Source organism: Massilia sp. SYSU DXS3249, assembly GCF_053668055.1.
This window is the reverse complement of sequence record NZ_JBSIPX010000005.1, coordinates 57672-115342: the sequence shown is the minus strand read 5'-3', so window position 1 is coordinate 115342 and position 57671 is coordinate 57672. Positions and strand designations below refer to the sequence as shown.

The following is a 57671-nucleotide window of genomic DNA, read 5'->3' as shown; positions in this document are numbered from 1 at the left end:
GGTGGTCTGGCTGTCGCGCCAGGGCAGGGCGGAAGGGGCGGTGGTGTGGTTGATCGCCACGTGGATGACGATCCCGAGCCACATCATCATGGCGCGCAGGTTATCGAAGGAGTGCAAACGCCGTGATCCGTCCATCGCGTACTTTCCGTGATTGCCACCCTCGGGCGGTGCGGCTTGATTACCGACAGTCGGTATTTTATCGCAGAAAGTTGCTGCAATTACATTGTATGTATGCAATTCCTCTGGTGCCTGGTCGCGCGCCTGCTGCTCAAGCTGGCGGGAGCACGCTCGATCCTGTAGTGTCCGGCGCAATCAATCCGTCCGGCGCGGGCGTCTTGTCGCGGAACTCGCACAGGTCGTTGATGATGCAGTTCCAGCACTTCGGCCGGCGCGCGACGCAGGTGTAGCGGCCGTGCAGGATCAGCCAGTGGTGGGCGTCCAGCAAAAAGTCCTTCGGCACGAACTTCAGCAGCTTCATTTCCACTTCGTCGACGTTCTTGCCCGGCGCGATCTTCGTGCGGTTCGAGACGCGGAAGATGTGGGTGTCGACCGCCATGGCCGGCTCGCCGAAAGCCGTGTTCAGCACCACGTTGGCCGTCTTGCGGCCCACGCCGGGCAGCGACTCCAGCGCTTCGCGCGAATGCGGCACCTCGCCGCCGTACTGGTCGACCAGGATCTGGCAGGTGGCGATCACGTTCTTCGCCTTGGTGTTGTACAGGCCGATGGTCGAGATATAGGTCTTCAGTTCGTCCAGGCCGAGGTCGAGGATCTTCTGCGGCGTGTTCGCCACCGGGTAGAGGCGGCGCGTGGCCTTGTTGACGCCGACGTCGGTCGACTGCGCCGACAGCAGCACGGCGATCAGTAATTCGAACGGTGTCGTGTATTCCAGCTCGGTGGTCGGCTTGGGATTGGCGTTGCGAAAGCGCGTAAATATTTCTAATCGTTTTGCCGGATTCATTAGCTCGTCTTATTCTTTGGGCGGGGCGGGAGGCTCGGCCGGGCTGCTTGCGGCCGCACGCAGGCGGGCGCGCTCCATGGCTGCCGCGATGATCGCGCGCTTGCGTTCCTTCTCGGCCAGTTCTTCGGGCGTGTTGGTGGCTTCGGCGGTGACTTCGCGCATCTTTTCGACGGCCTTGGCTGCCAGCCGCGCCTCGTTTTCCTCGCGCTCGCGTTTCAAGCGCTCGCTGCGGAAATCGTGGCGGGCCCTCGCTGCGTCGGCCGCCGCCTGCGACCAGGCAGCCCATCCGGTGGCGTCGCCGGTGACCGGGACCATGCTGATGCAGTCGACCGGGCAGGGCGCCACGCACAGGTCGCAGCCCGTGCACAGGCTGGGCAGGATGGTGTGCATCTGCTTGGCCGCGCCGGTGATGGCGTCCACCGGGCAGGCCTGGATGCACAGGGTGCAGCCGATGCAGAGCGATTCGTCGATGAAGGCGACCGGACGCGGGCGCTCGATGCCGTTGGCGGGATTGATCGGGATCACCGGGCGCCCGGTGACGCTGGACAGGCGCCGCACGCCTTCCATGCCGCCCGGCGGGCACTGGTTGATCTCGGCTTCGCCACGGGCGATCGCTTCCGCATACGGACGGCAGGCCGGATAGCCGCACTTGGTGCACTGCGTCTGCGGCAGCTGGTCTTCGATCAGGTCGGCAAGGGTCTTGGTCACGGCGGGGCGTCGGGCTAAAGCCGTCATTATCCAATAAATGCGCGATGAAAGGGCAGGCGCGGCGCGGGCGGCGGCGTTCTCAAGCGAGCTCTGCACTGAGTGCTGGAGCGTACAGAAGGAAGTCGCGATCGGTGGCTAACTCCCGGTATGGGCAAGCCAGCCCACATCTATGGGAGGAAACACATGAAAACCAGATTGATTGCGCAAGCCATGATTGCGGCTCTACTAGCCGCCAGTTTCCCGGCAACTGCCCAGGACCGCGGTTACGACCGCGCCCAGGAGCGCCGCGAAGACCGCCGCGACGATCGGCGTGAAGACCGGCGCGATTACCGCGACGCCCAGCGCGAAGCACGCCGCGACTACCGCGACGCCCAACGCGAAGCGCGCCGCGACGCCAGGGACGACCGCCGCGACTACCGCCAGGCCCGCGGCGCCGGACCGCGCCACGACCTCTACCGCGGCCAGCGCCTGCCGCCGGTGTACCACACCCGCCATTACGTGGTCGACAACTGGCGCGCCCACCGCCTGAGCGCGCCGCCGCGCGGACACCACTGGGTGCAGGTCGGTAACGACTACGTGCTGGCCGCGATCGCGACCGGCATCATCGCCAGCGTATTCCTGGGCAACTGAGCCGGCGATCGCGTCGGCAACCGAACGGGCATGTGCGAAGGCCGCTGTTATCATGGCGACATGCCAGGACAGCGGCCTTTGCCCCTATCGGAGAACACAATGAACGAATGGATCATCGCCCCTTTGCTGGCTGCCGACGGAACGGCGACACACCGTCCCGGCAGCAATAACAGCGAAGTGGACAAGGATAAACACGAGACGCCGCCGGAAGACCGCCGCCACGGCGACCGGCGCGAACACCACGACGACGATGTCGACACCGACTTCGCGCGTGGGGAAGACCGGCGCGAAGACGCGCCTTGATCACCCTGCGGTGACATAAAAAAATGCCGCGCAGTGCGCGGCATTCTCGTTTTCGCTACATCCGGTCAGCTGAATTCGCGGATGAACGCGCCGATCTTCGGGCAGATGACGTCGCGCCAGCGGCGGCCCGAGAAGATGCCGTAGTGGCCGGCCTTCGGCGCCACGAAGTCGCGCTTCATGTGCTCCGGAATGCTGCTGCACAGGTCGTGCGCGGCCTGGGTCTGGCCGGCGCCCGAGATGTCGTCGAGCTCGCCTTCGATGGTGAACAGGGCCACGGTCTTGATGTCCTGCGGGCGGACCAGCTGGCCGCCGACTTCCCAGGTGCCTGCCGGCAGGCGGAATTCCTGGAACACGGTCTTGATGGTGTCGAGGTAGTACTCGGCCGGCATGTCGAGCACGGCGTTGTACTCGTCGTAGAACTGGCGGTGGCTCTCCGCCGATTCGTCGTCGCCGCGCACCAGGTGCTGGTAGAACTCGCGGTGGCTCTGGGCGTGGCGGCCCGGGTTCATGGCGATGAAGCCGGCGTGCTGCAGGAAGCCCGGATAGACCTTGCGGCCGAAGCCCGGGTAATTGCCCGGCACCGAATAGATCACGGTGTTTTCGAACCACGAGAAGGGCTTTTCGGTGGCCAGGTCGTTGACGGCGGTCGGCGACTTGCGCGGGTCGATCGGGCCGCCCATCATCGTCATCGTCTTCGGCAGCTTCGGATCGTTATTCGACGCCATCAGCGAGATGGCGGCCAGCACCGGCACGGTCGGCTGGCAGACGGAAATGACGTGCACGTCCGGGCCGAGGGCGCGGATGAAGTCCTGCACGTAATAGATGTAGTCGTGCAGGTGGAAGGGGCCGTCGGACAGCGGCACCATGCGCGCGTCGATCCAGTCGGTGATGAACACGTCGTGGTCGGGCAGCAGGGCGCGCACCGTGTCGCGCAGCAGCGTCGAGTGGTGGCCGGACAGGGGCGCGACCAGCAGCACGGTCGGCTGGGCCAGGCTGGCGGCGGCCGCTTCGGGCAGGGCTTTCTTGAAATGCAGCAGCTTGCAGAATGGCTTGGTGACGGCGGCTTCTTCGATGATGCCGACTGTCTCGCCCTTGATCGTGGTGGTGTCGATGCCGAACGCCGGTTTTTCGTAGTCCTTGCCCAGGCGGTACATCAGCTCGTACCCGGCGGCGATACGCTGGGAAAACGGAGTGTGGGCAAAAGGGGAAACCGGGTTCGAAAACAGCTTCGATGACGCATCCGCCCATTGCATCAGCGGGGTCAGGAAGGAGCGTTGCATCTCGTGCAATTGGTAGAGCATAGTAATCCTTCGTGTGGTGCGCGTCGCGCGTCCTGCGCGATTTCATCAAATCATTATAGGGTAACTCGCTTGTCCGTTGGAAATATCTGTTCCCGACCGGACTGCGTTTCGATGCGCGCTTAGAGGTTTTATACACCCCTTTACGATAGGGCGTCAGTGATGCGACACACATAAAAACAAATGCCCCGGAGGACCGGGGCATTGTCGTATTTGAGTAACTGAGCCGAATTAATCGAACACCGGCGTCTCGACGCCGAGGATCTTGTGCAGCTTCGGCGAGGTCGTCGTGTACTGCATGTGGATCTTCTTGTCCGGGAAGATGTACGGGGCGGCGCCGAAGGCGGCCAGGGCCGCTTCGTGGAAGCCCGACAGGATCAGCTTCTTCTTGCCCGGGTAGGTGTTGATGTCGCCCACGGCGAAGATGCCCGGCACGTTGGTTTCGAACTTCTCGGTGTCGACCACTTTCAGCTGCTTGCGTTCGATGTCCAGGCCCCACTCGGCGATCGGGCCGAGCTTCGGCGACAGGCCGAAGAAGACCATCAGCATGTCGAGCGGGACGCGGCGGGTGACGCCGTCGGCGCCGGTGACCTTGACTTCGCTCAGCTGGCCGTCTTTTTCGTCAAAGCCGGTGACCTGGCCGGTGATCAGCTGCATCTCGTACTCGTCGCACAGCTGCTTCATCTTGGCGACCGAAGCAGGTGCTGCGCGGAAGTCTTCGCGGCGGTGCACCAGCACGACCGATTCGGCCTTGCCGACGAAGTTCAGGGCCCAGTCCAGGGCGGAGTCGCCGCCGCCGCAGATGACCAGGTTCTTGCCTTCGAACAGGGCCGGATCCTTGACGCGGTAGTGCAGCTGGCTGCCTTCGAACTTGTCGATGCCGTCGACCTTGATCGTGCGCGCCTGGAACGAACCGACGCCGGCGGCGATGAAGATGGTCTTGGTGATGAACTGGGTACCGGTCGAGGTCTCGACGTTGAAGCGGCCGTCTTCGCGGCGCTGCACGGTGGTCACTTCCTGGCCCAGGTGGAAGGTCGGCTCGAACGGCTCGATCTGCTTGAGCAGGTTGTCGGTCAGTTCCTGGCCGGTGCACACGGGCACGGCAGGGATGTCGTAGATCGGCTTGTCCGGATACAGTTCCACGCACTGGCCGCCGACGGCTGCCAGCGAGTCGATGACGTGGGCCTTGATCTCGAGCAGGCCGAGTTCGAAGACCTGGAACAGGCCGACCGGGCCCGCGCCGATGATGACAGCGTCGGCGTCGATGGCGCCGGCAAACGAACTGTTAGGGGCGATGCTGCCCGCATCGTGGGTGGCACTGATAGTCATGCACTAATCCTGTTGATTTTTGAAATGAGAGGCGCGGGCGCCGTGCTTCTGATGCGTGCCCGATGTTGCGATGGCCGCTAGTGTGCCATGGATGGAGCGACGCTGCTGACGACGGCTGAAAACCGGCGCCAGCAGGCGCTGGAGCTGCTGCGCTTGCGCTTAGCGCGCCAGCTGGTCCAGCTTGCTCTTGACGTCTTTCCACTCTTCCGCGTCGGGAAGGGCCGGCTTGGTCTTGGTGATCGACGGCCAGAAGCGCGACAGGTCGGCGTTGAGCTTGATGAATTGCTGCTGGTCGCCCGGCACGTCTTCCTCGGCATAGATCGCATTGACCGGGCACTCGGCCACGCAAACGGCGCAGTCGATGCACTCGTCGGGATCAATCGCGAGGAAATTCGGGCCTTCCCGGAAACAATCGACCGGGCATACATCGACGCAGTCGGTATACCGGCAGCGGATGCACGATTCGGTGACAACGTGGGTCATAACAGTCCTATCTATGGTGGGGTGCCGCAGCGTCAGCGCGAGGTGAGGCCGCCAACATGGCAAAGCACTGTATTTTAGGGCAATTCAGCTTTTCCTACAAATTACGCTTAGACACAATATACATAAGCAAATGAGCTGCGTGACGCGCGATTTGGGTGGTCCGCGGCGGTTCATCGGGCGGTTGAACGCGTGGGCGGCGCACGCAACGCCGCTGCCAAGAGACCTGGGTGGAGCCGACCACCCTACGTCGTATGCTGCCATGCCGGCTGTTTGCCGTAGGGTGGTCGGCTCCACCCGAACGCATGAGCAGCTTTCAACCTTGACGTCTGCTTCGCGTGATGCGGGCATCTAGCCCGCACCACTCCACGCGTTCAACCCGTGCCAGCAGACCCGGAAGCCTTCAGGTGCGCCAGCAGGGCCGGCCACTCCGTCGCCCCGAGCGACCCATCGTCAGCCAGCACCACCGACTTGCAGCGTCCCCCATCCTCGACCGTGATCTCCCAGCGCGGCAGGTCCGCCCCGACCGCGCAGGACGGCGCGGCGCCGAAAAAATCGACCCGGTGCAGCAGCGCTTCGAGGTCGCGTCCACCGGGGAGGCAGGCCGTGTCGAGCTCGACCTGCCGCGCGAGGCCGGCGAAGCCGCCGGTCAGGTTGGCACGGATCTTCACGAACGGTCCGCCGCCGCCGCGGTTGCAATGGCCGCGGCCGCCATCGCGCTCGACTCGTCGGGCGCCGGCATCTCGTTCGTGCCTTCGCCGGCCGGCCCGTTGCGCCCGCGCTCGGCGCACCAGCGCGCCAGGGCCTGGGCTTCGGCCTCGAGCACGCGTTCGATGTTGTAGTACTCGGCCAGGTTCATGGTGCCGCAGCAGGCGCGCCGGTCCTGCTGGGCGCCCGGCGCGTCGCAGACGCCGGCGGCCAGCCGCCTGAAGCCGCCCGAGGTCAGGGATGCGGCCAGGGGCGAGGCGGTGTCGGTCGGATCGGCCGGGGCCGGCGCTTCGCCCGCATACTCGGGTTCGGCCACCACTTCGCGGATCGTGAACTGGTGGCGGATGGCGTCGCTCCAGGCGGCCGGCTTGCCGTCCTCCAGGGTCAGGCGCAGCATCTCGTTGGCGACGTCGGCATAGGTGGCGGCAATGTCGGGGGCCGCGACGAGGGCGCGCAGCACCAGCCCGCGCAGCCAGGCCGCGACCCGGTGCAGCACGGCGGCGTCGTCCTCGAAGGCCGGGTTGCGCTCGAGCGCGAAGATGTCGGCCAGGATGTCGTACACGGCGCCCGTGAACACCTGCGAGATCGCATGCACCTGGGTGCCCGCCTGGGACAGCGTCAGGTCGTTGTCGGCGTTCCTCAGCCCGGTGGTGCCGCCCAGCGCCAGCCCGAACTGCTCGGCGATGTCGGCCAGGAAGGTCTTGTCGTGCAGGCGGGCCTTGGTCTGGGCCACCACCGCTTCGCACTGGTCGAGCTGCGAGAGCGCCAGGAAGATCGCGGTGAGGTCGCCGAAGGCTTCGTGCATGCCGCCGGTTTGCGGCGGCGCGTCGGCCAGCAGCCAGTGGGGTTTCAGGCCATCCAGGACGGCATGGCCGGTTTCGTGGGCGACAATGTCGAAGGAGCGGCAGGTGAACACCCGCTCGCTCTGCCCGGAGGGCACGAAGTCGCCGAACTTCAGGCAATTCTGGGTGCGGCTGTAGAAGGCGTTCATCACGTTCGGCAGGCCGTAGGGGAAGATCTGCAGCGGCGCCGTGTCGATGCTGCTGTTCCATTGCCAGGGCAGCGGCATTTCGGCGCCGGCCGAGGACAGCGAGCGCTGGTACATGGTGAGGGTCTGGCGCACCACGGCAAAGGTGTGGACGGCGTCGAACTGCGGCGTGTCCGGCATGGTCACGAAGTCGCCGAAGGCGTTCGGCTCCACCGGGGAGATACCAGGCGCGCCTGACGAGATGCGAGCATCTCTAGGGCCGGCCAGCACGATGCCCGGCAGGAAGGCCTTGCGCGTGCCCATCTCCAGCACCGACGGGTCCTGCTTCCACATCAGCACCCGCGCACCGAAGGCATAGGGCAGGGGAACATCGGGGTTGGGCGGGGCGTCGGCACCGCGCGGCATGCCCGGCTGGTCGAGCAGTTTGGCGGCCTTGCGGTGCTGGCGGTAGGCGGCGCTCGGGGTGGGAACGAAGGCGACCGGGGGCTGGTCGCGCTCGGCGGTGACGGGGTCGTCGGGCAGCAGGGCTCGATGTTGTTCCATGGCGCATCCTCACGTAATTGAGATATCTCATTAACTGAGCTCATCAAATACTCGCGCCCCGGGCGGATCGGGTTTTGACCCGTATCAATTGCACAGTGGACTGGCATCAGCTCCATGCAACTGGCATCATGGCGGATTGTCTTGCGTTACAGAGGAAGGAAACACAGATGGCGGACATCCAGATCGTCCAGGAACACAACCTGAGCCCTGATGCGGCGCGCGCCGCGGCGCAACAGGTGGCCGACAAGGTGGCCGCCGAATTCGGCATGCAGTGCCGCTGGGATGGGGATGTGTTGCGTTTCGAACGCAGCGGTGTGGAAGGCGCCCTGACCCTGGGCGAGCAGCGCGCGGCGCTGCGGATCAAGCTCGGATTCCTGATGAGCGCCTTCGGGCCCGCGATCGAGGCGAAGGTCAGCGACAAGATGCGCCGGGTGTTTGCCGCGGCGTGAGGGGTTGGTAGGGTGGACACTTGTGTCCACGCGGTCTCATCGCTTGATCGATGTTGCCGTCACTGGAACCCTTGCGGCATGCCCCGGTGCGACCGCGTGGGCACAAGTGCCCACCCTACAACATCAGCCCTTCAGCTCTTCGATCAGATCGATGTACTGCTGCATCGCTTCCTCTTTCGAGGTGCCTTTCAGGCCGTCCCACGCGTCGAACTTGGCGCGGCCGACCATGTCGGTGAAGCCCGGGCGCTCGCCGGTGGCGTCGCCCACGGAGGCCTGCTTGAACAGCGCGTAAATCTTCAGCAAGGTCATGTTGTCCGGGCGTTCCGGCAGGTTCTTCGAATCGGCCTGGGCCTGGGTGAACTGGTCTTGCAAGCTCATAATAATTCCTCTCGGTGGTTGCTCAATAAGCATTGACGGTTAGGCAATGCACGCGGCCATCTTAGCGCACCGTGCCTCGGAGGATGGGGTTTTGCGCCGCATTTTAGAGGGCATGCTCGACCTTGGCCGCCCCTGGAAAAGCAAACGGCGCCCGCGGGCGCCGTCATCCTTGCCTGAGGCTTGGACGTTTACACTGCCAGCAGTTCGACGTCGAAGATCAGGGTGGCGTTCGGCGGGATCACGCCGCCGGCGCCGCGTGCGCCGTAGCCGAGGTTGGCCGGAATCGTCAGGCGGCGCTGGCCGCCGACCTTCATGCCCTGCACGCCTTCGTCCCAGCCGCGGATCACGTGGCCGGCGCCCAGCGGGAACTGGAACGGGTCGTTGCGGTCCTTGCTCGAATCGAACTTCGCGCCTGCCGTGCCGTCGTCGTTGCGCAGCCAGCCGGTGTAGTGGACGGTGACGTAGGCGCCGGCTTTCGCCTCGGCGCCTTCGCCGACGACGGTGTCTTCGTACTGCAGGCCGGATGCGGTGGTGGTAGTGGTCATGTTGTTCCTTCTATATGCGGGATTGAGGGGGCGATTGTAGTGCATGGTGCCGCAACGCGCTATTCGGGACGCCTCACGGCACCTTCACTTTAACTTTGTCTACAATGACCTTTTGATTCCTGGAAGCGCCCGACCATGCCAGCACCTGTCCCGTTCGTCCACCGGAGTGAGTCATGAACCGCGTCGCCGGCGCCTGGCGCCGCGCCCTGCGCGCCCAGTTCTCGCGGCGCATGCTGGCGCTGTCCTTCCTGCCGCTGCTGCTGGCGCTGCTGGTCTGGGGCGGCCTGCTGTGGGCATTTTTGCCGGGCCTGCTCGACTGGCTGCACGCATTGTTCCTCGACTACGGCTGGTTCCAGTCGAGCGGTGGCATGCTGTCGACCCTGGGCCTGGGGGCGCTGAAAGTGGTCGTGGTGCCGATGATGGCCATCATCCTGCTGCTGCCGGTGATGATAGCCTCGTCGCTGCTGTTCATGGGCATCTTCGCGATGCCCGCGATCGAGCGCCACGTCAGCCGGCGCGACTATCCGAAGCTCGAGCAGAAGGAGGGCGGCAGCTTCGCCGGCAGCGTCTGGATGAACGTGACGAGCGTGGTGGTGTTCGCGCTGCTGTGGCTGTGCACGGTGCCGCTGTACGCGATCCCGCCGCTGGCGGTGCTGGTGCAGGCCGCGCTGTGGGGCTGGGTGGCTTCGCGCGTGATGAGCTACGACGCCCTGGCCGCCCACGCCAGCACCGCCGAGCGCAAGACCATCATGCACCGGCACCGCTGGCCGCTGCTGGCGATCGGCATGGCCTCGGGCGCGCTCGGCGCCTTGCCCGGCATCGCCTGGATGGGCGGCGCCGTGCTGGCGGTGGTGCTGTTCCCGGTGCTCGCCATCCTGTCGGCCTGGCTTTATCTCGTGATCTTTTTGTTCACAGGATTGTGGTACCAATACTATTGCTTGCAGGCCCTGGAAGAGCTGCGCCTGGCCGATGCGGGCGCCCTGGCGCCGGCCTGAAAAAACGGCCGCGCAGACCCTGCCGGCTCGGCCGTGTAGGAGTGGAATACCCATGCCTGTAGGCATCAATGCCATCCCGATAACTCTGCCGTTGTTTTTTTGCGAAAAAGATCAGGGCAGGTCAAATTTGTTGAACAGGGCTACGTGGAAGACCTGTTGATGTGGTGGAATGATGGCTTCGGAGTCGCAAAAAATCACCGTGTTTTTGGCGTGCTCATCTGAACCAACGACGACCTCGATCACTCGAACAGACCGGTAGCAAGGATGGCGAGCAGGTTGACAGGCATTGCAGGAAAAACGATTCAAACCGGTTAAGCCATCATGGAAAGCACTCGCCGTTTCAAACGGCCTCGTAACGTATTTCGCGCAGTGCGCAACCTGCGCGCCCGCCCTGAAGGCAATGCCGCGCCGGTCCTGGACGCGGCGGCCCAGGAGGACCCGCAGTACGACACCGTTCCCCACCTTTCGCTCGTGAGCGGCGCCACCGCCGCGGCCGTCGACCAGCCCGTGCCGGACGGCGCCGGCGAGCCGCCGCAGGAGCCCGAGCGCGAAGGCGAGCCGCCACGCGGCAAGGGCCGCGGCAAGCGCATCCTGTTCGGCCTGCTGCTGGTGGTTGTCGCCGCCGGCTCGGCCTATGCTGTCTACGAAACCCGTACCTCGACCCTGCAGGCCAAGGTCTTCGCCCGCATGATGGAGGACGTGCACTTCCGCATGGCCAAGGGGCCGAGCGACGCGATCCGCTTCCCGGCCATGAGCCCCTACGACGCGCGCCTCGGCTACGCGCACCTGCCGACCTACCTGGCCAAGCTGCAGACGCGCGACTACGTCGTCGACGCACAGGCGCGCATGTCGCCGAAGATGCTGGAACTGGCCGACCACGGCCTGTTCGCCACCTACCACGAAAAGACCCGTACCGGCCTCGAGATCCTCGACTGGCACGGCCAGCCGCTGTTCGGCTCGCGCTTCCCCGAGCGCTCCTACGAGCGTTTCGACGACGCGCCGCAACTGCTGGTACAAAGCCTGCTGTTCATCGAAAACCGCGAGCTGCTCGACCCGGCTTACCCGAAACGCAACCCGGCCGTCGAATGGGACCGCTTCTCGAAGGCCGTGTTCGACAAGGTGCTGTCCTCGGTCGGCATCGGCGGCGGCGGGCGCGTCGCGGGCGGCTCCACGCTGGCAACCCAGATCGAAAAATACCGCCATTCGCCGGAAGGGCGCACCGCCTCGCTCGGCGACAAGCTGGTCCAGATGGCCTCGGCCACGCTGCGCGCCTACCGCGACGGCGAAGACACCACCGGCACCCGGCGCCAGATCGTGCTCGACTACCTGAACACGGTGCCGCTGTCGGCCAAGCCCGGCTACGGCGAAGTGAACGGCATCGGCGACGGCATGTGGGTCTGGTACGGCCGCGATTTTGCCAAGGTGAGCAGCATGCTCAAGGGCCGTCTCGACACGCCCGAAGCCGTGCTCGTCTACAAGGAGGCGCTGTCGCTGATGATCGCCCAGCGCCGTCCCGCCTACTATCTTGGCGCCGGCAAGGACGACCTCGAAACCCTGACCGACAGCCACCTGCGCGTGCTGGCCCAGTCCGGCGTGATCACGCCCCAGCTGCGCGACGCGGCCCTGCGCGCCAAGCTGCATCCGGCCCTGCATTCCGGCGTCGAACCGCCGGCCGCCAACGCCTTCGTGTCGCGCAAGGCCGCCAATGCGGTGCGCAACCACCTCGGCTACATGCTGGGCGAGCCGCGCCTGTACAACCTCGACCGCCTCGACATGTCGGTCGTCTCCACGCTCGACGGCCAGGCGCAGCAGGCCGTCACCAACGTGCTGCGCCAGCTCACCAGCGCCGAAGCGGCGCAGGCGGCCGGCCTCACCGGCAAGGGCCTGCTCGGCAACGGCGACCCGGCCCAGGTGGTCTACAGCTTCACCCTGATGGAGCGCGGCGAGAACGTCAACTACCTGCGCGTCCAGACCGACAACTACGACCAGCCGCTCGACATCAACGAGCAGGCCAAGCTCGACCTCGGCTCGACCGCCAAGCTGCGCACGCTCGTCACCTACCTCGACATCGTCGACCAGCTCTACCGCCGCTACGAAGCGCTCGACCCGAAGGCCCTGCGCGAAGCGCGCATCGACCCCAAGGACCGCATGAGCCAGTGGGCGGTCGAGTACTTCCTGGCGCTGCCGGCCAACGCCGACCGCGGCCTGAAGGCCATGCTCGACGCGGCCATGCTGCGCAAGTACTCGGCCAACCCGGGCGAAGGCTTCTTCACCGGCGGCGGCCTGCATTACTTCGGCAACTTCAGCAAGCTCGACAACTCGAAGATCATGACGGTGCAGGAGGCGCTGCAGCAGTCCACGAACCTGGTCTTCGTGCGCATGATGCGCGACGTCGCGCGCTACTACATGTTCCAGCTGCCGGGTTCCTCGGCTGCGTTGCTGGCCGACGCCGACGATCCGCGCCGCGCCCAGTACCTGGCGCGCTTCGCCGACGCCGAAGGCAAGACCTTCCTGGCGAAGTTCTGGAACAAGTACAAGGGCAAGAACCCGAACGAGGTGCAGGCCCTGCTGCTGGCCGGCGTACGCCCGGCCGCCTCGAAACTGGCGGCGGTGCACCGCACGATCGCCCCGACTGCGACCCTGCAGCAGTTCAGCGCCTTCATCGACAATGCGGTGCCGAACGAGGTCGACCCGGAACGCATCGAGAAGATGTACGACCAGTACGCCCCGGCCAACATGTCGCTGGCCGACCGCGGCTATGTCGCCTCGGTGCACCCGCTGGAACTGTGGCTGGTGGGCTACCTGCGCAACCATCCGAAGGCCGGCTGGAGCGAAGTGGTGGGCGCCAGCGTCAAGGAGCGCCAGGAAGTGTATTCCTGGCTGTTCAAGACCAACCGCAAGAACGCCCAGGACAAGCGCATCGCCGGCCTGCTCGAGGTCGAGTCCTTCCTGAAAATCCACGCGCAGTGGAAGAAGATGGGCTACCCCTTCGATTCGCTGGTGCCGTCCTACGCGACCACGCTGGGGGCCTCGGCCGACCGTCCGGCCGCGCTGGCCGAGCTGATGGGCATCATCGTCAACGGCGGCGTGCGCAAACCGGTCGAACGCATCGATTCGCTGCACTTCGCCAAGGACACGCCTTACGAGACCTTGGTCAAGCGTTCCGGCAAGGTCGAGCACGAAGTGGTGCTGTCGCCGGAGGTGGCGCGCACCGTGGCCGACGCCATCCGCGGCGTCGTCTCGGACGGTACCGCCAAGCGCGTCAAGACGGCCTTCGCCCTCCAGGACGGCAACGTCATCGCCCTGGGCGGCAAGACCGGCACCGGCGACCAGCGTTTCGACGTCTACGCGAGGGGCGGACGCCTGATCGAGTCGCGCTACGTGAACCGCTCGGCGACCTTCGTGTTCAACATCGGCGAACGCTTCTTCGGCACCATGACGGCCTACGTGCACGGCCCGCAGTCGGAAAACTACGACTTCACCAGCGCGCTGCCGGTGCAGTTGCTGACCACGCTGGCGCCGAGCCTGATGCCGATGATCGAAGCCTCGCGCGGCGGCGTGTCGGCGCAGCTGCTGCAGCCGCAGCCGCAGAAGGCGGCGCCGCAGTTGGCACAGTCGCAGCCGGTACAGTCGCAGCCGGCGCAATTGCAGCCGGAGGCTGCCGAGCCGCAACCGGCGCAGCCGAAGCCGGAGCCGAAGCTGCAGCCTGCAGAGTCGAAGCCAAAGGCGGCGGAATCGAAGCCGGCGTCGGCAGAGCCAAAGCCGAAGACGGCAGAGGCGAAGCCGGCATCGGCGGAGCCGAAACCGAAGGCTGCAGAGCCGAAACCGAAGGCGGAGTCGAAGCCGGCGCAGCCGAAGCCGCAGCCGAAGCCTCCGCAGGAAGAGCAGCCGGAGCGGCCGCAGACCCTGTTCTGAGGTGAGAAGAACACCGACAGGCGAACGCGCGCGCCAGGCCAGCCGGCGCGCAGTCTCGCGCATCCGCAACTTCAGCTTCGTGTCCCTGCGCGACCTGCTGGTCGCCGCCGGGCCGACGATCGTCCTAGTCGGCATCGCCTGCTTCGTCGCCTGGCTGCTGGTCGACCCGGCGCCCCCGACCCAGGTGCGCCTGGCCACCGGCCAGGAAAACAGCGCCTACGAAGCCTTCGGCAAGCAATACGCGCAGGAACTCCAACGCCACGGCATCGCCGTCACCCTCCAGCCTTCGCTTGGCTCCCAGGAAAACCTGGCACGCCTGCAGCACGGGCAAGCCGACATCGCTTTTGTACAAAGCGGCTCCACCAACGAAGAGCAGGCCGGCAAGCTCGGCCTCGTGTCGCTGGGCAGCCTGTTCACGGAACCGGTCTGGCTGTTCCTGCGCGACTCCGTCAAAACCAATAACCTCACCGGCCTGCGCGGCCTGCGCATCAACCTCGGGCCGGAGGGCACGGGCGTGCCGACCCTGTTCCGCCAGGTGCTGGCCGTGAACGGCGTCGAACCGAACGAGCTGACCATCGGCGCGCTCGAGAACACGCCGGCCACCGTCGAACTGCTGGCCGGGCGCATCGACGGGTTGGTCTTCAGCTCGGCGCCGGAAGCGCCGCTGATCCAGATGCTGCTGCAGACGCCCGGCATCCGCCTGTTCAACTTCGCCCAGGCCGAAGCCTACACGCGCCGCCTGCCTTTCCTCACCCACGTGACGCTGCCGCGCGGGATCGTCGACCTCGGGCGCGACATCCCGGCTCAGGACTACCACCTGATCGCACCGACGGCGACACTGGTGGCGCGGGAAGACCTGCACCCGGCCCTGGTCGACCTGTTCGTCAAGGCGGCCGGCGAGATCCACGGCGGGGCAGGGTGGTTCCAGCAGCAGGGCCAGTTCCCCTCGCCGAAATACACCGAGATCCCGGTGTCGGAAGAAGCGGCGAAGTACTACCGCGACGGCCCGCCTTTCCTGCAGCGTTACATGAGCTTCTGGCTGGCCAACCTGTTCGACCGGCTGTGGGTCGTGGTCGTCGCGCTCGCGGCGCTGGTGATTCCCTTGTCGAAGATCGTCCCGCCGCTCTACGTGTGGCGCGTGCGCTCGCGCGTCTACCGCTGGTACGGGGAACTGCGCGCGGTCGAGCAGGCCTGGGAGGGCGTGCAGGCGGAGGCGAACGAGGCGCAACGCGAGATCGTCCGTGAGGACTTGCTGCGCCGCCTCGACGACATCGAGGAGAGCGTCAACCACGTCTCGGTGCCGCTCGCGTATGCCGATGGGCTGTATGGCTTGCGCGGCCACATTAACATCGTACGGCAGCGCGTGGCGGCGCACTCCGCTGCGCATCCGGGCAACGGCTTGACCGAATAGCAATTCTTGTTGGAATGCGATTACACTGGCGGCCCGTGTATCCGTTCCGAAAGAATTCCATGCGTCGTACGCTTTCCCTCCTGGCCCTGAGCATCGCGCTGGCGCTCGGTTCTTCCCCTGCGCTTGCCGTCAACGCCGCCGGACAGGCCGCCGACGCGCCTGTACCCAAGCGCGACCTGCGCGAGCGCTACACCAAGCACGAGTACCGCATCCCGATGCGCGACGGCGTGAAACTGTTCACGACCGTCTACGTGCCGAAGGACGCGTCGCGCAGCTGGCCCTTCCTGATGCAGCGCACGCCCTACAGCGCCGGCGTGCACGCCCAGGGCGAGCTGCGCTACGGCGTCGACTGGTTCCCGGACGCCATCGGCCCCTCGCGCGAGTTCGAGGACGCCGGCTACATCTTCGTGAAGCAGGACGTGCGCGGGCGCTTCATGTCGGAAGGGACCTGGCAGGAGATGACGCCGCACGGCAAGGCCAAGCGCCTGGCGGGCGAGGGCGAGGAAAGCCAGGACATGTACGACACCGTCGAATGGCTGCTGAAAAACGTCCCCAACCATAACGGCAAGGTCGGCATCCACGGCATCAGCTATCCCGGCTTCTATACCTCGGCCAGCATCATCGACTCGCACCCGGCGATCAAGGCCGCCTCGCCGCAGGCCCCGATCGCCGACCTGTACATGGGCGACGACTCTTACCACGGCGGCGCCTTCATGCTGGCCGCGAACTTCGATTTCTACGCCGCCTTCACCTCGATGCCGAACCCGACGCCGCTACCCAAGACCCGCGCCGATTTCGACTATGGCGAGACCGACGGCTACGACTTCTTCCTCAAGCGCCTGACGCTGCCGAACATCCTGGCGACCATGAGCGACGCCCAGCGCGACCTGCTGGTGCCGACGATCGAGCACGACACCTACGACGAGTTCTGGCAGTCGCGCGCGATCGGCCCGCGCATGAAGAACGTCAAGGCGGCCGTGCTGACGGTGGGCGGCTGGTTCGACGCGGAAGACCCGCAAGGCCCGTTCACGACCTACAGCGCGATCGAGAAGCAGAACCCCGGCATCTTCAATGGCCTGGTGATGGGACCCTGGGTGCACGGCGGCTGGGCGCGCGGCGAGGGCGCGCGCCTGGGGCATGTCGGCTTCGACGGCAAGACCTCCGAGTACTTCCGCAAGGAGCTGCAGTTCCCCTTCTTCGAGCAGCACCTGAAGGGCGTGAAGCCGGCGGCGAGCCTGGCCGAGGTCACCGCCTTTGAAACCGGCAGCAACGTCTGGCGCCGCTACGCCGCCTGGCCGCCAGTGCAGGCCAAGCCACGCACGCTGTACTTTGGCGCCGACGGCAAGCTGGGGTGGACGCAGCCCGCCGCTGGCGGCGGCGCCGGCTTCGACGAATACGTGGCCGATCCGCGCAAGCCGGTGCCCTTCATCGGTTACCCGGCGACGGGCGTGCCCCAGGAATACATGGTCTCGGACCAGCGCTTCGCCGCCAAGCGCCCTGATGTGCTGGTCTATCAGAGCGAGGTGCTGGAAGAAGACGTGACGATTGCGGGACCCGTGAGGCCGAAGCTGTTCGTCTCGACCACCGGCACCGATGCCGACTGGGTCGTGAAGCTGATCGACGTCTGGCCGGCGTCCTACCCGCAACCGCAGGAAGCGCGCCGCAGCGCCGACCCCGCCGCGCCCCAGCTGGCGCTGGGCGGCTACCAGCAACTGGTGCGCGGCAACCCGCTGCGCGGCAAGTTCAGGAACAGCTACGAGAAGCCGGAGCCCTTCACGCCGGGCAAGGTCGAGCCGGTGAATTTCGAGATGGGCCAGGTCAACCACACCTTCCGCCGAGGCCATCGCATCATGGTGCAGGTGCAGAGTTCCTGGTTCCCGCTGGTCGACCTGAACCCGCAGACCTTCACGCACATTCCGAAGGCGAAGCCGGAGGATTTCAGGAAGGCGATCCAGCGCGTGTATCGCGCGCCGGAAACGCCGTCGGGGCTGCAGGTGCTGGTGCTTCCCGCGAACTGAGCAAGGTAGGGTGGACGGGTTCCCCGTCCACCCTACGGGTTATCGCGGCATGCACACGGTCACGCTCCGATCCAGGGCAAGCCCGCCTTGCACCAGCCGCCGACCGTCTTGCGGTGTCCCTCGGCATCACGGTCGCCCTCGAAGCCTTCCAGGATGTCGAACGAATTGGCGTAACCGAGTTCGGTCGCCACGCGTGCGCTGTGGCGCGAGCGCACGCCCGAGCGGCACAGGAAGAGCAGGACCTCGTCCTTACCCGCGACCTGCGCCAGTTGCTCGCCGAACTGGGGATTGGGCTGGCCGCCGGGGTAGGTGGCCCATTGCACCGCCACGTGCTGGGATTCGGGCGCGGCGATGCGGCCGACCCAGTCGCGCTCGGCATTGGTGCGCACGTCGACGATCTTGACCTTCGGATCGGCCTGCAGCAGCGCGAACGCTTCCTGCGGGGTCACGGCGCCGGCATAGGGCTGGCCCGGGGTGCGGGTGCGTGCGGTGGCGAGAATGTCTTCGGTGGTCATGCTGTTCCTTGGTCGATGGAGGCGCACCCGATTGGAGCGGGCTTGCCCAAACGGTGCGCTGTGCCTCAAAATGGTGCGCTTTGTGCAAGTTGCACCAAAGCGGTGCAAAGGATGAGTTGCCCGCACCACGCTGGAGAACCCTGTTACGGAAGATTTTATGGTTAAACTCCCGGGTTGCCAAAGAACGATTGCGCATTTGTTCATGCTCAAGAGCTGGCCAAGTCAGCTGGCACAGTTCATGCATTAACGGTAGCAAGCAGCAGCAGGTAGGATAGAGTCGATCAGCAGCAGGAGCGCCCTTGCGCCCCGAAGCGCAAGGGCGCTCACAGGCTCGTCGCGATGCGACTCGAAACCCCTGTTCGCCCCCCATTTCAATCAGGAGAAACGCATGGCAAAGACCGCCGCAGATGTGATGCAGATGGTGAAGGACAACGAAGTCAAGTTCGTGGATTTCCGCTTCGCGGATACCCGCGGTAAAGAGCAGCACGTCACCGTTCCTGTGTCGCACTTCGACCTCGACAAATTCGAATCGGGCCACGCGTTCGACGGCTCGTCGATCGCCGGCTGGAAGGGCATCGAAGCATCGGACATGATCCTGATGCCGGACCCGACCACCGCGAACCTCGACCCGTTCATGGAAGAGACGACCCTGTTCATGCAGTGCGACGTCATCGAGCCGTCGGACGGCAAGGGCTACGACCGCGACCCGCGCTCGATCGCCAAGCGCGCCGAAGCCTACCTGAAGTCGACCGGCCTGGGCGATACCGCCTACTTCGGCCCGGAACCTGAATTCTTCATCTTCGATTCGATCCGCTGGAAAGTCGACATGTCGGGCTGCTTCGTCAAGATCGATTCGGACGAAGCCTCGTGGTCGACCAATGCCAAGACGGAAGGCGGCAACAGCGGCCACCGTCCGGCGGTCAAGGGCGGCTACTTCCCGGTTCCTCCGGTCGACAGCTTCCAGGACATGCGCTCGGAAATGTGCCTGATCCTCGAATCGCTGGGCATCCCGGTCGAAGTGCACCACCACGAAGTGGCCGGCGCCGGCCAGAACGAAATCGGCACCCGCTTCTCGACCCTGGTCGAGCGCGCCGACTGGACCCAGAACCTGAAATACGTGGTCTGGAACGTCGCCCACAGCTACGGCAAGACCGCCACCTTCATGCCGAAGCCGATCAACGGCGACAACGGCTCGGGCATGCACGTGCACCAGTCGATCTGGAAGGACGGCAAGAACCTGTTCGCGGGCGACGGCTATGCCGGCCTGTCGGAAACGGCACTGTTCTACATCGGCGGCATCATCAAGCACGCCAAGGCCCTGAACGCGATCACCAACCCGGGCACCAACTCGTACAAGCGCCTGGTGCCGGGCTACGAAGCGCCCGTGAAACTGGCGTATTCGGCCAAGAACCGCTCGGCCTCGATCCGCATCCCGCACGTGGCCAACCCGAAGGGCCGCCGCATCGAAGTGCGCTTCCCGGACCCGCTGGCGAACGTCTACCTATGCTTCGCCGCGCTGCTGATGGCGGGCCTGGACGGCATCCAGAACAAGATCCATCCGGGCGAAGCCGCCTCGAAGGACCTGTACCACCTGCCGCCGGAAGAAGACAAGCTGATCCCGACCGTCTGCGCATCGCTCGAAGAAGCCCTCGAAGCGCTGGACAAGGACCGCGAGTTCCTGACCCGCGGCGGCGTGTTCAGCGACAGCATGATCGACGCCTACCTCGAGCTGAAGATGAACGAAGTGCAGCGCCTGCGCATGACCCCGCACCCGGCCGAGTTCGACATGTACTACTCGGCGTAAGCCGGGGCTGAGTGTTGCGCTACGGCATCGAAAGCTGTAAGCGCAGGTAACAAACGCGGGGATGGCCTTGGGCTTTCCCCGCGTTTTCATTTCAATGCGGTATATTCGGCTCATTTCTCTTCCACCCCGCACGCCCTGCCGTGCTGCTTCTACCGATGCGAATGATAAAGATGGGTTTTCGCCGCGGCGCCGCGCTCCTGGTCGGCGGCCTGGCGCTGCAGTGTTCGATGGCGGTCCAGGCCCAGGTGTACCGCTGCACCGACGCCAACGGCAACAAGCTCTACACCGACATGAAGAAGGGTAATTGCGAACTGATCGACGCCGGCCCCGCGCCGCGTCCGCCGGCAGCCTCGCCCATGATCCCGTCGGTGCGTCCGAACAATGCGGCGCCCGCCGCCAGCGCGCCGACGCCAAGCCCGGCCAATTTCCCGCGCGTGGACACTTCCCAGCAGCGTGCGCGCGACGACGACCGCCGCGCCATCCTGAACGAGGAACTCCGGGCCGAAGAGCAGAAGCTGGCCGAGCTCAAGGCCGTCTACAAGAACGGCGAGCCCGACCGCCAGGGCAACGAGCGCAATTACGCCAAATACCAGGAGCGCGTCGGCCAGATGCGCGACGACATCAACCGCACCGAGCGCAACCTCGAAGCGCTGCGGCGCGAGATCGCCAACATCCGATGACCGGGCCGGACAGCGCGCGGCAGCCGGCCCGCTTTGCCGGCCTCGAACTGCTGGCCTCGAGCGTGCTGCTGGTCGATGCGCATGACGGCGTGCGCTATGCCAACCCGGCCGCCGAGAACCTGCTCGACGCCTCGTTCAAGTCCCTCTCGCGCCAGACCCTCGCCACCCTGTTTTCGAATGGCGAGGAGCTGGCCGCCCTGTGCGCCCAGGCCAGGGCCCACCAGTACGCCGACCTGCGCCAGGACCTGGCGCTCGCGCGTCCCGGCCGCGAAACCCTGCACGTGCACGCCATCGCCGGCGCGCTGGGCGAGGGCGAGGTGCTGATCGAACTGCGCGAGAACGTGCAGCAATTGAAGCTCGACCGCGAGGAGCGCTTCCTCGACCAGAGCCAGGCCAACAAGGAGCTGATCCGCAACCTGGCGCACGAGATCAAGAACCCGCTGGGCGGCATCCGCGGCGCGGCGCAGCTGCTCGAACTCGAACTGCCGCCGCTGCACCTGAACGCGCTGAAGGAATACACGCAGGTCGTCATCAAGGAAGCCGACCGCCTGCAGACCCTGGTCGACCGCCTGCTGGCGCCGCACAGGAAGCCCCACATCGTCGGCGACGTCAACATCCACGAAGTGTGCGAGCGCGTGCGTTCGCTGGTGCTGGCCGAATTCCCGAACGGCCTGACGATCCGGCGCGACTACGACGCCTCGATTCCCGAATTCAGAGGCGACAAGGAACAGCTGATCCAGGCCGTCCTGAACATCGTCCACAACGCCGCCCAGGCCCTCGCAAGCCGCATCGCGGCGGGCGACGCGGAGATCGTTTTGCGCACCAGGGTGGCGCGCCAGGTGACCCTGGCCAAGGTCCGCTACGGGCTGGCATTAGACTTGCATATCATCGACAATGGACCGGGCATCGCACCGGAGATCCGCGACCGTATCTTCTACCCGCTGGTGTCGGGCAGGGATGGCGGCAGCGGCCTGGGGCTGACGCTGGCGCAAACCTTCGTGCAGCAGCACCTGGGGATGATCGAGTGCGAAAGCCGGCCTGGACTGACGGATTTCCGGATCCTGCTGCCGCTGCCTTGACTGCATGTTCAATGGGCGCTGCGCATCCGGCCGCGTCCAACGATGAATCGACTGCAGAAAGCACGAATACATGAAACCAATCTGGATTGTCGACGACGATGCATCGATCCGCTGGGTGCTGGAAAAAGCCCTGGCGCGCGAGAACCTCGAGACGCGCAGCTTTTCCAACGCGCGCGACGCCATGCAGGCCTTCGAGAGCGAGACCCCGCAGGTGCTGGTGTCGGACATCCGCATGCCCGGCGAATCGGGCATCGACCTGCTGCAGGCCGTCAAGGCGCGCCATCCGGGCCTGCCGGTCATCATCATCACCGCGTTTTCCGACCTCGATTCGGCCGTCGCCTCGTTCCAGGGCGGCGCCTTCGACTACCTGGCCAAGCCTTTCGACATCGACAAGGCCGTCGCCCTGATCCGGCGCGCGCTCGAGGAAAGCCTGCGCGAAGCCAGCGTGGAGGCCGCACCGGCCGAGACGCCCGAAATCCTGGGCCTGGCGCCGGCCATGCAGGAAGTCTTCCGCGCCATCGGCCGCCTGTCGCAGTCGAACGTCACGGTCCTGATTACGGGCGAATCGGGCACCGGCAAGGAGCTCGTCGCCCGCGCCCTCCACAAGCACAGCCCGCGCGCCCAGCAGCCCTTCATCGCGCTGAACACGGCGGCGATCCCGAAAGACTTGTTGGAGTCCGAACTCTTCGGCCACGAGCGCGGCGCCTTCACCGGCGCCCAGGCGATGCGGCGCGGCCGCTTCGAGCAGGCCGAGGACGGCACTCTGTTCCTGGATGAAATCGGGGACATGCCTTTTGACTTGCAAACCCGTCTTCTGCGCGTGCTCTCGGACGGCCACTTCTACCGCGTCGGCGGCCACCAGCCGGTGAAAGCCAACGTGCGCGTCATCGCGGCGACCCACCAGAACCTGGAACAGCGCGTGCGCGACGGCCTGTTCCGCGAGGACTTGTACCACCGCCTGAACGTGATCCGCCTGCGCCTGCCCAGCCTGCGCGAGCGGCGCGAGGACATCCCCTTGTTGGTGCGCCACTTCCTGGTGCAGAGCGCACATCAATTGGGCGTCGAGCCGAAGCGCATGAGCGAAGGCGCGATGCGTTTTCTCTCCGGCCTGGAACTGCCCGGCAACGTGCGCCAGCTCGAAAACCTCTGTAACTGGATTACCGTGATGGCGCCGGGCCAGACGGTCGAGGTCAAGGACCTGCCGCGCGACCTGACCCAGGCGCCGCCTCCGGGCGCGCCGCCCGCCGCCATGCCGCAGCAGATGGACGTGCAGTCGCCATTGCCCGCGGCCCTGGCGGCTTCGCCGGAGGGCTGGACCGGCCTGCTGGAACTGCAGGCGGCCAGCATGCTCAGCGCCGGCCAGGTCGAGGTGATGGACACGCTCGGCAAGCAGTTCGAGTCGGTGCTGATCAGGGCCGCCCTGAAGCACACCCACGGCCGCAAGAACGACGCCGCGATGCGGCTCGGGATCGGGCGCAACACGATCACGCGCAAGATCGTGGAGCTCGGGATCGACGGGGCGAGGGAGGAGTAGCAGGCGTGGTTTCGTAGGGTGGGCGCCCCGGGCCCACGCGGAATGGTGATCATTGTGGGCACCATTCACGGCACAATGCTAACGCGTGGAGATGCCCCTGGGCTTGTGTCCTAATCAGGCGCTAACTTGATGCCATGTTTGAGGCTAACTCTGCGCACAGTTCCGCGTGGGCCCGGAGCGCCCACCCTACGGAAAGGCCCCCGGATAGTGTAAGCTCTCGCATCCGCCGCCCCATCCATTCACCCATGCTGATCAACTGCGTCGCCTACCAGGAAGGCAAGAAACTGTCCGATATCCCGGTCGAGGATATCAGCGAATACCTGAAGCAGCCCGGCTGCTTCGTCTGGGTCGCGCTGCGCGACCCGGAGCCGCAGGAGCTGGCCGCGATGCAGGAGGAATTCGACCTGCACGAACTGGCCATCGAAGACGCCTCGCGCGGCCACCAGCGGCCCAAGCTCGAGGAATACGGCGACTCGCTGTTCACGGTCGTCCATACCGTCAACCTGAACGGCGACGAACTGGTGGCGGGCGAAGTCGCCATCTTTGCCGGGCCCAACTACGTGCTGTCGGTGCGGCGCGATGCGGCCCAGGGTTTCCTCGGCGTGCGCAAGCGTGCCGAGCGCGAGCCGCGCCTGCTCCAGATGGGTTCCGGGTTCGTGCTGTATGCGCTGATGGACGCCGTCGTCGACCGCTACTTCCCGGTGGTCGACAAGCTCGAATCCGACCTCGAGTCGATCGAAGACCGCATCTTCGGCGGCCAGGGCGCGCAGCGCGACAACATCGAGCACCTGTACGACCTGAAGCGCAATACGCTGGTGCTGCGCCACGCCGTCATCCCGCTGCTCGACGCCGTCGGGCGCCTGCACGGCGGACGGGTGCCGACGATCGCCTGCGACACCCAGGATTATTTCCGCGACGTCCACGACCACCTGCTGCGCATCTCGGGCCGGCTCGACACCATCCGCGACACCATCGCCACCGCGATCCAGGTCACGCTGTCGATGGTCACGATCGAGGAAAACGACATCAACAAGAAGCTCGCCGCCTACGCCGCGATCTTTGCCGTGTTCACGGCCTTTGCCGGGGTATGGGGCATGAATTTCGAATTCATGCCGGAGCTGAAGTGGAAGTACGGCTACCCGACCGCGGTCGGGCTGATGTTCGGGGTCTGCGGCTATCTCTACTACCGCTTCAAGAAAGCAGGCTGGCTATAGCCGGTCAGGCGGGGACGGCCATCTCCACCGCTTCGGCCGTTTCGGCCGACACCACGCGGTTCCTGCCCGATGCCTTGGCACTGTACAGGGCGCTGTCGGCGCGGTTGATCGTTTCCGAAAAACTTTCGCCCTGGCGGAACTGGGCCATGCCGATCGACACCGTCACCCGGGTCAGCGAACCGAGTTCGCCCAAGGGCAGGGTAGCCACCCGCTGGCGGATGCGTTCCGCGAACGCCTCGGGATTGAAGCTCTCGCAGCTTTTCAGGATCAGGATGAATTCTTCCCCGCCATAGCGGCCGAAACAGTCGTTGTCTCGCACTTCGCTCTGGATCGACTTGGCGACCGCCTGCAGGACCAGGTCGCCGGCGGCATGGCCCAGGGTGTCGTTGATCTGCTTGAAGCGGTCGAGGTCGATCAGGCAGACGTGGAAGGTGCCGGCGTTCGCCTGCGCGCCTTGCTCCTCGTCCGCCATGCGCTCCCAGATGTAGCGGCGGTTGAAGATGCCGGTCAGCGGGTCGCGGATGGCGAGCTGGTGGATGACGCCGTTGGCGTCCTGCAGGCGCCGTAAGGCCTTCTTGCGCGACGCGTCCACCATCAGCACGAAGCACACGATGCCCACGCCGAGGAAGAGCAGGCTGAAGGTGTACAGGAAGTCCATGTATTCCTGCACGTTGACGGCCGTGCTCACGCTGTCGCCGTACAACTGGTATAAGGCGACCAGGCCGGCGGTCGAGATGCCCAGCCAGCACAGGCCCGAGCGGACGCTGCCCAGCAGGATGGCAACGGTCGGCATGGCGATGAACCACATGCTGCCCGGAGAATTGACGCTCGCCAGGAACATGGATTCGTAGAGCTTGAATACGAACAGGCTGATCAGGAAACTCTCGCGCGCGATCGAGAGGCTGGCGGTCTTCCAGTAGATCCAGGGCGAGGCGATCATGACGACGCCGGCCAGGGCCAGGGACAGGGCAAGTTCCCAGATCCCGAAAAATGCGAACTCGGCAACGAAACAGGCAACGACCGGCACGGCCAGCAGGGCCAGGTTGAGCAGGCGGGCGATGTCGTCCGCTTCCTCCGAATTCGGGTCGACGTCAGGCGGCGTGACGCGCGCCAGCAAGGACGAGTAGCCGCGTTGGAGGAATCTGGTCAACCGCTCCATATGTGTCACCGTGTAACCAAGGATGAATAGGACGGGATATTATAGTTTGTTGCAAGTTGGAAATATGTACTGATTCAAACTTTTTATTCCCGAGTGTAGTTTTTTGGCGAGCGCCGGCCGGCTGGCCAGACTTTCAATTGCGCCCGGCCGTGGCCGCACTGCCGCTTGTGGCCGCAATGATCAGCGCAATCGCCAGCCACTGCACGGTGGACAGGCTTTCCCCGAGCACGACATACCCGGCCAGCGCGCCGATGGCCGGGCCGGCGCTGACCAGGATGCCGAACACGCGCCGCGGCAGGCGCGCCAGCGCCGCCATCTCGAGCGAGTAGGGCAGGATGCTCGACAGCACGGCGACCGCCAGCCCCATCGCCAGCACGGCCGGCGAAAAGAGGGCATTGCCGGACTGCGCCAGCCCGACGGGCACGGCGCACAGGGAGGCCACCAGCATGCCCCAGGCCACCGCATGGCCGCCTTCGAGCGTGGAGACACGCTTGCCGAACACGATGTACATCGCCCAGCAGAAGGCCGCGCCCAGCGCCCAGGCGACGCCGATTGGATCGAGGGGAGCGCCCCCGCCGTACAGGGGAGAGAGCAGCCACAGCCCGACCGCGGCGCAGGCGACCCAGGCCACGTCGAGCGCGCGGCGCGAGGACAGCAGCACCAGCGCCAGCGGGCCGGTCACTTCGATGGCGATCGCCACCCCGATCGGGATGCGGGCAAAGGCGGCATAGATGGTCAGGTTCATGCAACCGAGCATGAGCCCGTAGACGAGCAGGTTGCGGGCGTCGGCCCGCGAGGGAAGGCGGCGCCAGGGGCGCCAGAAGGCCAGCAGCAGGCAGGCGCCGAGGCCGACGCGCAGGGCGGTCACGCCGGCCGGGCCGACTAGCGGGAACAGGCCCTTGGCAAAGGCGGCGCCGACGTTCACCGACACCATCGACGCCAGGATGGCAAAAGCCGGCCCCAGGGCCGGCTTGTGATCGTCTGCGCCGGCGGGCGTCAAGCCCGGTCCTGCAGCGCGGGCACAGGGATGCCCATCGCCAGCGCCACCGCTTCGGCCACGCGGATGCCGTCCACGGCCGCCGACATGATGCCGCCGGCGTAGCCCGCGCCTTCGCCGGCCGGGAACAGGCCGCGCGTGTTCAGGCTTTGCAGGTCGTCGTCGCGGCGCTTGATGCGGATCGGCGACGAGGTCCGGGTTTCGACGCCGGTCAGCACCGCGTCTTCCTTGTAGTAGCCCTTGATCTGTTTATCGAAAGCGACGAAGGCCTCGCGCAGCGCCGTGATCGCGTACTCGGGCAGGGAAGGGGCGAGGTCGGTCAGGTGCACGGCCGGGCGGAAGGACGGGATCACCGAGCCGAACTCGGTCGAAGGGCGGCCCTTCACGAAGTCGCCCATCAGCTGGCCCGGCGCGTCGTAGTTGCTGCCGCCCAGCACGTAGGCGCGCGACTCGAGCTCGCGCTGGAAGGCGATCCCCGCCAGCGGATTGCCCGGATAACCCGGATAGTCTTCCGGCGTGATGCCGACCACGATCGCGCTGTTGGCGTTGCGTTCGTTGCGCGAGTACTGGCTCATGCCGTTGGTGACGACGCGTCCCTCTTCGCTCGATGCGGCGACCACGGTACCGCCCGGGCACATGCAGAAGCTGTAGACCGAGCGTCCGTTCGAGGCGTGGTGCACGATCTTGTAGTCGGCCGCACCGAGGATCTTGTTGCCGGCGTTCGGGCCGAAGCGGCAGACGTCGATCAGCGACTGCGGGTGCTCGACGCGGAAGCCGATCGAAAACGGCTTCGCTTCCACGTAGACGCCGCGCGCGTAGAGCATCTCGAAGGTGTCGCGCGCGCTGTGGCCGACCGCCACCACGAGGTGGTTGGTGGCGATTTCTTCGCCATCGGCCAGCACCACGCCGCGCACCTGGCGCACGCCGTTTTCCTCGCTGATGAGGATGTCGTCGACGCGGGTCTTGAAACGGATTTCTCCGCCCAGCGCCAGGATCTCGGCGCGCATCTGCTCGACCATCTTGACCAGGCGGAAGGTACCGATGTGCGGCTTGCTGACGTACATGATTTCTTCCGGCGCGCCCGACTTCACGAACTCGGTCAGCACCTTGCGTCCGTAATGCTTCGGGTCCTTGATCTGGCTGTACAGCTTGCCGTCCGAGAAGGTGCCGGCCCCGCCTTCGCCGAACTGTACGTTCGACTCGGTATCGAGCTTGCGCTTGCGCCAGAAGCCGAAGGTGTCGACGGTGCGCTCGCGCACGATCTTGCCGCGTTCCAGCACCAGCGGATTGAGGCCCATCTGGGCCAGGATCAGCGCCACGAACAAACCGCAGGGCCCCATGCCGATCACGACCGGGCGCGGGGTGCCGGCGGGCGGGCGCGGCGCGTCGACGAATTTATAGCCGGTGTCGGGCGAGGGCAGGATGTACTGGTCGCCCTTCATGCGCTTGAGCACCGCGGCTTCGTCCTGGACTTCGACGTCGATCGCGTAGATCAGGACGATCGCCGCCTTCTTGCGCGCATCGTAGCTGCGCTTGAAAACATTGAAATCGATCAGGTCGCCGACCGCGATGCCGAGCCGCGCAACGATGGCGTCGCGCAGGGCATGGTCGGGGTGGTCGAGGGGAAGCTTGAGTTCGTTAATTCGAATCATGTGAGTCGGTCGCAGTCCGGCAGGGCCAGAAAATCAATCCTCTATTTTACCGTTGATCCGCTTCCTCAACAAAAGCCGTATTGCCGCGCGCCGACATGCATGTGTTGCGCGGCAGCAGGTGAGCTGTTTGCAGGAAACGCGCAAGGAATGCACCCGTTTGGCAAGCGCATGCACGCTAACGGTGCTGCGCTGCAACACGGCAAGTCATTGATTTTCTTAGGAAAAGAGCAGTGTTGTTTATATGGGTGTAAATATAGACAACTTTCTTTTAATCATGTTTCTATACATATGTCTGTGACGTTTTTTAAATGCAACACGACGTCGGGACAGCTGCGCCAGGGAGGGAGAAGGCGGCGCAGCGAAGTGATTCGTAAAAAAACCCATACCAGACCGTGCCAGTTTGGGCGGTCAACAACAAAAATAGGAAATCACATGTTGATGAAAAAGACAGTCCTGGCGCATGCCTTGACCATCGCCTTTGCTGCTTCGGTGGCATCGTTGTCGGGCACCGCCCATGCAGCCTCGAACTCGGCAGGCGACATTGCGGGCCGCGCCGGAGCCGGTACGGTCATCACGATCGAGAACAAATCGATCGGCTTGACGCGCACGATCACGGTCGGCCAGAAGGGCGACTACCAGCTGACCATGCTGCCGCCGGGTACCTACCTGGTGCGCGCAAAGCGTCCCGACGGTACGACGGAAGAGCGCCAGGTCGCGGTGCAGGCCGGCGAAGGCACCTCCGCCAACTTCGAAGCGACGGCCATGAACACGGTCGTGGTCACCGGCCGCGTGTCGCGCATCGACGTCAAGTCGCCGGAGTCGAGCATGGTACTGAGCGAAGCGGCGATCGACCGCATCCCGGTCGCGCGCGACGTGACCGCCGTGGCCCTGCTGGCGCCGGGCGCGACCCGCGGCGACGCGCGTATCGGCCAGACCACCCTGCGCGCCGGTAACGTGCCGTCGCTGGGCGGCGCATCGCCAGCCGAGAACGTCTATTACATCAACGGCTTCAACGTCACCAACATGCTCAACGGCGTGGCGTTCAACCAGGTGCCGTTCGAGGCGATCGCCTCGCAACAGGTCAAGACCGGCGGCTACGGCCCGGAATACGGCCGTTCGCTCGGTGGCGTGCTGTCGGTGACGACAAAGCGCGGCACCAACGAGTGGAAGGGCGGCGCCAACATCATCTGGGAGCCGGAGAGCCTGCGCGGCGACTCGATCTACACCGATGCGGTCGACCCCAGCACCGGCGAATGGACCAAGAAGAAGCGCGCCGGCGGCATCGACGACAAGAAGGCCAACCTGTGGGTGGGCGGTCCGGTGGTCGAGGACAAGCTGTTCATCTTCGGCCTGGTACAAGGCGCCGACATCGAGCAGAAGACCTATGGCGTCAGCGACCAGACCATAACCAAGAGCAATTCGCCGCGCTACCTGGTGAAGGCCGACTGGAACATCAACGACAGCAACACCCTTGAACTGACTGCCTTCGACGACGAAAGCACGGACAAGGTACGCACTTATCTCTCGCCGATCCAGTACGGCACCCAGCGCGGCGCCGAAAAGCTGCCGGACGAATACACCACCGGCGGCCAGAACTACATCGCCAAGTACACCTCGTGGCTGACCGACGATTTCACCATCTCGGCCATGGCGGGCCTGGGCCGCTATAACCGCGCATCCGTGATCGGTTCGGCGGCCTGCCCGTGGATCCGCGACGATCGCACCGCGACCCGCGTGCGCCTGGGTTGCGCCACGACGACGCAGATCATCGATCCGAACGCCAACGACGAGCGCAGGGCGATCCGCCTCGATGCCGAGTGGAACCTTGGCGACCACGGCCTGCGCTTCGGCCTGGACAACGAGGAGTACAAGGTCGTGGACGGCGTCAAGACGCCCGGCGCCGCGATCATCCAGATCAAGACCCTCGCTCCGGGTTCCGACCTGCCGAGCGGCTACCTGAACAACACCGGGGCGCCGATCGACTACCTGCAGGTGCGCAACTTCGAGAACGGCGGCGCCTTCACCACCAAGAATTCGGCGTTCTACCTCGAGGACAACTGGCAGGTCACGAAGGATGTGATGGCCTCGATCGGCCTGCGCAGCGAGTCGTTCGAGAACCTGAACGCGGAGGACAAGACCTTCATCAAGGTCGACAACACCATCGCGCCGCGCTTCGGCGTGTCGTGGGACGTCAGGGGCGACCAGAGCACCAAGGTCTTCGCCAACGCCGGCCGCTACTACATCCCGGTGATGTCGAACACCAACGTCCGCCTGTCGGGTGCCGAACTCGACTACACCGATTACTTCGTCTATACCGGCACCAACGGCAGCGACCAGTTCCAGCTTCCGGGCCGCGGCGCCCAGCTGGGGACCCGTACCGTCAGCGGCGACGGCACGGCGGGCGATCCACGTTCGGTCGTCGATCCGAACATCAAGCCGATGTACCAGGACGAGTTCATCGTCGGCGCGCAGCAGGCGCTGACCAACCGCTGGACCGTCGGCGCGAAGGCCACCTACCGCAAGCTGCAGAAGGTGATGGACGACATGTGCAACGGTCCGGGCGCCAACGAGTGGGCGCTGGCGAACGGCTACAACGCCGACCAGGCTGCCATCATCGGCGATGCAATCGACCATTGCTTCCTGTACAACCCGGGCGGCGACCTGACGGCCAACATCGACCTCGACGACGGCAAGGGCTTGACGGCCGTGACCATTCCGGCTGCGGCGCTGGGCTTCCCCAAGCCTGAGCGCAAGTACACCGCGCTCGAAATCACCTTTGAAAGGGCATGGGATGGCGTCTGGAACCTGCAGGGCTCCTACGTCTGGTCCAAGTCGCGCGGCAACACCGAGGGCTACGTCAAGTCGGACATCGGCCAGGACGACGCCGGCATCAGCCAGGACTGGGATTACCCTGGCCTGATGGAAGGTTCGTACGGCGACCTGCCGAACGACCGTCGCCATACCTTCAAGATCTTCGGCGCCTACCAAGTACTGCCTGAGCTGCGCCTGGGGGCAAATGCCATCATCCAGAGCGGCCGTCCGCTGAACTGCCTGGGCTACTATTCGGGAACGCTCGATACCGTGTCGATCCTGTACGGTTCCTCGTCGTTCTACTGCAACCGCACCCTGATCCCGCGTGGTACAGCAGGCCGCCTCGAGTGGACGCGCGAACTGAGCCTGCAGGCAACCTACGAGCCGAAGTGGCTGAAGGGCACCACGTTCTCGGTCGATGTCCTGAACGTTTTCAACGCCCGTGGCGTCACCCAGGTGAACGAAGCAGGCGAAGCGGCGCGTGGTACGCCGAGCCCGAACTACCTGCAGCCGGGCGCCTTCCAGGCCGGACGCAGCTTCCGCTTCATGGCGCAGTACGAGTTCTGATCCCGTCCCAAGGACTGGCCCGAACGGCGAAGGCCGTACCGGGCCAGCCTGTAGGTGACAAGGCCGTGGCATGCAATTGCAGTCCACGGCCTTTTTATGAGCTATCAAAGCTTTTTTCGCTCGAAACGCCGCGTACGCTCAGCCTGACTTTCCAGTGTGTTGCTTTTATACCACCTGTCAGCATTGACGTTGACACATGCTTTTCGGAATGTTCATATGCATATGTTTTCTTAACGGCAAAGTTGCAAGAAATCAATACAAGTAATCCTGTTTCGCGCCTGTAAAGAGGACAAACTTTCTCCGTCTGAAAAACGTCTCTTCAGCCAGTCTGGTCCGGCTGAGTGGTTCCAGTTGTTGCATTGCTCCAAATAAAAACACGAAATATCACTTTAAGTGGGAGATTTATGTTGCAAACACAAAAACAGAAGTCGAGGGTCGCCTTGCTGCGCCGTTCCGCCATGTCGGTCGCCATCGGCATGTGCTTCATGGGTGCCGCACTGGCTGCCGAAACCGGCGGCCTGCGTATTTCCATTACCAATTCGCAGGGTGCTCCGGTCGCCGGCGCGACAGTCCGGATCAGCTCGCCAAGCAGCCTGGTGACCAAGACCGCCGTGACCGAAGCGGACGGTTCGGTCCGCGTGGCCGGCCTGGACGCGGCATCGGACTACAAAGTGGAAGTGGTCGCACCCGGCTACTCGAGCTTCACCGCCACCGAAGTCGCGGTGGTCAGTAACCAGAACCCGAGCGTGACCTATACCCTGGACGCACCCGCCGCCGCAGGCGCAGCGGCCGGTGCGGCGGGCGTGCAGCAGGTGGTCGTCTCCGGCTCGCGCCTGGTGCGCGTCGACACCACCTCCGCCACCGTCGGCACCATCCTCAACCTGGGCGTCGTGGAATCGCTCCCGACCGGCCGCAGCTACCAGAGCTACCTCCAGCTCGTGCCGGGCGTGAAGCCTTCCGCGGGCGGCAACCCGGCCTCGAAGTCCGGCGTGAACTATTCGGACATCGACGGCGCCACCGGCACCTCGTCCGACAACGTCTACATCCTCGACGGCGTCGACGTCACCGACCCGAGCACCGGCACCTTCGGTTCGAACATCAACTCCGAGATCATCCAGGAACAGCAGATCCTGACCGGCGGCATCCCGGCCGAGTTCGCGGGCGGCTCGGGCCTGGTGTCGAAGGTGATCACCAAGTCGGGCGGCAACGAATACCACGGCTCGGTCAACTACTACTTCCAGAACGACAACCTGGTGGCGGACAGCAAGCACGCCACCGCTTCCGGCTTCTCGACCTACGATGCGGCCGTCACCCTCGGCGGCCCGATCATCAAGGACAAGCTGTGGTTCTTCGGCTCCTACCAGAAGAAGGCGCGCGAGACCGACGTGCTCAATTCGGACACCAACGAGTACATGCGTACCGTCGACCGCGACGACCAGCTGGGCTTCCTGAAAGTCACCTGGCAGGCGACCGAAAACGACCGCCTGGTGGCCTCCTTCTTCAACGATCCGACCGAGACCACCGGCAGCACGACTCCAACCGTGCTGAACAACCGCGACACCCGCCGCAAGCAGGGCGGTGACAACTACAACGTCCAGTACACGCGCGACATGGGCAACCTGCGGTTGAATGCCTACGCCTTCCGCCACATCGGCGAAGTGTCGGATTTCGCCGCCAGCCAGGACCCGCGCAATACCGTCCTGTTCCGCAACGCCGGGACCGTGCCGCTGGCGTCGAGCCAGCTCGGCGGCTTCGGCGTGGACACGATTTCGGAACGCAACCGGGACGAAGTCGGCTTCAATACCGAATACTTCCTCGAGACGGCCAACGGCGGGACCCATACCTTCAAGGGCGGCTTCCTGGTATCGAAGAACAAATACTACGAGGATGCCCAGTACACCGGCACCGGAAAAGCGCAATACACGTCGATCACCACCGGCCTGGCCGGCACCAGCCTGACCGATTTCTTCGGTGCGGGCTGGAGCGGCAGCAAACCGGTCGCCGCCATCGACGTGCCGCGCATTATCACGGCGGTCAACGCTGCACCTGCCGGAGACCGCGCCGCCTTCTACACCCTGCTCGACACCGACCGCGATGGCACCATCTCCGACGCGGAAGTACGCGCGCTGCGCTTTACCAGCAGCGCCGGCAACCCGGGCGGCCAGATCAACCAGTACCGCGCCGTCGAGACCGTGGCTGCGCCGTACAGCGTGGAAGCGACCGGCAAGGCTGCCTACCTCCAGGATACCTGGACCAAGGGCAACCTGACCATCAATGCCGGCCTGCGTGCCGAGGAGTGGGTGCACAAGGATTCGAAGGGCAACCAGTCGGCCAAGTTCGACTGGAAGGTCGCGCCGCGCCTGAGCGTGGTGGTCGACCCGAACGGCGACGGCCGCAGCAAGATCTGGGGCTTCCTGGGCCGCTACTACGACCCGATCCGCACCAACATGTCCGACTTCGCGGGCAACCTGACCGGTCCGGTACAGGAAGAGCAGGTCTTCGTCGGCGACCGCTGGTTGACCTTCCGCACCCGCGGCGGCGAGAAGACCCCGGATGCCGTGTTCGCGCCATCGACCAAGACGCCGTACACGGACGAGTTCATGCTTGGCTATGCGACCAACCTGGGGCGCGATTACACCGTGTCGCTCGCCTACACCAAGCGCCGTACCCGCGACATCCTGGAAGACTACGACCTGCACCTGTATTCGGACCCGACCAATACGCGCGACATGGAAGGTTATGCGGCCCCAAGTTCCGCCTTCTACCTGCCGTATAGCTACTTCGGCTTCCCGGAGGCGCCGAATGCGAACTACGTCCTCGGCACGCTCAAGGGCGGCAAGCGCGACTACCAGGGTATCGAGCTGAGCCTGACCAAGGCCAAGCGCGAAAACTGGCAGGGCGCGGCCTCGTACACCTGGAACGATGCCAAGGGCAACACCAACTCGGATAGCAACGCGGACTTCCAGGGCGACTGGATCGCGCTCGATCCACGCGCTCCGAACGCCTACGGCAAGCAGCCCGGCAACATCGAGCATCAGTTCAAGGCCTACGGTACCTACTTCTTTAACAACGGACTGGAACTGAGCGGCGTGTTCAACTGGAACAGCGGCCTGCTGTACACCCGAGCACAGCTGATTTCGAGGCGCTACCTGCCGGAGATGTCGGCGTTCCCCTACTACGTCGGCGACACGCTGGACACCTGGATCTTGCCGGACTCCATCGGCAGCCAGACCGGTCCGTCGTACTACACCTTCGACATGCGCCTGAAGTACACCTACAAGCTGGCCGGCACCCAGAAGGTCGAGCTTTTCCTCGACCTGTTCAACGTGCTCGACAAGCAGTCGGGCACCGCTGCGCAGGCCCTGGTCAACAGCAACACCAAGTACCAGTTCGGCCAGTCGAACACCTTCGTCGAACCACGCCGCCTGTACGTCGGCGCCCGTTATTCGTTCTGATCCGAATAGCATCGACGCCTGAAGCCGGCCCCATTCGGGGCCGGTTTTTTTTGTGCAGCGGGCAGCGTATCTCCGCAAGGTCGAGTCCCGGCTCCACGCCACAGACAGGCGCTGTATCGCCATCCTGTCCATTTCACGCATGCCGCCTCCGGGCGGCATTTTTTATGCCTAGAAGAAATTTCCCAAAATAAAAAGGACGACAGAATTTTTAATGTCCTTGCGGAAACAAAAGATGTGCCTTCTCAATCTGTTGTTTTGGCATCGTATGTATGGCACGTTCAATTGACAGCCGGACTTTCGACATGGTTTTATGTATTTATTCAAATAACGTTTGATTTGATTCAAGCGGTAATTGAGACTGCCTGTGCTAATTCGCCGGGCATAAAAAAATAGCAGGGCAATGAAATGCAGCGTAACGGGGTGATATCCATCTTCCCGGGCCGACTGCTGCCTCCAAAAGGCGATATGTCGTTCGACGCGAAAGAGACAGCGATAAGACGGGAATCAGCCGTTTTATTCAATTCAAATAAAGAAAACCAATTGCAAAAGCCCAGAGGAGAAGTATTCATGATGTTCAAGTTGAAGTCGATGCCCCACACGATCGCCGGCCTGATTGCCACCGGCGCCCTTGCGGGTATGAACCCTGCCATGGCGCAGCAACCGGCGGAAACCCCCGGCATCCAGCGCGTGGTCGTGACCGGCTCGCTGATCAGCCGTGCCGGCACCGAGACCCCGACGCCGGTGCAGGTGCTGACCGCGCAAGACATCCAGCGCAGCGGCAAGACCTCGGTCGCCGAACTGCTGACCGACCTGGCCGCCAACGGCGCCGGTACCCTGGGCACCGGCTTCTCCGGCGCATTCGCCAACGGCGCATCGGGCATTTCGCTGCGCGGCCTGACCGTGGGCGCCACCCTGGTGCTGATCGACGGCCACCGCATGTCGCCGTACCCGCTGTCGGATGACGCACAGCGCTCCTTCGTCGACGTGTCCTCGATTCCGTTCGACGCCATCGAAAGCATCGAAGTCCTCAAGAGCGGCGCGTCATCGCTGTACGGTTCGGACGCAATTGCCGGCGTGGTTAACATCAAGCTGAAGAAGCAGTTCACGGGCACCCGCCTGAGCGCCGAATACGGCGACACCGAGCACGGCGGCGGCAGGACCCGGCGTACCTCGTTCAGCACTGGCATCGGCGACATCGACGCCGACGGCTACAACGCCTTCATCACCGCCGAATGGCGCCAGCAGGAGGCCATCAGGGTCGCCGACCGCGACCAGTTCGGCTGGGCCAACCGCGACTGGCGTTCGCGCGGCGGCAACAACCTGACCCTGGGCGTGCCGACCAACCTGAACGGCTTCCTGACCGCGGCCAATACCCCGTTCCTGTACAACTCGGCGACGGCCGCCCAGGGCAATCCGAATCCGGGCGCCAACAACCCGGCCAACTTCCGCTTCCTCGATCCACGCTGCAACTACGAGCTGTACCGCGCGGGCGGCTGCGCGGTGCGCGACGAAGTGTCGAACATCCAGCCTGCCACCGAGAACATCAACGTCCTGATCGGCATGACCAAGAAGCTGAGCGACGACTGGGAAGTCGTGTTCAAGGGCTCCCTGTTCAAGCGCGACAGCATCAACAACCGCGGCGTCCCGGCGGTCTATTCGCCAAACAACTTCGCCGGCAGCACCACGCTCGTCAACGGCGTGCTGACCGGTGGCGTGAACCGCCTTCCCAACACCCGCTTCGCGCCGGGCGCGCCAGTCGGCTTCGGCTTGACCAACCCCTTCGGCCAGGCCGCCTCGCTGTACGGCTACATCCCGGGCGTCGGTCCACTCAACACCACGGACAACACCTCGAAGAGCACGCGTTTCTCGGCCGACCTGACCGGCAGCGCCTACGGCTGGGACGTCAACGCCGCCCTCGGCGCCACCCGCGTCAAGGTCGATGCGGAATACAGCGGCTACATCAACCGTGCGGCCCTGTACAACGCCATCAACCAGGGCCGCTGGAATGTGGTGGGCCCGAACTCGCCCGAGCTGATCCAGGAAGTGTCGCCACGTTTCGGCAACACGCTGGAAACCACGCTGAATTACTTCGACCTGTCCGGCTCGCGCGAGCTGATGCAGCTCGGTGCGGGCCCGCTGGCCGTGGCGGCCGGCGTCCACTGGCATAACCTGAAGCAGAACGCGCCGCCGTCGAGCCAGACCCTGAACGGCGCCGTGGCCAGCACCTCGGCCTTCGCCATCGGCGAAGAGACGAACAGCGCGGCCTTCGCCGAACTGCGTGCGACGCCGATCCAGAACCTGGAAGTGAGCGTCGCGGGCCGTTACGACCATTACGATACCTATGGCCACTCGTTCACGCCGTCGGCCAACTTCAAGTGGACTCCGATCCGGCAGGTCGGCGTACGCGGCAACTTCGCCCGCGGCTTCCGCGCGCCGAATCCGTCCGAGGTGGGCAATGCCGGTTCCTTCTTCACCTTCAACGCGATCAACGATCCGATCCTGTGCCCGGACGGCCTGACCAGCACCGCCGGCAACGTCATCGCAGCCTGCGGCCAGAACCCGCCGTACGTCCAGACGACGACCAACCAGAACCTGTCGCCGGAAAAATCGAAGTCGTACACCTTCGGTGTCATCGTCGAGCCGCTGCGCGGCCTGAACATGAGCCTGGACTACTACAACATCGAGATCAGCAACCTGATCGTGACCCGTGCCGGCAACGATCCGACCTATGTGCCGGACTGGGTGCGTGGTGCGGCGGTGCCGACCACGGTCTCGGCCGGCGGCACGGCCACGACGCTGGCAACGCCGGTCGTCGGCCCGATCCTGTACGGCGAGTCGCCGTACATCAACGCGGGCAGCACCAAGACCCACGGTATCGAGGCGGACGTGCGTTACCGCTGGCGCCTGCCGAACGATTACGGCACCGTCCAGGCGAACCTGAGCGCGGCGCACACCTTCGGTTACGAAACCACCGTGGCAGGCACGACCTACCAGCTGGCCGGTACCCAGGGCCCATCCTCGGTCGGCGGCGCAACCGGCAATCCGAAGAACCGTGCCCAGCTGACCCTCGGCTACAACCGTGGCCCGCTGGACGTGAGCGCGACCGTGAACTACACCAGCGGCTTCTCGACCAAGGATCCGTCGCACGACGCGATCGATTGCAACAGCACCGCGCTCGACGTCGGCGGCCGCACCTACTTCCAGGGTCTTCCACAGCCTCTGGTGTACTGCGACGTGGCGTCGTTCACCACGACCAACCTGAACCTGCAGTACAAGCTGACGGACAACCTGACCCTGCGCGCGGCGGTCCTGAACCTGTTCGACAGGGAGCCACCGTATGACGTCGGCACCTACGGCAATGCCGGTGCGCAGACTTCGTACAACGCTTCGCTGCACCAGGCCGGCGCCATCGGCCGCTTCTACAGCCTGGGCCTGGCTTACCAGTTCTAATCTGTAAAAGCCCAAAAAAACCCCGGTGGCAGGTATCCTGCGGCCGGGGTTTTTCTTTGTCCTTCGTTTTTTACAGGCCGTCCCAGATCCCGCCCAGCAGCGCCAGCGCCGCCAGCGCCGCGGTCTCGGTGCGCAGCACGCGCGGGCCGATCGACAGCGCCAGGGCGCCTGCCGCCAGCGCCGCGTCTTCTTCCTCGCGCGTAAAACCGCCTTCCGGGCCAACCAGCAAGGTCAGCGGCTGGGGCGGCCGTTCGCGCGCCCATCCGGCCAGCGATTGCGTCGCCCGCGGACTGAGCAGGATGCGGGCCTGCGCCGCCGCCGGCGCCGTGCCCAGCCAGGGCTTGAAGTCGGCCACCGGGGACAAGGCCGCCAGCCGGTTGCGCCCGCACTGCTCGGATGCCGCTTCGATCACCCCCAGCCAGTGCGCATGGCGTTTTTCCGCGCGCTCGCCGGACAGGCGCACCACGCTGCGCTGGGCCGCCAGCGGCTGCACCGCCGCCACGCCGAGTTCGACCGCCTTCTCGATGATCCAGTCCATCTTCGAGCCTTCCGGCAGGCCCTGCGCAAGGGTGACGGAGTAGGGCAGCTCGACCTCGACCGCCTCGTGGGCGCCGACAGTCGCGCTCGCGCGCCGCTTGCCGATCTCGAGCAGGGTGGCCTGGTACTGGCCGCCGCGGCCGTCGAACAGCGTCAGCGCGGCGCCGGGCTGCATCCTCACCACGTGCAGGTGATGGGCGACGGATTCCGGCAGGTCGACGGTGGCCCCTGCGGCGAGCGGCTGGGGACAATAAAAGCGTGGCATGGCCTTCCTGTTCGTAAATGGCTGAGAGGAGGCATTGTACGGCGGCACCCGGCGCTGTCCAGTCCCCGGCGCCCGCCCTGCGGGAGCGGCGCTCCTGATGAGGCCAGAAAGCTGTTGTATTTGCGAAATAAGTTGAGCAATGCATTGACAATTGTAAAGACAAAATGCTCATATGTATGTGCAACCGTTTCGCCGCCGCGCTGGTACCGTGGCGGTGCGGCGGGGGCAGGGTGTCGTAGCAGGGAATGCGCGCCGGGCCCGGACTGGCCCGGCGCACGTTCAACGCCTGCAGCGATCCGGCAGGCGCCGGGAAAAACAAGGCACAACGCGCATGGCGGACTTCGGTTCGCCATTTTCGTTTGCACACGGGTCCAGCGCTTTTGAATTGGGCAGCACCGGGTCTGGTAAAATACCGGGTTACGGCCAGCCGTACCGCCTCCGCCTTCCAATCCAGACCACCGTTTTTCATGAAACCTATGCAAACCACTACCCTGATGGCCAACGCGATCCGCGCGCTGGCAATGGACGCCGTCCAGAAAGCCAACTCCGGCCATCCTGGCATGCCGATGGGCATGGCGGAAATCGCCGTCGCTCTGTGGGACAAGCATTACCGCCACAACCCGGCCAATCCGGGCTGGTTCAACCGCGACCGCTTCCTGCTGTCGAACGGCCACGGTTCGATGCTGCACTACGCGCTGCTGCACCTGGCCGGCTACGACCTGTCGATGGACGACATCCGCGACTTCCGCCAGCTGCACTCGAAGACCCCGGGCCACCCGGAAGTGCACATCACGCCGGGCGTGGAAACGACCACCGGCCCGCTGGGCCAGGGCATCGCCAATTCGGTCGGCATGGCGCTCGCCGAGTGGCTGCTGAGCTATGAATTCAACCGTCCGGGCTTCGAGGTGGTGGACCACTACACCTACGCCTTCCTGGGCGACGGCTGCCTGATGGAAGGCATCTCGCATGAGGTCGCCTCGCTGGCCGGCACCCTGCGCCTGAACAAGCTGATCTGGCTGTACGACGACAACGGCATCTCCATCGACGGCAAGGTCGAAGGCTGGTTCACCGACGACACCCAGAAGCGCTTCGAAGCCTATGGCTGGAACGTGATCGCCAAGGTCGACGGCCACAACGTCGGCGCCGTCTCGGCGGCCATCGAGCAGGCCAAGGCGTCGGACCGTCCGACCCTGATCTGCTGCAAGACCATCATCGGCAAGGGCGCCCCGAACCTGGAAGGCGGCGATAAAGTCCACGGCGCCCCGCTGGGCGACAAGGAAATCGCGGCCGTGCGCCAGCACCTGGTCTGGGATCCGATCCCGTTCGACATCCCGGGCGAAATCTACGAAGCCTGGGACGCAAAAGCACGCGGCGCGGAACTGGAAAACGCCTGGAACGCGAACTTCGCCGAATACCGTACCCGTCACCCTGAGCTGGCCGCCGAACTCGAGCGCCGCATGAAGGGCGAACTGCCGGGCAACTTCAACGAAGTGCTGGACGCGGCGATCGCGGCCTGCATCGACAAGAAGGAAACCATCGCCACCCGCAAGGCCTCGCAGAACGCGATCCAGGCGCTGGCCCCGGCACTGCCGGAATTCCTGGGCGGCTCGGCCGACCTGACCGGCTCGAACCTGACCAACTGGAAGGAATCGGTCGCCGTGCGTTCGGGCATCGCCGGTAACCACATCAACTACGGCGTGCGCGAATTCGGCATGGCCGCGATCCAGAACGGCGTCGCCCTGCACGGCGGCTTCCTGCCCTTCGGCGCGACCTTCCTGACCTTCTCGGACTACAGCCGCAATGCCCTGCGCATGGCCGCCCTGATGAAGATCCGTTCGCTGTTCGTGTTTACCCACGACTCGATCGGCCTGGGCGAAGACGGCCCGACCCACCAGTCGATCGAGCACGTCTCGTCGCTGCGCCTGATCCCGAACCTGGACAACTGGCGTCCGTGCGACACGGTCGAATCGCAGGTCGCCTGGGGCGCTGCAGTCCAGCGCCGCGACGGCCCGTCGACCCTGATCTTCTCGCGCCAGAACCTGCCGTTCATGGAACGTGATGCCGCCGCCGTGGCCAACGTCGCAAAGGGCGGCTACGTGCTGCGCGACGCCGCCGATGCCAAAGTCATCCTGATCGCCACCGGTTCGGAAGTCGAGCTGGCCATGAAGGCGGCCGACGCGCTGGCAGGCGAGGGCATCGCCGCGCGCGTGGTCTCGATGCCGTCGACCGACGTGTTCGAGCGCCAGAGTGCGGACTACAAAGCGAGTGTGTTGACCCGCGGCGTGCCGCGTGTGGCCATCGAAGCCGGCGTGACCGATTTCTGGTACAAGTACGTCGGCCTGGAAGGCGCGGTCGTCGGCATCGACACCTTCGGCGAATCGGCGCCGGCGCCGGTGCTGTTCAAGCACTTCGGCTTTACCGTCGAGAACGTCGTGGCCAAGGCGAAAGCAGTCATCGCTGCGTAATGTTTGAAACGGGTCGCCTTGGGCGGCCCGTTTCGTATTTCGCTGAACATCTATTCGAGGTCTGAAAAAAGTTTTTTTCTAATCAGGAGCTAAGCAATGACGATCAAAGTTGCAATCAACGGTTATGGCCGTATCGGCCGCAACATCCTGCGCGCTTTCTACGAAGGCGGCAAAAAGCAAGACATCCAGATCGTGGCGATCAACGACCTCGGCAACGCTGAGTCGAACGCCCACCTGACCCGCTACGACACCGCCCACGGCAAGTTCCCGGGCACCGTGACGGTCGAAGGCGACAACATGATCGTCAACGGCGACCCGATCCGCGTGTTCGCGCAGCGTAACCCGGCCGAGATCCCATGGGGCGAGCTGGGCGTGGACGTGGTGCTCGAGTGCACCGGCTTCTTCACCACCAAGGAAAAGGCATCGGCCCACCTGAAGGGCGGCGCCAAGAAGGTCATCATCTCGGCACCGGGCGGCAAGGACGTCGACGCGACCATCGTCTACGGCGTCAACCAGGACGTGCTCAAGAGCACCGACACCGTCATCTCGAACGCTTCCTGCACCACCAACTGCCTGGCCCCGCTGGTCAAGCCGCTGCACGACGCGATCGGCCTGGAAACCGGCCTGATGACCACCGTGCACGCCTACACCAACGACCAGGTGCTGACCGACGTCATGCACGAAGACCTGCGCCGCGCCCGTTCGGCCACCCAGTCGATGATCCCGACCAAGACCGGCGCCGCCGCCGCGGTCGGCCTGGTGCTGCCTGAACTGAACGGCAAGCTGGACGGCTTCGCAATCCGCGTGCCGACCATCAACGTCTCGATCGTCGACCTGTCCTTCATCGCCAAGCGCGACACGACCGTCGAAGAAGTCAACCAGATCATGAAGTCGGCTTCGGAAGGCGCCCTCAACGGCATCCTGACCTACAACACCGATCCGCTGGTCTCGGTCGACTTCAACCACAACCCGGCATCGTCGAACTTCGACGCCACCCTGACGAAAGTCTCGGGCCGCCTGGTGAAGGTCTCGTCGTGGTACGACAACGAGTGGGGCTTCTCGAACCGCATGCTCGACACCACCGTCGCGCTGATGAACGCGAAGTAATCGCTTCCCGTCGCCGTGGCTTGAAACACGGCTGCAAAAAAACGCCCTTCGGGGCGTTTTTTTTGCTTGCGGCGCCAGAGTTCGCCTTGGGCTGCCGCGATCGAACCGAGGGTGCGGGTGGGGATCAAAGTCTTTATCCGGAACGGCATACGACTGAACGGCTTTAAACCGCAGGAAAGCCCTGGAGGAGGTGCATCATGCTCACAGGTTATTACTTCGCTGTACGAAACGTTCGCATCGATAACACGCGCTCGCTCGACGAGGATGCCAACTACTTCCTGTCCAGCGTGACGGTCGGGGACCGGTCCTTTCCTCCGTTCTTTGCCTCGATGGGCGATGTCAGGGAAGGGGATTACGACGTGGGCGCCATCATCGGCCCGCTGCCCATCGAGGACGACGGCGTCAAAATCTCCTTCAACTACCAGATCGTGAATGCCGGGCACAGCGATCCGTCCGCAGTTCAAAAAGGCATGGTCGAGATAGCGGACCAGCTCGCGAAAAAGCTGTGGGAGACCGCAGCGGCGACCGGGAACCTGTGGGCCGCCGGCGCCGCCGCCGTCATCACGCTGACGACAAAGGTGCTGCTGCCGCTGCTGACGGCCGACTGCGACGGCATGGTCGCGCTCGACCAGTTATCTTTGACCGGTGCGCAATTGCTTGCGCGAACAAAGAGCGGATGGAGCGAAACGCGCCATTATCCCGGAACCGACACGCCTGCCGGTTGTGGTTCCAACTCCGACTACAAGGTGAGCTTCGACGTGTACCGTAGCGGATGGAGCGGATGGCTTCCCATTCCCGGTATCGAAACCGATACTTCCCCGGCCGTCACGTTTTTCAAGAACAAATTCCATGTGTTCGTGAAAGGCACGGACGCCAGGATCTACCTGAACAAATCCTCGGACGCAATCCACTGGGAAGGCTGGCAGGAGGTCCCCGGCGGCGGCCGCACCGAGGCGGCGCCGGCTGTCGCCAGTTCGCCGTCGAAACTGTGGCTGGTCGTGAAAGGCCAGACGGACGATCGCCTCTACCTGACCTATTACGAAAACGACGCGTGGGCAGAGTGGAGCGAGGTTGGCGGTCGCGGGAGCGCGAATTCCGCGCCCGCTGCCGCGTTCCACGACGCGGGTGGCTTCCTGGGTGGCCGGCTGAGCATTTTTTGCCGCGGTCTCAACAACGAAATCTTCTATAACTCGATCGACGTAGCCCCTCCGCCGCGGCCGCGAGGACCCGCAGGCGGGTCCGTACCGGACAACATTCCGGATGATGTACTGGAAATCCACGACGCGAAGAAGTTCAAGGCCTGGCAGCTGCTGCCGGGGGCGGGAATCACGGACCAGGCGCCTGCGGCCGTGGTGGCTGACGGGCTGTGCGTGCTGGTAAAGGGGTTTGGCGAAGCGAGTTCGTTTTTCCTGCGCCATCGCGGCGCGGACTGGAACGCCGGCTGGACGAAGGTGCCCTTCGTCGCTCCGGACCGTAGCGGCGAAGTGACTACTGCGATTGGCACGACAACGCCGCAGGCTGCAGTCCTTGGCGGGCGCTGGTATGTTTTCGCCGGTAACAGCGACAACGATATCTCGTTCAACGGTATGGGAAGCGACAACACATGGTTTGTCTTGCCCGGGCGGGCAAAGGGCTATGGCGTGAAATCCACGGTCGCTCCAGCCGTGTTCGGAAAGGACAAGCAGATCCAGGTTTTCGTGACCGGGACCGATCAGGTTCTCTACGTGAATGCATGGAACGGCACAGGTTTCCCTGTGACCTGAGGGGGCCGCGGCTGCAAGCCTGCGCGAGTGCATGCTTGAACACGCACTCGGTTACGCGCAACAATCTGCTGCGATGCAGCAAAAAACACCCTTCGGGGTGTTTTTTTTGACCCATTGCAAAACAAACGCAGGAATTTCCTTACATTCGTTGAAATTCTGCAACAAGAATGACAAATCTCGGCGTAAACAAACAAAAGTTGTTTTCTCTACAGAAAGTCTCCGGCAGTATGGTTTTGTATGCATGAGATGCATATGAAACTTATGTCAGATCAATAACAACTGTAGGGACGGAAACTTTGAACAAGCAACTCGTATTGAAGCAAAGCGTCATCGCCGTATCCATGGCACTCGCCGCTGCGCACACCGCTTCGGCGCAAAACGCCGCTGCGACCACCGCCGAACCGGCGATGCAAGTCGTGCGCGTCACGGGCTCGAACCTGAAGCGCACCGAAAACGAAGGCACTTCGCCGCTGAGCGTGATGAATGCCCAGGACATCCGCAACACGGGTGCCACCACCGTTTCCGACCTGATGAAGTTCGTGCCGTCGATGGGCTCGGACAGCAACCAGGACTTCGGCAGCGGCAGCGGCTTCGCCAAGGGCGCCGCCACCGCGTCGCTGCGCGGCCTGGGCTCGTCCTCGACCCTGGTGCTGCTGAACGGCCGCCGCGTGACCCCGGCGCCTTACGCCGACCCGAACAGCGGCAATTCCGTCCTCTACGACCTGAACAGCATCCCGGTCTCGGCCATCGAGCGCGTCGAAGTGCTGCAGGACGGCGCATCGGCCGTGTACGGGTCCGACGCGATCGCCGGCGTCATCAACTTCATCCTCAAGACCAGCTACGAAGGCGCCGAGATCGCCGCGCGCTACGGCGCCAACGACGACGGTGAGTTCGCCAAGAAGGGCGTCAACGGCATCTGGGGCAAGGGCAACCTGGAGAGCGACGGCTACTCCTTCATGATCACCGCCGACCTGAACCAGCGCGACCGCACCGCCCGCCGCGACGCCAAGGACGTCAAGTACGAGCAGCTGCAGGTCATGAACGGCCGTTTCAAGTCGAACTACTCGAGCTCGGTCTCGCAGTACCCGATCTACTTCCGCGAAACCCGCTCCAGCCCTCCTAGCAACAACTTCGGCGTGACCCAGGCGACCGGCCCGACCAACATGCAGTTCAACCTGGGCTGCCCGGCCAGCGAGCAGATCACCGGCAGCACGGCCGACGGCCTGCTGTCGACCAGCACCCTGATCGGCCGCACCTTCTGTAACTACAACGCCGACCAGTTCCTGGAAGCGCAGGGCTACGGCCGCGACCTGAACGTGATGAGCCATGGCGAACTGAAGCTGGGCCAGAACGTGGTCGCCTTCATGGACGTCGGCTACTCGCGCGCCCAGCGCGACTACACCGGCGCACCGATCACCATCGGCACCACCAGCGTCACCAACTTCACCGGTTCCGGCGTCGGCGCCCCGTTCCAGGCGATCCTGCCGATCGGCCACCCGGACAACCCGTTCACCAACACCCGCTCGTCGGTCAACTACCGCTTCACCAGCCTGCGCGGCGGCTCGAGCACGATCAACGAAGGCACGCGCGCCCTGGCCGGCCTGCGCGGCACCAACTTCGGCCTGGAATGGGAAAGCACGGTCCTGTGGAACCGCGCCGACCGCGAAGAGACTTCGTACGGCCGCCTGTTCCTGCCGGTCCTGCGCACGCTGATGACCCAGAACCGTTCGCTGGCCCAGCTGAACGCCGACCCGAACATCGGCCATGACGTCTTCACCGAAAACAGCTCGGAAATCGCCCAGTGGGATGCCAAGGCATCGACCGAATTCGGCAACCTGCGCGGTGGCAAGATCGGCCTGGCATTCGGCGGCGAAGTGCGCCGTGAAACCATCGGCCTGAACCCGGATCCGCTGGTCGCCACCGGCCAGATCTACGGCCTGGCCAACACCATCCTCGACAGCAGCCGCACCATCAAGTCGGCCTTCGTCGAGATGCGCACCCCGGTCCTGAAGAACCTCGAGTTCGACTTCGCCGGCCGCGTCGACAAGTACCCTGGCCTGAAGACCAACTTCGTACCGAAGGTCGGCGGCAAGTGGACCATCAACGACAAGTTCGCAGTCCGCGGCACCTACGCCGAAGGCTTCCGCGCGCCGTCGCTGAGCCAGGTCGTGTCGGGCGGCGCCCAGTACTTCCTGAGCGGCGTGTTCGACCCGAAGCGTTGCTCGCCTGACCGCACGACCCCGCTGCCAGGCGGCGGCACCACCCAGGATTGCTCGCGCAGCATTGCCGGTACCGGCGGCTTCAACCCTGACCTGAAGCCGGAAGAATCGAAGAGCAAGAACATCGGCTTCATCTTCTCGCCGACCAGCTACTTCGACGCGACGGTTGACTTGTTCAGCATCGTGCGCAGCAACGAGATCGTCCTCGGCTCCTCGAGCGATGCACTGAAGAACGAAGACCAGTTCCCGCAGCTGATCACGCGCGACACGAACCCGGGCAGCTTCCTGGTCGGCGCCAACGGCCAGCCGATCCCGGGCACCGGCCCGCTGCTGATGGTCGCCACGCCATGGCAGAACCAGGGCAAGACCAAGCTCTCCGGCGCCGACATCGAACTGCGCCTGCGCAACAAGCTGGGCGAGATGGGTTCGCTGTCGAGCACGCTGCGTTCGACCTACGTCGATACGTACAAGATCCAGGAAAAAGCAGGCGACACGATGCACAACCTGGCCGGTACCTACCCGTACTACAGCGACTGGCACATCAGCACCGGCGACCCGATGCCGCGCTGGAAGACCAGCATCTCGACCACCTGGACCCGCGCCGACCACGCGCTGAACCTGTCGCTGAACTACGTCGGTCCGGTCTCGCTGCTGCGCCGCTACGACAACACCAAGACCTACGCGCAACCGTTCTGCGCCTTCGGCACCAAGCAGCCGACCGACGCCGCGCCGGACCGCAACACGTCGAACCCGCTGTACGAGAGCTACTACCCGCAGTGCGCCGTGAAGGAATGGGTCACCGTCGGCCTGGGCTACACCTACTCGGGCTTCAAGAACTGGCAGATGCGCGTGAACGTGCAGAACCTGTTCGACAAGCCGGCACCGTACGATCCACTGTACGGCGCCACCGGCTACAGCGAGTCGCTGCATAACCCGTACGGCCGTTACTTCAACCTGAGCGCGCGTTACACGTTCTAACAGGTAGGCTGTCTGGCCCGCCCGGCTCGCCGGGCAGGGCAAGTACAAAAAAGCCCGCCGGTGCAAACCGGGGGCTTTTCTTTTTTCTGATCCGGCTGCTCAGCCCTTCGGCCAGGGCGTCAGGATATTGAAGTCGTTGAACGTCCGGTAAAAAAAACGCCGGGCGAACCCGGCGTTTCCAGTTCCCGGAAGGGAAGGATCAGAGCTTGACGCGGATACCTGCGTACCAGCGGCGGCCGATCGGATCGTAGGTGCCGGCATCGGTTTCGGCACCGGTGTCGCTGCCCGGCAGGCCGGAGATGATCGCCGGAGGCTGGGTGTCGAACGCGTTGTTCAGACCGAAGTACAGCTCGGTACCTTTCCTGATCTGGTAGGACGCCTGCAGGTCGGTGTAGGTACGCGAAGCGAACTTGACCGTGTTGCCGGCGCCGAGGAACTGGTCGTCCAGTGCCGAGCGGCCGATGTAGGTCATGGTCGCGCTGACGCTGACGTCATTCCACTTGTAGCCGATATCGAACAGTGCCTTGTTCTTCGGCGCGCCGATCTCGCCTGCGAACGGATCCTTCTCGGCACCCGGCAGCGGGATGACGAACCCTTCCTTGACGTAGGTATAGGCCAGCTTGGTCGACAGGCGGCCCGGGCCGACGCGGTCGTTCCAGGCCGCGGTCAGGTCAATACCTTCGGTCGTGAAGCCACCGGTGTTCGACACGGCGGTGTCGACCAGGTCCAGCGAGCCGGCGCTGTTGGCGCCGACGGCGGCCGGACGGCGGGTGATGAACGCGCACAGTGCCGGGTTCGAGCCGCTGTAGCAGCTTTCCAGTGCGTACTGGCGCGGGGTGCTCAGGATGGCGTCGGCGATCTCGATGTTGAAGTAGTCGGCCGTGAAGGTGAAGCGCTTGAGCACATCGATCGAACGCGGGGTCCAGACCACGCCGAAGGTGGTCGAACGGCCTTTCTCCGCCTCCAGCTCCGGGTTGCCGCGGTTGAAACCGCTGACGCCCTGGATGTCGGACTGGTTCAGGGTAAACGCGCCGTTGGCGGCGATGTTCGCCGCCACGCCAGGGGCGGCGCGGCACAGCGCGGCGTACGGGCCGCTCGAGGTCGCGGTCACGCCCAGGCAAGGGTCGTTCAGGCCGGATGGGAAGTCCTGGCTCGGCGCCTGGAACAGCTCGTTGATGTTCGGCGCGCGGGTCGACAGCGAACGGGTGCCGCGCAGCTTGACGTCGTTGACGACGGTCCACTCGACGCCGGCGTTCCAGCTGTTGGCGCCGCCCACCGACGAGTAATCGCCGCGGCGGAAGGCGCCCAGGAAGTTCAGTTCCTTGACAAACGCCATGTCCTTCAGCAGCGGCACGCGGGTTTCGAGGAAGACCTCCCTGACGCTGAATTCACCCGCGGTCGGCGGCGTCGCGTTGCCGGCGTTCAGGCCGGCCTGGGTCAGGGCGTCCGGCACGGCGCTCGAGAATTCCTTGCGCCATTCGAAGCCTGCTGCCACGCCCAGCGGGCCGGCCGGCAGGTCCCAGACCTCGCCGTTGATCTGGCCGCCCACGTATTTCTGGGTGGTGCGGGTCAGCAGCGAGCCCGGCGCGGTCACGTACTGCAGCGCTTGCGGCGAGATGGTGCCGAAACCGAAGACGTTGATCGGCACGCAACCCTGTGCGCGCGCATCGGCACTGGCGCAAATCGGGGCGCCGCCGTTGGCGCCCGGGATCGCCTGCAGTGCCTGGGCGAAGTTCAGGACGTTGACCTGGCCGGTCGACTCCTGGGCTTCCTTGGTCTGGCCATAACCGCCGTAGACTTCATAGTCCCAGGTCTTCCAGGCGTCGAACTCGCCCTTGACGCCGGTCACGAAGCGGAAGGTGTCGCGGTCCGCGGTGCTGCCGCGGGTGCCCACTTCCGACAGGCGGCGGGTGAAGTAATAGTCGGGGATGCCGTCGCCATCGTTGTCGCTGATGCGGTCGTACAGGTACTGCGGCACCAGCGGGTTCCTGACGAGGGTGCCGTTGACCAGGGAACCGGCCGGCACCTGGCCGCCGGTCGACGGGAAGATGTCTTCCGCGCCCAGTGCGAACGGTTCGATGGTCGTGGAAACATTGGACGAGGCGTACGTGCCTTCCATGAAGACGCGGGTCTTCTCGTTGATATTGAGTTCGCCATTGGTGGCGAACAGGTAGCGCTCGACCGGCACGGCGATCGAACGGAACTCGTTACGGTTGAAGCCGGTGGCCTGGCCGCCATTGGTGCCGTTCGTGTTCCATGGAATGACGTTGCCGTTCCGGTCGTAGGTGTAGCTACCCGTGTCATGGAAGAAACGGCCCTGCGGCGCGAAGCTGGAGTAGAAAGGACGGTCGACCCTGAATGGATAGGCGCCGCCAACGTCCTCGGAGAAGGTCGCGTTCTGGTCGACAGCCGAACGCTCACGGTCGCGCGACCATACCTGGCCTTCGCGCGAGTAGCCCAGGTGGCCCATCAGGAAGCCGTTGTCGTTGCTGGTGCCGAAGGTCGCCGAGAACTTGCGCTTCTTGTCGTCGCCCTCGGAGCTCTCGCCCATCTGGGCGTCCAGCATCACGCCGTTGAAGTTTTTCTTGGTGATGATGTTGACCACGCCAGCCACGGCGTCGGAACCGTAGGCTGCCGAGGAGCCGCCGGTCAGGAGTTCGACGCGCTCGATGAAGTCGGTCGGGATGGAGTTCAGGTCGACTGCGGAGTCGCCCGGGATACCGGAAACGAAACGGCGGCCGTTGACCAGCACCAGGGTACGCGAGGTGCCCAGGTTACGCAGGTCGACGGTGGCGACACCCACGCTGGCGGTCTGGAAAGCGGAGTTGGTACGGCTGATCGCCGGCGAACCCATGGTCGGGTTATCCAGCAGCACCTGTTGCAGGTTGGCGGCGCCCGATGCGGCGATGTCGGCGGCCGACAGCACCTGCAGCGGCGACGGCGAATCGGCGTTCGGCGAAGCGATACGCGAACCGGTCACCTCGACACGCTGCATGACCGGCGTCTGGCCTTCGGCTGCCGCGGCGGCCTGCTGCTGGGCAGCACCGCTTTGGTTTTGCCCGCCCTGCGTCTGCATCTCTTGTGCGTACGCGGTGCCCATGCTCACGGCCAGGCCACTCAGGCAGATCGCACGGATCGACCGGGACAAGATAGTTTCCATCATGGTGAAGCACTCCTCAGAAGAATTTCAACGTTGAAAGCAACACTGTTTTAGTCAAATCAAAGACTCAACACGCAAAACGTGTAGTCGGCTTTGTCATGACCATTTCTAATGGAAACATCGAGACTTACATTATGTCAATTACCAACAATCATTACTTTTAATTGTGTTGCAAAATTGTTCAAAAAATAAATCTTGGGCCTTTACTGTGCCTTTGGCGCTTTGCAAGGCAATGGATGTCAGGCGCAACCGGATGGAGCGCCGGGTCCACCGCGGTCCGGAAGGCTCGATCGCACCTTCGGACGAAAAAAAACCCGCCTGCGTGGCGGGTTTCTGCTGATTGCAAAGGGCTAGGGTGTCGGCCACGGCGTCAGGATCTCGAAGCCGTTGGACGTCACGGCGATCATGTGTTCCCACTGGGCCGACAGCGAACCGTCGCGCGTGACGACCGTCCAGCCGTCGTCGAGCTGGGCCACTTCGTCGTCGCCGGCGTTGATCATCGGCTCGACGGTGAAGGTCATGCCTTCCTTGAGCAGCAGGCCGGTGTTTGGGCGCCCGTAGTGCAGCACCTGCGGATCTTCGTGGTAGACGCGGCCGATGCCGTGGCCGCAGTAGTCGCGCACCACCGAGAAGCCGGCGCCTTCGGCCAGCTTCTGGATCGCGTGGCCGACGTCGCCCAGGCGCGCGCCGGGGCGCACCGCGCGGATGCCCGCCATCATGCATTCGTAGGTGGTGTCGACCAGGCGCTTCGCCTCCGCGCTCGGCGTGCCCGCGTAGTACATGCGGCTGGTGTCGCCGTGCCAGCCGTCCTTGATGACGGTGACGTCGATGTTGACGATGTCGCCGTCCCTGAGGATGTCCTTCTCGCTCGGGATGCCGTGGCAGACCACGCCGTTGACCGAGGTGCACAGGGTCTTCGGGAAGCCGTGGTAGCCGACGTTGGCCGGCGTGGCTTTCTGCACCTTGCGGATGTATTCGTTGCAGCGGCGGTCGAGTTCTTCGGTGGAGACGCCGGGAACGACGTACTCCTTGATCATCTCCAGTACCTCGGCGGCCATGCGGCCGGCGACGCGCATTTTCGCGATGTCCTTGTCGTTCTTGAGTTTGATTGCCATTGTTCGTTCTTGGATAGCCGCGGATTTGCCGCGCAATCCGCCATGATACCGCAGCGGCGGAAAAAAAATGCCCGCCGGGCAAACCCGGCGGGCATTCGGTCAGCTCTTCAGGAAAGGGGCTTGCGACCCCCTGCCATTAGAACGACTGGTTGTAACGCACGTAGAAGAAGCGGTCCAGCGGCATGTCTGCGTCAACCGACGAAGCCGATGCTTGCGTGCTGTACACGATGCGCGGCTCTTTGTTGAAGACGTTGTTCACGCCGACCAGGATGCGGCCGTTCCACGAGGTCTTGTAGCCGACGCTCATGTCATGGATGGTGACCGAACCGAGCTTGTTGGCGCCGGTGCCGAAGGTGGTTTCGGCGTTAGGCATGTTGCACTCGACGTCGGTATCCCAGCACAGGTCCTTGACCGGGCTGTAGTAACGGAAGCCCCAGTTGGCGCTCCAGTTGCCCAGCGACCAGTCGATCGAGTTGTTCGACTTCACGCGGTTGTAGAAGTACTCGCCGGCGTATTCGCTCCACTCCTGGTCCGCGCTGCTGCGGGTGCGGAAGCTGTCGGTGTACGAGGTTTCGCTGCGCAGGCTGAACTGGCCGTACGCAGTACGCGGCAGGCGGTAGTTCAGTGCCAGGTCCAGGCCTTCGGTTTCCACTTCGCCCAGGTTGGCATTGCCGCGCGACAGCTGGCTGATCTGGCCGGTGGCCGCGTCACGACGGATCGCGCTGCAGAAGTTCGGGTTGCCCGAGATGTAGCACTGGTTCGCCACATAGGTCGCACCGATTGCGGTGATGCGGTTCTTGATGGCGATGTTGTACCAATCCAGGCCAACGGTGAAGCCAGGCACGAACGACGGGCTGTACACCAGGCCGGCGGTCTTGGTGACGGCAGTTTCCGGGGTCAGGAACTGGTTGCCGGCGCCCGAGTTGAACGCCACCAGGCCTTGGGTGCCGGTGGTGCCGGTGATCGGGGTGCCTGCCTGCTGCAGCTGGCGGTAGGTGGCGCTGGTGCCGGCAGCGACGCAGCGTGCCAGGACTGCCGGGTCACGCGATGCTTCGCCGAACTGCGTGTCGCACGGGTCCAGGAAGGTGTCGAACGACTGCGAGCCGCCGCCGGAGACGTCGTCCACGGTCGGAGCACGGAAGCCTTCAGCCCAGGTGCCGCGGAACAGCACGTCCTTGACCGGCTTCCACATGAAGCTGGCCTTGCTGTTGTTGGTCACGCCGAAGTTGCTGTAGTCGGAGTGGCGGGTCGCCAGGTTGAAGCTCAGCAGTTCAGCGAACGGCTTGTTCTTCAGCACTGGAACGTTCAGCTCGGCGTACGCTTCGCGCACGCTGTAGCGGCCGATCGTTGCCTGGCCCGACAGGTTGGTCGAGTAGCCCGACTGCGAGAACTGGTCAGGAATGTCGTAACCCTTGACTTCGCGGTGTTCGATACCGACCGCCAGGCCCAGGGCGCCGGCAGGCAGCTGGAACAGTTCGCCGGCGATGTCGGCGTTGGCGCTGTTGATGGTCGAACCGTAGGTCTTGGTGCCCATGGTGTTGACGAAGGCCAGCGCTTCCGGGGTCGAGGCCGATGGGCCGCCCAGGATGTCGAATGGCTTGCACGAGGCCAGGCCGATCGGCGCGCCCGGGGTGCCGCACTGCACGACGCCCGAAGCGTTCATGAACGATGGGCCGAGGGCCTGCTTCAGCGCCAGCAGGTTGATGTTGCCGGTGTCGGACTGGGTGCCCGAAACCTTGTTGTGGTTGTAGCTGACGCTCCAGTTCCACGGCAGGCCGCGGACCGAGATATCGCCTTGCAGCGCCGCATCGATGTGCAGGGTGCGGTTCTCGTTGTCGGTCACGCGCGGCAGCTCGATGGTGCGGCGGGCGAAGAACAGGTCCTGGCCGGCGCCCGGGGCGATACCGATGCCCTGGTTACCGTACGGGTTGTAGTAGCTGTCCTTGCTGATGTAGACCGGGTAGTTGGCCTGCGAGGTCGACTGCAGCGGGTAGCCGGCGATGGTGCGGGTCGACTGGCGCTGCGAGTACATCGCGGTCGAGGTCAGGCGCATGTCGCGCGGCAGGGTGATCTCGCCCTTGACGAACAGCGTGTCGAGCTTGTTCGGCGAGAGCAGGTCCATGTCCTGGCTCGAATTGTACTTGTCTTCCTTCGCGCCGGCGTAAGTGTGGTAGCTGTTCTGGTCGCGCGAGTTGGCGCCGATGCCGACGCCGTCATAGGTGCCGGTGTGGTTCAGCATGCGGTTGAAGCCGCCATTGGCCGCGGTGGTGTTCGAGCCGCCGGAAGCGCTGACCGGGGTGATGCGGCCCCATGGTGCGGCGCCCAGGCCGTCGAACGGGTGGTCCGGACCGTAGCTGAACTTGGTGATGTCGCGGGTACCGGTGCGGACGATGCCCTGCTCGGTGTGCGACAGGCCGAACATCAGCGAGGAGTTCTCGCCGGTCGCGCCGTAGGTCAGCGAGAAGTCCTTGTTCTTGCCGTCGCCTTCCTGGTTCTGGCCCGTGTACAGCGACAGCTGGCCGCCTTCCAGGTTCTTCTTCAGGATGATGTTGACCACGCCGGCGATCGCGTCCGAACCGTAGATCGACGAAGCGCCGTCCTTCAGGATTTCCAGGCGCTCGATCATGGCCGACGGGATGGTCGACAGGTCGGTGAAGCCGGCCGCGGTCTGGGTCCAGCGCTTGCCGTCCACCAGCACCAGCAGGCGGTTCGAGCCGAGGTTGCGCAGGCTGACGTACTGGCCGCCGGCTTCCGCGTTCGAGGTCAGCGAGCCGCTGCGGCTGAAGTCAGGCGCGCCGGCCGACGACAGGTTGTTCAGGATGTCGCCGACGGTGACGAGGCCGGTCTTCTGGATCTGTTCCTGGTTCATCACCTGGACGGGCTGGGCCGTTTCCAGGTCGACCTGGCGAATGCGCGAGCCGGTGACTTCGACGCGTTGCATGGTCGGTGCAGCTTCCTGCGCGTATGCGGCTTGCATGCCGAGGGCCATGCCGCCCAGGCAGATCGCACGGACCGACCGGGACAAGATTGTTTCCATCATATTGCAAAACTCCTAATGAAGCGCGGCCATGCCGGGAGCAGCATGCCGCTACAGAAAAGGTCGCGCGGGGCGACTGTCCGGAAGCCGAGGGACTTGATTTAATTGTTCGTTGGCTTCCAAGACGGCAATAGAAGCATCTGGGGAATGTTACTGTCAATCAAACCACATAATATTTCGGAATTGTTGCAACGAGGCGTATTTACAGGCGGATAATATTGCGAATCGCCCTTGACGATTCGGCTCCGGTGCTTTAAAGGCGAATATTTGGTATTTACGCGGACTGCATGACTGTTAAATCTCCGGCGCGATGGCCATTGCGGCGCAGAAAAGACGGAGAAAAGGGGGGCGTGGGGCGGGGAGTGGGGGCGGGAAAAAGGCAAAAAAAATGCCCGCGCGAGCGGGCATTCTTGTGACAGCCCGCGTGAGCGGGCCGTGCAGGCGTTGCTTAGAACGACTGGTTGTAACGGACCCAGACGAAGCGGTCCAGCGGCACGTCGGTGTCGACTGCGGCTGCCGACGAACCGGCGTCGTAGTTCGAACGTGGCTTCTTGCCCAGGATGTTGTTGACGCCAACCATGATCTTGCCATTCCATGGGGTCTTGTAGCCAACGCTCAGGTCGGTGTAGACCTGCGAACCGAGCAGGTTGTAGCCGTCGTAGCTGTTGCTCTGGCCTTCTGGGTTGTTGCACTCGACGGTGGCAGTCCAGCACGAAGTCTTGATCGGGCTGAAGTAACGCGCACCCAGGGTGGCGGACCAGTTACCCAGCGCCCAGTCCAGGCTGGCGTTCGACTTCACGCGGTAGATTGCGTAGTCGCCTGCGTAGTTCAGCTTTTCCGAGACGTTCGTGCTCTGCAGCAGGTATTCGTCGACGTAGGTGGTCTGGCTACGCACTGCGAACTGGCCGTAGGCCATGCGCGGCAGGCGGTAGTTGACTTCCAGGTCGATACCCTTGGTCGACAGCGAGCCCATGTTCTTGTTGCCACGGTTCAGCTGGGTGATCTGACCGGTGACATCACGCGAGAAGTTGTTGCAGAACTCTTGCACGTTTTCCACGTAGCACTGGTTCAGGGTATAGCTCACGCTGATGTCCGACACGCGGTTCTTGACTTCGATGTCGAAGTAGTCCATCGCGACGGTCAGGCCGTTGACGAACGACGGGTTGTACACGAAGCCGGCGGTGCGGGTGGTCGCCGTTTCCGGGGTCAGGCTGTTATTGCCGACGCCGGTATTGAAGGCCACAGGGGTCTGGGCGCCGCTGGCAGGCACGGCTGCGCCTGCCTGGTTACGCTGGCGGAAGCCGGCAGGCACGCCGTCGGCTGCGCAGCGCGCTGCCACCGTCGCATCGCGCGAAGCACGGCCGTAGAGGCTGTCGCACAGGTCCAGGTAGCTGTCGAACGACTGCGAGCCGCCGCCGAAGGTGTCGCCCAGGGCCGGAGCACGGAAGCCTTCCGCCACGGTGCCGCGTACCAGCAGGTCGTTGATCGGCTTCCAGGTGATGCTGGCCTTGCTGTTGGTGGTGTCGCCGAAGTTGCTGTAGTCCGAATAGCGCGAGGCCAGGTTCAGGTTCAGGCTTTGCGCGAACGGCACGCCCTTGAGCAGCGGAACGTTCAATTCGGCATACGCCTCCTTGACGCTGTACTTGCCGATCGTGCTGAAACCTGCCAGGTTAGTCGTCAGTGCCAGCTGCTCGAGCGAGTCAGGATTGTCCGAACCGCGCACTTCGCGGCGTTCAACGCCGACTGCCAGGCCCAGGCCGCCTGCCGGCAGCTGGAAGATCTCGCCGCTCAGGTCGGCGGTAGCGCTGTTGACGGTGCTGGCGTAGGAGCCGCCGCCCTTGTGGTTGATGTAAGCCAGCGCTTCCGGGGTCGATGCCGATGGGCCGCCCAGGATGTTGAACGGCACGCAGCCTGGAACGATCGCAGCCATGCTGGTGCCGCAACGCACGACGCCGTCGGCGCCGACGAAGGATGGGCCCAGGGCCTTCTTCAGGTTGACCAGGTTGACGTTGCCGGTGCTGGCGGTGCTGCCGCTGACCGAGCTGTGGTTGTAGCCAACGCTCCAGTCCCAGGCGCTCGCGCCCAGGTTCAGGCTGCCTTCAAGGGCGGCGTCGATGTGCAGGGTGCGGTTCTTGTTCTTGGTGACGCGCGGGTTTTCGATCACGCGGCGGGCAAAGAACAGGTCCTGGCCGGTGCCGGCGGCGATGCCGACGCCCTGGTTGCCGTACGGGTTGTAGTAGCTGTCGCGGCTGATGTAGACCGGGTTGGCGACCTGCGAGAGGCTGTTCAGCGGGTAGCCGGCGACCTGGGTCTTCGAGCCGCGCTGGGCGAACATCGCGGTCGTGGTGAAGCGCATGTCCATCGGCAGGTTCAGCGTGCCTTTGGTGAAGATCGAGGTCAGGCGGCTCGGCGCCTGGAGCATCATGTCCTTGGTCGAGTTGTACTTGTCTTC

The 57671-nt window shown here is 64.4% G+C and carries 38 protein-coding genes (2 of these 38 cut by a window edge); 19 read left to right on the top strand and 19 right to left on the bottom strand.

Annotation, left to right across the window (positions count from 1 at the left end):
• The 3 genes from ACWCIA_RS08210 to rsxB all read right to left on the bottom strand — a co-directional run.
• Positions 1-117: the beginning of an acyltransferase family protein gene (locus ACWCIA_RS08210; protein WP_454162225.1), read on the bottom strand. It extends 1059 nt beyond the left edge of the window; 117 of the gene's 1176 nt are visible here — the first part of the coding sequence; its start codon is at positions 115-117; the stop codon falls past the left edge of the window.
• 151 nt (positions 118-268) lie between these two features.
• A complete protein-coding gene (nth, locus tag ACWCIA_RS08205; protein WP_454162223.1) occupies positions 269-958 on the bottom strand; it encodes an endonuclease III in 690 nt (229 codons plus the stop codon).
• Positions 959-967: 9 nt separating this feature from the next.
• A complete protein-coding gene (rsxB, locus tag ACWCIA_RS08200) occupies positions 968-1762 on the bottom strand; it encodes an electron transport complex subunit RsxB (RefSeq protein WP_454162222.1) in 795 nt (264 codons plus the stop codon).
• A gap of 87 nt (positions 1763-1849) precedes the next feature.
• On the opposite strand from rsxB, the gene ACWCIA_RS08195 reads away from it, so the two are divergent.
• Together ACWCIA_RS08195 and ACWCIA_RS08190 are read left to right on the top strand one after the other, a co-directional pair.
• Positions 1850-2296, top strand: coding sequence for an RcnB family protein (locus ACWCIA_RS08195; RefSeq protein WP_454162220.1), 447 nt, complete (start codon positions 1850-1852; stop codon positions 2294-2296).
• Between the two features lie 99 nt (positions 2297-2395).
• The gene (locus ACWCIA_RS08190; protein WP_454162218.1) at positions 2396-2599 is read left to right on the top strand and encodes a hypothetical protein; all 204 of its coding nucleotides are present in this window, start codon (positions 2396-2398) and stop codon (positions 2597-2599) included.
• A 65-nt stretch (positions 2600-2664) separates the two neighbouring features.
• Here the strand turns inward: ACWCIA_RS08190 and ACWCIA_RS08185 are convergent, their stop codons facing one another.
• From ACWCIA_RS08185 to ACWCIA_RS08165, 5 genes are all read right to left on the bottom strand, one after another.
• Positions 2665-3900 carry a polyhydroxyalkanoate depolymerase gene (locus ACWCIA_RS08185; protein WP_454162216.1) on the bottom strand — a complete coding sequence of 412 codons (1236 nt, stop codon included), beginning with the start codon at positions 3898-3900 and terminating at the stop codon, positions 2665-2667.
• Between the two features lie 228 nt (positions 3901-4128).
• A complete protein-coding gene (locus ACWCIA_RS08180) occupies positions 4129-5226 on the bottom strand; it encodes an NAD(P)/FAD-dependent oxidoreductase (RefSeq protein WP_454162214.1) in 1098 nt (365 codons plus the stop codon).
• Between the two features lie 159 nt (positions 5227-5385).
• A complete protein-coding gene (gene fdxA / locus ACWCIA_RS08175; RefSeq protein WP_454162212.1) occupies positions 5386-5709 on the bottom strand; it encodes a ferredoxin FdxA in 324 nt (107 codons plus the stop codon).
• A gap of 371 nt (positions 5710-6080) precedes the next feature.
• Complete coding sequence (locus tag ACWCIA_RS08170; RefSeq protein WP_454162210.1) at positions 6081-6377, bottom strand: protealysin inhibitor emfourin; 297 nt, start codon at positions 6375-6377, stop codon at positions 6081-6083.
• Complete coding sequence (locus ACWCIA_RS08165; RefSeq protein ID WP_454162208.1) at positions 6374-7945, bottom strand: hypothetical protein; 1572 nt, start codon at positions 7943-7945, stop codon at positions 6374-6376. The genes ACWCIA_RS08170 and ACWCIA_RS08165 overlap by 4 nt, the downstream gene beginning before the upstream one ends.
• Positions 7946-8112: 167 nt before the next feature.
• Here ACWCIA_RS08165 and ACWCIA_RS08160 point away from each other — a divergent pair, with 167 nt between their 5' ends.
• A complete protein-coding gene (locus ACWCIA_RS08160) occupies positions 8113-8394 on the top strand; it encodes a polyhydroxyalkanoic acid system family protein (protein ID WP_454162206.1) in 282 nt (93 codons plus the stop codon).
• A 123-nt stretch (positions 8395-8517) separates the two neighbouring features.
• On the opposite strand, the gene ACWCIA_RS08155 is transcribed toward ACWCIA_RS08160, so the two are convergent.
• Entirely contained in the window at positions 8518-8772 is a 255-nt protein-coding gene (locus tag ACWCIA_RS08155) for an acyl-CoA-binding protein (RefSeq protein ID WP_454162204.1), read from the bottom strand.
• A 188-nt stretch (positions 8773-8960) separates the two neighbouring features.
• Positions 8961-9317 carry an FKBP-type peptidyl-prolyl cis-trans isomerase gene (locus ACWCIA_RS08150; RefSeq protein ID WP_454162202.1) on the bottom strand — a complete coding sequence of 119 codons (357 nt, stop codon included), beginning with the start codon at positions 9315-9317 and terminating at the stop codon, positions 8961-8963.
• 173 nt (positions 9318-9490) lie between these two features.
• Here ACWCIA_RS08150 and ACWCIA_RS08145 point away from each other — a divergent pair, with 173 nt between their 5' ends.
• The 4 genes from ACWCIA_RS08145 to ACWCIA_RS08130 all read left to right on the top strand — a co-directional run bounded on the left by ACWCIA_RS08145 (position 9491) and on the right by ACWCIA_RS08130 (position 17656).
• A complete protein-coding gene (locus ACWCIA_RS08145; protein WP_454162200.1) occupies positions 9491-10312 on the top strand; it encodes an EI24 domain-containing protein in 822 nt (273 codons plus the stop codon).
• 321 nt (positions 10313-10633) lie between these two features.
• On the top strand, positions 10634-14227 hold the full coding sequence (locus ACWCIA_RS08140; protein ID WP_454162198.1) for a transglycosylase domain-containing protein: 3594 nt from the start codon (positions 10634-10636) through the stop codon (positions 14225-14227).
• A 1-nt stretch (position 14228) separates the two neighbouring features.
• Positions 14229-15638, top strand: a complete 1410-nt coding sequence (locus ACWCIA_RS08135; protein ID WP_454162196.1) for a TAXI family TRAP transporter solute-binding subunit — start codon at positions 14229-14231, stop codon at positions 15636-15638.
• 59 nt (positions 15639-15697) lie between these two features.
• Complete coding sequence (locus ACWCIA_RS08130; RefSeq protein ID WP_454162194.1) at positions 15698-17656, top strand: CocE/NonD family hydrolase; 1959 nt, start codon at positions 15698-15700, stop codon at positions 17654-17656.
• A gap of 59 nt (positions 17657-17715) precedes the next feature.
• Here the strand turns inward: ACWCIA_RS08130 and ACWCIA_RS08125 are convergent, their stop codons facing one another.
• Positions 17716-18171: a rhodanese-like domain-containing protein gene (locus ACWCIA_RS08125; RefSeq protein ID WP_454162192.1), complete on the bottom strand. Its 456-nt coding sequence runs from the start codon at positions 18169-18171 to the stop codon at positions 17716-17718.
• A 388-nt stretch (positions 18172-18559) separates the two neighbouring features.
• On the opposite strand from ACWCIA_RS08125, the gene glnA reads away from it, so the two are divergent.
• From glnA to corA, 5 genes are all read left to right on the top strand, one after another.
• A complete protein-coding gene (gene glnA / locus ACWCIA_RS08120) occupies positions 18560-19975 on the top strand; it encodes a type I glutamate--ammonia ligase (RefSeq protein ID WP_454162190.1) in 1416 nt (471 codons plus the stop codon).
• 170 nt (positions 19976-20145) lie between these two features.
• Positions 20146-20655 carry a DUF4124 domain-containing protein gene (locus ACWCIA_RS08115; protein ID WP_454162188.1) on the top strand — a complete coding sequence of 170 codons (510 nt, stop codon included), beginning with the start codon at positions 20146-20148 and terminating at the stop codon, positions 20653-20655.
• The gene (gene glnL, locus ACWCIA_RS08110; protein WP_454162186.1) at positions 20652-21734 is read left to right on the top strand and encodes a nitrogen regulation protein NR(II); all 1083 of its coding nucleotides are present in this window, start codon (positions 20652-20654) and stop codon (positions 21732-21734) included. Before ACWCIA_RS08115 ends, glnL begins: the two co-directional genes overlap by 4 nt.
• A 70-nt stretch (positions 21735-21804) precedes the next feature.
• Positions 21805-23268, top strand: coding sequence for a nitrogen regulation protein NR(I) (gene ntrC / locus ACWCIA_RS08105; RefSeq protein WP_454162184.1), 1464 nt, complete (start codon positions 21805-21807; stop codon positions 23266-23268).
• Positions 23269-23513: 245 nt separating this feature from the next.
• Positions 23514-24482 carry a magnesium/cobalt transporter CorA gene (corA, locus tag ACWCIA_RS08100; protein ID WP_454162182.1) on the top strand — a complete coding sequence of 323 codons (969 nt, stop codon included), beginning with the start codon at positions 23514-23516 and terminating at the stop codon, positions 24480-24482.
• 4 nt (positions 24483-24486) lie between these two features.
• On the opposite strand, the gene ACWCIA_RS08095 is transcribed toward corA, so the two are convergent.
• The 3 genes from ACWCIA_RS08095 to ACWCIA_RS08085 all read right to left on the bottom strand — a co-directional run bounded on the left by ACWCIA_RS08095 (position 24487) and on the right by ACWCIA_RS08085 (position 28290).
• Entirely contained in the window at positions 24487-25632 is a 1146-nt protein-coding gene (locus tag ACWCIA_RS08095) for a GGDEF domain-containing protein (RefSeq protein ID WP_454162180.1), read from the bottom strand.
• 142 nt (positions 25633-25774) lie between these two features.
• Positions 25775-26641 carry an EamA family transporter gene (locus ACWCIA_RS08090; protein WP_454162179.1) on the bottom strand — a complete coding sequence of 289 codons (867 nt, stop codon included), beginning with the start codon at positions 26639-26641 and terminating at the stop codon, positions 25775-25777.
• On the bottom strand, positions 26638-28290 hold the full coding sequence (locus ACWCIA_RS08085) for an NAD(P)/FAD-dependent oxidoreductase (RefSeq protein ID WP_454162177.1): 1653 nt from the start codon (positions 28288-28290) through the stop codon (positions 26638-26640). The genes ACWCIA_RS08090 and ACWCIA_RS08085 overlap by 4 nt, the downstream gene beginning before the upstream one ends.
• 438 nt (positions 28291-28728) lie before the next feature.
• Here ACWCIA_RS08085 and ACWCIA_RS08080 point away from each other — a divergent pair, with 438 nt between their 5' ends.
• From ACWCIA_RS08080 to ACWCIA_RS08070, 3 genes are all read left to right on the top strand, one after another.
• The gene (locus tag ACWCIA_RS08080) at positions 28729-31668 is read left to right on the top strand and encodes a TonB-dependent receptor (protein ID WP_454162175.1); all 2940 of its coding nucleotides are present in this window, start codon (positions 28729-28731) and stop codon (positions 31666-31668) included.
• A gap of 404 nt (positions 31669-32072) precedes the next feature.
• Positions 32073-35123, top strand: coding sequence for a carboxypeptidase regulatory-like domain-containing protein (locus ACWCIA_RS08075; protein ID WP_454162173.1), 3051 nt, complete (start codon positions 32073-32075; stop codon positions 35121-35123).
• Between the two features lie 567 nt (positions 35124-35690).
• Positions 35691-38573: a TonB-dependent receptor gene (locus ACWCIA_RS08070; protein WP_454162171.1), complete on the top strand. Its 2883-nt coding sequence runs from the start codon at positions 35691-35693 to the stop codon at positions 38571-38573.
• A 70-nt stretch (positions 38574-38643) separates the two neighbouring features.
• Here ACWCIA_RS08070 and ACWCIA_RS08065 read toward each other — a convergent pair whose 3' ends face one another.
• Positions 38644-39375, bottom strand: a complete 732-nt coding sequence (locus ACWCIA_RS08065; protein ID WP_454162169.1) for a 16S rRNA (uracil(1498)-N(3))-methyltransferase — start codon at positions 39373-39375, stop codon at positions 38644-38646.
• Positions 39376-39842: 467 nt separating this feature from the next.
• Here ACWCIA_RS08065 and tkt point away from each other — a divergent pair, with 467 nt between their 5' ends.
• From tkt to ACWCIA_RS08045, 4 genes are all read left to right on the top strand, one after another.
• Complete coding sequence (gene tkt / locus ACWCIA_RS08060) at positions 39843-41840, top strand: transketolase (protein WP_454162167.1); 1998 nt, start codon at positions 39843-39845, stop codon at positions 41838-41840.
• 96 nt (positions 41841-41936) lie between these two features.
• A complete protein-coding gene (gap, locus tag ACWCIA_RS08055) occupies positions 41937-42947 on the top strand; it encodes a type I glyceraldehyde-3-phosphate dehydrogenase (RefSeq protein WP_454162165.1) in 1011 nt (336 codons plus the stop codon).
• A gap of 197 nt (positions 42948-43144) precedes the next feature.
• Positions 43145-44710 carry a hypothetical protein gene (locus ACWCIA_RS08050; protein WP_454162164.1) on the top strand — a complete coding sequence of 522 codons (1566 nt, stop codon included), beginning with the start codon at positions 43145-43147 and terminating at the stop codon, positions 44708-44710.
• 296 nt (positions 44711-45006) lie between these two features.
• Complete coding sequence (locus tag ACWCIA_RS08045) at positions 45007-47907, top strand: TonB-dependent receptor domain-containing protein (RefSeq protein WP_454162163.1); 2901 nt, start codon at positions 45007-45009, stop codon at positions 47905-47907.
• Positions 47908-48106: 199 nt separating this feature from the next.
• Here ACWCIA_RS08045 and ACWCIA_RS08040 read toward each other — a convergent pair whose 3' ends face one another.
• The 4 genes from ACWCIA_RS08040 to ACWCIA_RS08025 form a co-directional block, all read right to left on the bottom strand.
• On the bottom strand, positions 48107-51070 hold the full coding sequence (locus ACWCIA_RS08040) for a TonB-dependent receptor domain-containing protein (RefSeq protein WP_454162161.1): 2964 nt from the start codon (positions 51068-51070) through the stop codon (positions 48107-48109).
• A gap of 347 nt (positions 51071-51417) precedes the next feature.
• Positions 51418-52182, bottom strand: coding sequence for a type I methionyl aminopeptidase (map, locus tag ACWCIA_RS08035; protein ID WP_454162159.1), 765 nt, complete (start codon positions 52180-52182; stop codon positions 51418-51420).
• A 136-nt stretch (positions 52183-52318) separates the two neighbouring features.
• Positions 52319-55207 (bottom strand): TonB-dependent receptor domain-containing protein, encoded by a 2889-nt coding sequence (locus tag ACWCIA_RS08030; RefSeq protein WP_454162157.1) that lies wholly within the window; start codon positions 55205-55207, stop codon positions 52319-52321.
• A gap of 460 nt (positions 55208-55667) precedes the next feature.
• Positions 55668-57671, bottom strand: the 3' portion of a protein-coding gene (locus ACWCIA_RS08025) for a TonB-dependent receptor domain-containing protein (protein WP_454162156.1). Its footprint extends 879 nt past the window's final position; 2004 of the gene's 2883 nt are visible here — the last part of the coding sequence; its start codon lies beyond the right edge, outside the window; its stop codon occupies positions 55668-55670.

Excerpts from the sequence above, each read along its gene's own strand:
- ACWCIA_RS08150 (WP_454162202.1), bottom strand. The coding sequence starts at position 9,317 with ATGACCACTACCACCACCGCATCCGGCCTGCAGTACGAAGACACCGTC.
- ACWCIA_RS08075 (WP_454162173.1), top strand. The coding sequence starts at position 32,073 with ATGTTGCAAACACAAAAACAGAAGTCGAGGGTCGCCTTGCTGCGCCGT.
- ACWCIA_RS08125 (WP_454162192.1), bottom strand. The coding sequence starts at position 18,171 with ATGACCACCGAAGACATTCTCGCCACCGCACGCACCCGCACCCCGGGC.
- map (WP_454162159.1), bottom strand. The coding sequence starts at position 52,182 with ATGGCAATCAAACTCAAGAACGACAAGGACATCGCGAAAATGCGCGTC.
- ACWCIA_RS08145 (WP_454162200.1), top strand. The coding sequence starts at position 9,491 with ATGAACCGCGTCGCCGGCGCCTGGCGCCGCGCCCTGCGCGCCCAGTTC.
- ACWCIA_RS08185 (WP_454162216.1), bottom strand. The coding sequence starts at position 3,900 with ATGCTCTACCAATTGCACGAGATGCAACGCTCCTTCCTGACCCCGCTG.
- corA (WP_454162182.1), top strand. The coding sequence starts at position 23,514 with ATGCTGATCAACTGCGTCGCCTACCAGGAAGGCAAGAAACTGTCCGAT.
- tkt (WP_454162167.1), top strand. The coding sequence starts at position 39,843 with ATGAAACCTATGCAAACCACTACCCTGATGGCCAACGCGATCCGCGCG.
- ACWCIA_RS08140 (WP_454162198.1), top strand. The coding sequence starts at position 10,634 with ATGGAAAGCACTCGCCGTTTCAAACGGCCTCGTAACGTATTTCGCGCA.
- ACWCIA_RS08080 (WP_454162175.1), top strand. The coding sequence starts at position 28,729 with ATGAAAAAGACAGTCCTGGCGCATGCCTTGACCATCGCCTTTGCTGCT.
- ACWCIA_RS08115 (WP_454162188.1), top strand. The coding sequence starts at position 20,146 with ATGGGTTTTCGCCGCGGCGCCGCGCTCCTGGTCGGCGGCCTGGCGCTG.
- ACWCIA_RS08155 (WP_454162204.1), bottom strand. The coding sequence starts at position 8,772 with ATGAGCTTGCAAGACCAGTTCACCCAGGCCCAGGCCGATTCGAAGAAC.
- glnL (WP_454162186.1), top strand. The coding sequence starts at position 20,652 with ATGACCGGGCCGGACAGCGCGCGGCAGCCGGCCCGCTTTGCCGGCCTC.
- ACWCIA_RS08190 (WP_454162218.1), top strand. The coding sequence starts at position 2,396 with ATGAACGAATGGATCATCGCCCCTTTGCTGGCTGCCGACGGAACGGCG.
- ntrC (WP_454162184.1), top strand. The coding sequence starts at position 21,805 with ATGAAACCAATCTGGATTGTCGACGACGATGCATCGATCCGCTGGGTG.
- ACWCIA_RS08050 (WP_454162164.1), top strand. The coding sequence starts at position 43,145 with ATGCTCACAGGTTATTACTTCGCTGTACGAAACGTTCGCATCGATAAC.
- ACWCIA_RS08130 (WP_454162194.1), top strand. The coding sequence starts at position 15,698 with ATGCGTCGTACGCTTTCCCTCCTGGCCCTGAGCATCGCGCTGGCGCTC.
- ACWCIA_RS08070 (WP_454162171.1), top strand. The coding sequence starts at position 35,691 with ATGATGTTCAAGTTGAAGTCGATGCCCCACACGATCGCCGGCCTGATT.
- ACWCIA_RS08085 (WP_454162177.1), bottom strand. The coding sequence starts at position 28,290 with ATGATTCGAATTAACGAACTCAAGCTTCCCCTCGACCACCCCGACCAT.
- ACWCIA_RS08180 (WP_454162214.1), bottom strand. The coding sequence starts at position 5,226 with ATGACTATCAGTGCCACCCACGATGCGGGCAGCATCGCCCCTAACAGT.
- ACWCIA_RS08160 (WP_454162206.1), top strand. The coding sequence starts at position 8,113 with ATGGCGGACATCCAGATCGTCCAGGAACACAACCTGAGCCCTGATGCG.
- gap (WP_454162165.1), top strand. The coding sequence starts at position 41,937 with ATGACGATCAAAGTTGCAATCAACGGTTATGGCCGTATCGGCCGCAAC.
- ACWCIA_RS08040 (WP_454162161.1), bottom strand. The coding sequence starts at position 51,070 with ATGATGGAAACTATCTTGTCCCGGTCGATCCGTGCGATCTGCCTGAGT.
- ACWCIA_RS08065 (WP_454162169.1), bottom strand. The coding sequence starts at position 39,375 with ATGCCACGCTTTTATTGTCCCCAGCCGCTCGCCGCAGGGGCCACCGTC.
- ACWCIA_RS08165 (WP_454162208.1), bottom strand. The coding sequence starts at position 7,945 with ATGGAACAACATCGAGCCCTGCTGCCCGACGACCCCGTCACCGCCGAG.
- nth (WP_454162223.1), bottom strand. The coding sequence starts at position 958 with ATGAATCCGGCAAAACGATTAGAAATATTTACGCGCTTTCGCAACGCC.
- ACWCIA_RS08195 (WP_454162220.1), top strand. The coding sequence starts at position 1,850 with ATGAAAACCAGATTGATTGCGCAAGCCATGATTGCGGCTCTACTAGCC.
- glnA (WP_454162190.1), top strand. The coding sequence starts at position 18,560 with ATGGCAAAGACCGCCGCAGATGTGATGCAGATGGTGAAGGACAACGAA.
- fdxA (WP_454162212.1), bottom strand. The coding sequence starts at position 5,709 with ATGACCCACGTTGTCACCGAATCGTGCATCCGCTGCCGGTATACCGAC.